The organism is Vibrio sp. M260121 (assembly GCF_036533715.1).
In the GTDB taxonomy this organism is placed as follows: domain Bacteria; phylum Pseudomonadota; class Gammaproteobacteria; order Enterobacterales; family Vibrionaceae; genus Vibrio.
The window spans coordinates 1-57,671 of record NZ_JATABF010000002.1 but is presented as its reverse complement, the minus strand read 5'-3'; the positions used below and the strand labels follow the sequence as shown (position 1 = coordinate 57,671).

45 protein-coding genes and 2 pseudogenes (1 of these 47 running past the window's edge) are annotated in these 57,671 nt (G+C 43.9%); 25 read left to right on the top strand and 22 right to left on the bottom strand.

The genetic code is table 11. From position 1 onward, the window contains the following. The 3 genes from QTO06_RS01885 to QTO06_RS01875 form a co-directional block, all read left to right on the top strand. Positions 1 to 74 carry the 3' portion of a dihydrofolate reductase family protein gene (locus QTO06_RS01885; protein WP_331406696.1) on the top strand. It extends 460 nt beyond the left edge of the window, so 74 of the gene's 534 nt are visible here — the last part of the coding sequence; its start codon lies beyond the left edge, outside the window; it ends in the stop codon at positions 72 to 74. A 351-nt stretch (positions 75 to 425) separates the two neighbouring features. Further along, complete coding sequence (locus QTO06_RS01880) at positions 426 to 1,304, top strand: HNH endonuclease (protein WP_331406695.1); 879 nt, start codon at positions 426 to 428, stop codon at positions 1,302 to 1,304. 2 nt (positions 1,305 to 1,306) lie between these two features. After that, positions 1,307 to 1,774, top strand: coding sequence for a YrhA family protein (locus QTO06_RS01875; protein WP_017817767.1), 468 nt, complete (start codon positions 1,307 to 1,309; stop codon positions 1,772 to 1,774). A 385-nt stretch (positions 1,775 to 2,159) separates the two neighbouring features. On the opposite strand, the pseudogene QTO06_RS25515 reads toward QTO06_RS01875, so the two are convergent. Beyond that, a pseudogene (locus QTO06_RS25515) lies at positions 2,160 to 2,297 on the bottom strand (antitoxin Xre/MbcA/ParS toxin-binding domain-containing protein); the annotation flags it as partial. Between the two features lie 610 nt (positions 2,298 to 2,907). Here QTO06_RS25515 and QTO06_RS01870 point away from each other — a divergent pair. Then, on the top strand, positions 2,908 to 4,545 hold the full coding sequence (locus QTO06_RS01870; protein WP_331406694.1) for a KAP family P-loop NTPase fold protein: 1,638 nt from the start codon (positions 2,908 to 2,910) through the stop codon (positions 4,543 to 4,545). A 245-nt stretch (positions 4,546 to 4,790) separates the two neighbouring features. Here the strand turns inward: QTO06_RS01870 and QTO06_RS01865 are convergent, their stop codons facing one another. After that, positions 4,791 to 5,510 (bottom strand): beta-ketoacyl-ACP reductase, encoded by a 720-nt coding sequence (locus QTO06_RS01865; RefSeq protein ID WP_331406693.1) that lies wholly within the window; start codon positions 5,508 to 5,510, stop codon positions 4,791 to 4,793. A gap of 440 nt (positions 5,511 to 5,950) precedes the next feature. Here QTO06_RS01865 and QTO06_RS01860 point away from each other — a divergent pair, with 440 nt between their 5' ends. The 3 genes from QTO06_RS01860 (at position 5,951) to QTO06_RS01850 (ending at position 9,632) form a co-directional block, all read left to right on the top strand. Next, positions 5,951 to 7,435 carry a DUF1800 family protein gene (locus tag QTO06_RS01860; protein ID WP_331406692.1) on the top strand — a complete coding sequence of 495 codons (1,485 nt, stop codon included), beginning with the start codon at positions 5,951 to 5,953 and terminating at the stop codon, positions 7,433 to 7,435. A gap of 5 nt (positions 7,436 to 7,440) precedes the next feature. Further along, positions 7,441 to 8,787, top strand: coding sequence for a DUF1501 domain-containing protein (locus QTO06_RS01855; protein WP_331406691.1), 1,347 nt, complete (start codon positions 7,441 to 7,443; stop codon positions 8,785 to 8,787). A gap of 191 nt (positions 8,788 to 8,978) precedes the next feature. Beyond that, positions 8,979 to 9,632 carry a cupin domain-containing protein gene (locus tag QTO06_RS01850; protein WP_005439149.1) on the top strand — a complete coding sequence of 218 codons (654 nt, stop codon included), beginning with the start codon at positions 8,979 to 8,981 and terminating at the stop codon, positions 9,630 to 9,632. Positions 9,633 to 9,701: 69 nt separating this feature from the next. Here the strand turns inward: QTO06_RS01850 and QTO06_RS01845 are convergent, their stop codons facing one another. Continuing rightward, positions 9,702 to 9,941 (bottom strand): YdcH family protein, encoded by a 240-nt coding sequence (locus QTO06_RS01845; RefSeq protein WP_020194687.1) that lies wholly within the window; start codon positions 9,939 to 9,941, stop codon positions 9,702 to 9,704. A 251-nt stretch (positions 9,942 to 10,192) separates the two neighbouring features. Between QTO06_RS01845 and QTO06_RS01840 the strand changes: the two genes are divergently transcribed. Continuing rightward, on the top strand, positions 10,193 to 11,233 hold the full coding sequence (locus QTO06_RS01840) for a DUF4382 domain-containing protein (protein WP_331406690.1): 1,041 nt from the start codon (positions 10,193 to 10,195) through the stop codon (positions 11,231 to 11,233). Between the two features lie 52 nt (positions 11,234 to 11,285). Here QTO06_RS01840 and QTO06_RS01835 read toward each other — a convergent pair whose 3' ends face one another. Beyond that, on the bottom strand, positions 11,286 to 12,155 hold the full coding sequence (locus QTO06_RS01835; protein ID WP_331406689.1) for an AraC family transcriptional regulator: 870 nt from the start codon (positions 12,153 to 12,155) through the stop codon (positions 11,286 to 11,288). Between the two features lie 130 nt (positions 12,156 to 12,285). Between QTO06_RS01835 and QTO06_RS01830 the strand changes: the two genes are divergently transcribed. Together QTO06_RS01830 and QTO06_RS01825 are read left to right on the top strand one after the other, a co-directional pair. Beyond that, positions 12,286 to 13,434, top strand: a complete 1,149-nt coding sequence (locus QTO06_RS01830; RefSeq protein WP_331406688.1) for an aminotransferase-like domain-containing protein — start codon at positions 12,286 to 12,288, stop codon at positions 13,432 to 13,434. A 437-nt stretch (positions 13,435 to 13,871) separates the two neighbouring features. Next, a complete protein-coding gene (locus QTO06_RS01825; protein ID WP_331406687.1) occupies positions 13,872 to 14,900 on the top strand; it encodes a hypothetical protein in 1,029 nt (342 codons plus the stop codon). Between the two features lie 131 nt (positions 14,901 to 15,031). Here the strand turns inward: QTO06_RS01825 and QTO06_RS01820 are convergent, their stop codons facing one another. Both QTO06_RS01820 and QTO06_RS01815 read right to left on the bottom strand, forming a co-directional pair. Continuing rightward, positions 15,032 to 15,358, bottom strand: coding sequence for a DUF4156 domain-containing protein (locus tag QTO06_RS01820; RefSeq protein WP_009706294.1), 327 nt, complete (start codon positions 15,356 to 15,358; stop codon positions 15,032 to 15,034). Positions 15,359 to 15,437: 79 nt separating this feature from the next. Beyond that, the gene (locus tag QTO06_RS01815; protein WP_331406686.1) at positions 15,438 to 15,902 is read right to left on the bottom strand and encodes a hypothetical protein; all 465 of its coding nucleotides are present in this window, start codon (positions 15,900 to 15,902) and stop codon (positions 15,438 to 15,440) included. 241 nt (positions 15,903 to 16,143) lie between these two features. Here QTO06_RS01815 and QTO06_RS01810 point away from each other — a divergent pair, with 241 nt between their 5' ends. Then, positions 16,144 to 16,851, top strand: coding sequence for a lipoate--protein ligase family protein (locus QTO06_RS01810; RefSeq protein ID WP_009706296.1), 708 nt, complete (start codon positions 16,144 to 16,146; stop codon positions 16,849 to 16,851). Between the two features lie 60 nt (positions 16,852 to 16,911). Here the strand turns inward: QTO06_RS01810 and QTO06_RS01805 are convergent, their stop codons facing one another. Further along, positions 16,912 to 17,340, bottom strand: coding sequence for a VOC family protein (locus QTO06_RS01805; protein ID WP_038895605.1), 429 nt, complete (start codon positions 17,338 to 17,340; stop codon positions 16,912 to 16,914). A gap of 252 nt (positions 17,341 to 17,592) precedes the next feature. Between QTO06_RS01805 and QTO06_RS01800 the strand changes: the two genes are divergently transcribed. Then, the gene (locus QTO06_RS01800; RefSeq protein ID WP_331406685.1) at positions 17,593 to 19,173 is read left to right on the top strand and encodes a DEAD/DEAH box helicase; all 1,581 of its coding nucleotides are present in this window, start codon (positions 17,593 to 17,595) and stop codon (positions 19,171 to 19,173) included. A 107-nt stretch (positions 19,174 to 19,280) separates the two neighbouring features. Here QTO06_RS01800 and QTO06_RS01795 read toward each other — a convergent pair whose 3' ends face one another. From QTO06_RS01795 to QTO06_RS01780, 4 genes are all read right to left on the bottom strand, one after another. Next, positions 19,281 to 20,108, bottom strand: a complete 828-nt coding sequence (locus QTO06_RS01795) for a hypothetical protein (protein WP_331406684.1) — start codon at positions 20,106 to 20,108, stop codon at positions 19,281 to 19,283. Between the two features lie 8 nt (positions 20,109 to 20,116). After that, on the bottom strand, positions 20,117 to 21,472 hold the full coding sequence (locus QTO06_RS01790) for a hypothetical protein (RefSeq protein ID WP_331406683.1): 1,356 nt from the start codon (positions 21,470 to 21,472) through the stop codon (positions 20,117 to 20,119). Further along, positions 21,472 to 23,787 carry a type VI secretion system Vgr family protein gene (gene tssI, locus QTO06_RS01785; protein ID WP_331406682.1) on the bottom strand — a complete coding sequence of 772 codons (2,316 nt, stop codon included), beginning with the start codon at positions 23,785 to 23,787 and terminating at the stop codon, positions 21,472 to 21,474. The genes QTO06_RS01790 and tssI overlap by 1 nt, the downstream gene beginning before the upstream one ends. Before the next feature lie 404 nt (positions 23,788 to 24,191). Then, complete coding sequence (locus QTO06_RS01780; RefSeq protein ID WP_331406796.1) at positions 24,192 to 25,061, bottom strand: Vmh family MBL fold metallo-hydrolase; 870 nt, start codon at positions 25,059 to 25,061, stop codon at positions 24,192 to 24,194. Between the two features lie 160 nt (positions 25,062 to 25,221). On the opposite strand from QTO06_RS01780, the gene QTO06_RS01775 reads away from it, so the two are divergent. Then, on the top strand, positions 25,222 to 26,115 hold the full coding sequence (locus QTO06_RS01775) for a LysR family transcriptional regulator (RefSeq protein WP_331406681.1): 894 nt from the start codon (positions 25,222 to 25,224) through the stop codon (positions 26,113 to 26,115). A gap of 101 nt (positions 26,116 to 26,216) precedes the next feature. Here QTO06_RS01775 and QTO06_RS01770 read toward each other — a convergent pair whose 3' ends face one another. Further along, on the bottom strand, positions 26,217 to 29,093 hold the full coding sequence (locus QTO06_RS01770; protein WP_331406680.1) for an MGH1-like glycoside hydrolase domain-containing protein: 2,877 nt from the start codon (positions 29,091 to 29,093) through the stop codon (positions 26,217 to 26,219). A gap of 230 nt (positions 29,094 to 29,323) precedes the next feature. Between QTO06_RS01770 and QTO06_RS01765 the strand changes: the two genes are divergently transcribed. From QTO06_RS01765 to QTO06_RS01755, 3 genes are read left to right on the top strand one after another with little or no spacing between them, the layout of a single operon-like run. After that, entirely contained in the window at positions 29,324 to 30,235 is a 912-nt protein-coding gene (locus QTO06_RS01765) for a LysR family transcriptional regulator (RefSeq protein WP_331406679.1), read from the top strand. Between the two features lie 19 nt (positions 30,236 to 30,254). Then, positions 30,255 to 30,632, top strand: a complete 378-nt coding sequence (locus QTO06_RS01760; RefSeq protein WP_331406678.1) for an MmcQ/YjbR family DNA-binding protein — start codon at positions 30,255 to 30,257, stop codon at positions 30,630 to 30,632. A gap of 6 nt (positions 30,633 to 30,638) precedes the next feature. Further along, the gene (locus QTO06_RS01755; protein ID WP_331406677.1) at positions 30,639 to 31,175 is read left to right on the top strand and encodes a nucleotidyltransferase family protein; all 537 of its coding nucleotides are present in this window, start codon (positions 30,639 to 30,641) and stop codon (positions 31,173 to 31,175) included. Between the two features lie 7 nt (positions 31,176 to 31,182). Here QTO06_RS01755 and QTO06_RS01750 read toward each other — a convergent pair whose 3' ends face one another. Beyond that, positions 31,183 to 32,106, bottom strand: coding sequence for a LysR family transcriptional regulator (locus tag QTO06_RS01750; protein ID WP_331406676.1), 924 nt, complete (start codon positions 32,104 to 32,106; stop codon positions 31,183 to 31,185). 121 nt (positions 32,107 to 32,227) lie between these two features. Here QTO06_RS01750 and QTO06_RS01745 point away from each other — a divergent pair, with 121 nt between their 5' ends. The 5 genes from QTO06_RS01745 to QTO06_RS01725 all read left to right on the top strand — a co-directional run bounded on the left by QTO06_RS01745 (position 32,228) and on the right by QTO06_RS01725 (position 36,354). Continuing rightward, on the top strand, positions 32,228 to 32,896 hold the full coding sequence (locus QTO06_RS01745; RefSeq protein WP_331406675.1) for an SDR family oxidoreductase: 669 nt from the start codon (positions 32,228 to 32,230) through the stop codon (positions 32,894 to 32,896). A 98-nt stretch (positions 32,897 to 32,994) separates the two neighbouring features. Further along, positions 32,995 to 34,182, top strand: coding sequence for an MFS transporter (locus QTO06_RS01740; RefSeq protein WP_331406674.1), 1,188 nt, complete (start codon positions 32,995 to 32,997; stop codon positions 34,180 to 34,182). Positions 34,183 to 34,261: 79 nt separating this feature from the next. Continuing rightward, positions 34,262 to 34,891 (top strand): GrxB family glutaredoxin, encoded by a 630-nt coding sequence (locus QTO06_RS01735; protein WP_331406673.1) that lies wholly within the window; start codon positions 34,262 to 34,264, stop codon positions 34,889 to 34,891. A 10-nt stretch (positions 34,892 to 34,901) separates the two neighbouring features. Next, entirely contained in the window at positions 34,902 to 35,993 is a 1,092-nt protein-coding gene (locus tag QTO06_RS01730) for an alkene reductase (protein WP_331406672.1), read from the top strand. Positions 35,994 to 36,156: 163 nt separating this feature from the next. Then, entirely contained in the window at positions 36,157 to 36,354 is a 198-nt protein-coding gene (locus QTO06_RS01725) for a hypothetical protein (protein WP_005429656.1), read from the top strand. Between the two features lie 143 nt (positions 36,355 to 36,497). Here the strand turns inward: QTO06_RS01725 and QTO06_RS01720 are convergent, their stop codons facing one another. From QTO06_RS01720 to QTO06_RS01700, 5 genes are read right to left on the bottom strand one after another with little or no spacing between them, the layout of a single operon-like run. Next, positions 36,498 to 37,556 (bottom strand): toxic anion resistance protein, encoded by a 1,059-nt coding sequence (locus tag QTO06_RS01720; protein ID WP_005429653.1) that lies wholly within the window; start codon positions 37,554 to 37,556, stop codon positions 36,498 to 36,500. A 15-nt stretch (positions 37,557 to 37,571) separates the two neighbouring features. Then, positions 37,572 to 38,276 (bottom strand): phospholipase D-like domain-containing protein, encoded by a 705-nt coding sequence (locus QTO06_RS01715; protein WP_010645913.1) that lies wholly within the window; start codon positions 38,274 to 38,276, stop codon positions 37,572 to 37,574. Beyond that, positions 38,277 to 43,139 (bottom strand): DNA repair ATPase, encoded by a 4,863-nt coding sequence (locus tag QTO06_RS01710; protein ID WP_331406671.1) that lies wholly within the window; start codon positions 43,137 to 43,139, stop codon positions 38,277 to 38,279. A gap of 57 nt (positions 43,140 to 43,196) precedes the next feature. Then, positions 43,197 to 45,284 (bottom strand): peptidase, encoded by a 2,088-nt coding sequence (locus QTO06_RS01705; RefSeq protein ID WP_005532324.1) that lies wholly within the window; start codon positions 45,282 to 45,284, stop codon positions 43,197 to 43,199. Between the two features lie 21 nt (positions 45,285 to 45,305). Further along, a complete protein-coding gene (locus QTO06_RS01700) occupies positions 45,306 to 45,905 on the bottom strand; it encodes a DUF1449 domain-containing protein (protein WP_331406670.1) in 600 nt (199 codons plus the stop codon). A gap of 415 nt (positions 45,906 to 46,320) precedes the next feature. Between QTO06_RS01700 and QTO06_RS01695 the strand changes: the two genes are divergently transcribed. After that, positions 46,321 to 46,842 (top strand): DUF2058 domain-containing protein, encoded by a 522-nt coding sequence (locus tag QTO06_RS01695; RefSeq protein ID WP_005532322.1) that lies wholly within the window; start codon positions 46,321 to 46,323, stop codon positions 46,840 to 46,842. A gap of 61 nt (positions 46,843 to 46,903) precedes the next feature. Here QTO06_RS01695 and QTO06_RS01690 read toward each other — a convergent pair whose 3' ends face one another. Further along, entirely contained in the window at positions 46,904 to 47,791 is an 888-nt protein-coding gene (locus tag QTO06_RS01690; RefSeq protein ID WP_331406669.1) for a LysR family transcriptional regulator, read from the bottom strand. Positions 47,792 to 47,943: 152 nt separating this feature from the next. Here QTO06_RS01690 and QTO06_RS01685 point away from each other — a divergent pair, with 152 nt between their 5' ends. Beyond that, positions 47,944 to 48,927 carry a quinone oxidoreductase family protein gene (locus QTO06_RS01685; protein ID WP_331406667.1) on the top strand — a complete coding sequence of 328 codons (984 nt, stop codon included), beginning with the start codon at positions 47,944 to 47,946 and terminating at the stop codon, positions 48,925 to 48,927. Between the two features lie 66 nt (positions 48,928 to 48,993). Here the strand turns inward: QTO06_RS01685 and QTO06_RS01680 are convergent, their stop codons facing one another. After that, the gene (locus QTO06_RS01680) at positions 48,994 to 49,443 is read right to left on the bottom strand and encodes a YHS domain-containing (seleno)protein (RefSeq protein ID WP_331406666.1); all 450 of its coding nucleotides are present in this window, start codon (positions 49,441 to 49,443) and stop codon (positions 48,994 to 48,996) included. A 694-nt stretch (positions 49,444 to 50,137) separates the two neighbouring features. Here QTO06_RS01680 and QTO06_RS01675 point away from each other — a divergent pair. Both QTO06_RS01675 and QTO06_RS01670 read left to right on the top strand, forming a co-directional pair. After that, positions 50,138 to 50,950 (top strand): HAD family hydrolase, encoded by an 813-nt coding sequence (locus QTO06_RS01675; RefSeq protein WP_331406665.1) that lies wholly within the window; start codon positions 50,138 to 50,140, stop codon positions 50,948 to 50,950. A 26-nt stretch (positions 50,951 to 50,976) separates the two neighbouring features. Beyond that, positions 50,977 to 56,655, top strand: coding sequence for a condensation domain-containing protein (locus QTO06_RS01670; protein ID WP_331406664.1), 5,679 nt, complete (start codon positions 50,977 to 50,979; stop codon positions 56,653 to 56,655). Between the two features lie 56 nt (positions 56,656 to 56,711). Here QTO06_RS01670 and QTO06_RS01665 read toward each other — a convergent pair whose 3' ends face one another. Both QTO06_RS01665 and QTO06_RS01660 read right to left on the bottom strand, forming a co-directional pair. Next, positions 56,712 to 57,104 carry a ribosome recycling factor family protein gene (locus tag QTO06_RS01665; RefSeq protein WP_331406663.1) on the bottom strand — a complete coding sequence of 131 codons (393 nt, stop codon included), beginning with the start codon at positions 57,102 to 57,104 and terminating at the stop codon, positions 56,712 to 56,714. A 4-nt stretch (positions 57,105 to 57,108) separates the two neighbouring features. Then, a pseudogene (locus QTO06_RS01660) lies at positions 57,109 to 57,525 on the bottom strand (substrate-binding domain-containing protein); the annotation flags it as partial. Positions 57,526 to 57,671: the final 146 nt, after the last annotated feature.

Sequence of the window (57,671 nt, the reverse complement as noted above, 5' to 3'; positions counted from 1 at the left end):
TGAACTTCAAAGTCACCAAGAGTGACGTTGTTTTGGATACCTTAGTTCAAACCACTTACGTGCGTGAAAGGTAATCTAACTAGGTAAGTTGAACAAAAGAAAAACGCCCTTCATGGAGATATGAAGGGCGTTTTTTTATTCAAATTATTCTGGCTTTGTGGAGCTTGTTTTTGGGCAGAAATGAGACAGATGATCGGTAGCAAATTGTTTTATTGAGGATGGCTATGAGTGAATGTCATCATCAGCTCAGTGAAACACCTAAGCTTGTTAGAAAAGACGTCCTTGTGGGGGCGTCTTTTGGTTTGTAATATGCGTTAATACGTTCTTTTTTATAGTGAAAGTGACGGTTTGCATCTCAAGGTATTACCAGTATAAAAATACGGCTATATGATGAGCTCTTAGCTTCATGGGAGTGGTTCTCATCTATGGATAGCGACGATATTGAAAAGAAGAAGGTAGCGACGAGTAGTGGTGGGGGGTATAAGCCTCTTCTCGATGAAGAGTTTAACCCCAAAACACAAACGCTCGGAGAAACACTAAAGGAACTAGCTGAGCGACAACGCTTGGCGCGCAAGGCTGAGCTTACTTATACAAAAGAAGATGAAGCCCGCTGGTCTAAAAACAGAGAAAGAGCTATTAGTGATCGACAAAAAGTTGAGGTGCCTAGTTTCGATCTCGGAGAAGCATTAGCTAATCCTGATCTTGATGCGATTAAGCCAGTTAAGCTAGACCCTGCCTCAATGCTTGCGGATGATATTGAATCATTGACAGAGGAGGGGAAAAATTTCATCCAAAACCCTACACTGCTCAGTGCTGCATCAATGGCTGCAATTGCCATTCCGGGTAAATTTGCAGATGATCTAACGAGCTTCGTTGGTAAATACAAAGGTAAGAATATCACCCTTGATGATATGAAAATGCTCGACATTTCCTACCTAAAAAGAAGCAGAGATGAACTCAACAAGCTGAGAAAAGAATTCAACAACGGAGTGAGGAAAAACTTCCTAATAGAACTCTCCAAAGACAGCGAAGTGACAAAGAAGCTAAAAGCAATAAATGTACCTCAAGAGGAAATAAACAAACTCTCATTTGGTCGAGTCCCTGCATCTTTTGAAGTGCACCACAAACTGCCGTTAGATGATAGTGGTACAAATGATTTTTCAAACTTGGTTTTGATTAGGAAAGCTCCAGAACATGCGGCACTAACTACCTATCAAAAACAAACGACAAAAAACCTCACAGTTGGTAGTGTTGTAGAAGTTCAGTGGCCAGTGCCTGATGGCACTATTTACCCCAAGAAGTAGGGATGAAAATGTCAGATAGAGATATGTTGGAGATGCTAAAGCTCCAAAATGAAAAAGAACATCAGATGTTCGGTGTCGGTTTTTTCGTTCCTTCTGCAAATGACGCAGATGTTGAACAATGCAAAAGGAAAGTTGAAGAGCTGTTCAATCTGAAGCTAGATAGTGATTACCTTTCAATCCTAAAGGAAACAAACGGCTTCTCGTGTAATGGCTTTAACTTATATGGGAGTGAGCAAAAAAATGAACCATATTTTTTGGATGGTATTATCGATGCGAATTTGGAATTTTGGGAAGAAGAGTCGTTAAGGAAGTACTTCGCGTATAGTGAAGAGTCAACGACTAGGATAGCGTTCAACCTTTATAGCAAGGAGTTTGTTATTGTTGATAGTGTGTCGTGGGATGAGCTTTATAGTTTTGCTACCTTTTTGGAAGCATTGAGTTTTAATCTAGAAGATAGCTGTATCTTTTAACTAAATACGCCCCTCGGGCGCTTTTCCCCAGCCCCATCTTTCTCTAAAACATACAATAAAATCAGACAAATATTAACAGGCCAGTTTTCAGCATACGGAATTTATGGCCTCTTCTATTCAAGATGCGGTTTTTTAAACTCGACGTCTCTATTCGTTTTTTAACTTGCTTATATCAAGAAGAGTAAACTTAGATTATTTATGAGGCAAAGCTGTTAAGCTATAACACCAAAATCATAACTCATTGTTAATTAAGATTAAATGTTTGACGTTTTTTTACAAAAAAATCAATCAGTACTTTTCGAGTATAATATTTGAAGGCTTTTTACTTGCATAGATCAACTAGCCTTGGGGTGATATTGCAAGTTATCACATGATCTTGTAAAGACTATGCTAGATACCCGAACTTCAAACGATTAATTTGCTCCATAACTAGTTTTACCCCCTCAGTATCATCACATACAGATGCCGGCGTACAGAACTTAAAAGCAACATTAGGCTTAGTTAGCCAAGCGATCGTTGAATCACGATTATCAAGTAACGGTCAGCTTCGTCCAACATTTCAAGCAAAGCTGCTCTTAACTCATCAAGAGTATCGGATGTAATGCTTAATAAAGTCTCAATATCCATATCTACTTTGATCTCATACAAGTAACTCTTAACATGCTTACTCCAAGTTATAGTGTATCAGCTTCTCGATAGTGGTGTTTTGTTTTTGATGCCACGTTTCATACTCACAGATAACGCCGATTACTATCTGTTCGCTTCATGTGAAGGGCAACCTAAGAAAGTAAATACTCTAACTAACCCGCGACAAATGAATAACTTCTTTCGCGCTAGTTAAGATGCTCCGGTCGTAAAGATTTTGGACAGAAGCTATTTAGGACAAAAAAACGAATAGGACTAAAATCCATTAGTTATTATAGTGGGGGAAAGTGGGCAACAAGCTGTCCAGCAAAGTTCCCATCCTCTCTCCCCCTCTGTGGTTTTTTCTTCATGGTCTTTCCCTGTTTTTTCACCCTTGCTGTACCCATGCTTACGACTGCTATCAAGTAAATGCATTGGGTTATATGCCAGATTGATTTTCATGATGAAAAGTTAGACCATGCAGACAGTTAAAATGCATCGGAGTTTATATGCCAAACGACGTAGTTATTAATTGGAGTCAGCCAGTCGATATTGATGGTGCTCACTATCCCAAAGACACGCTAAACCGAGCTAAATACGCTCAGTACCTATCAAACTTTCTCGCATCTAAAGGCTATGACGAGAGCAGAGACGGTGAAGACAAGAAGCGTAATTACGTACTCAACCTGAACTCCGAGTGGGGCAGCGGTAAGACGTACTTTCTTAAACGCTGGGCAGAAGACCTCAAAGCACATCATCCTGTTGTCTACGTTGATGCATGGCAACAGGACTATTCAGATGACCCATTGATGACGGTGATTTCATCAATGGTAAGTCAGTTGAGAGAGCAAGCTGGTAGAGCTGAGAGCAATACTGCGATCAGTGTAATTGGTAAAGCTGGCGGTCTATTTAAGGCTCTAGCTCCAGCAGTAGTCGGTGGCGTGACTAAGAAGTTTACCGGCATTGATTTTGCTGCTGTTATGAATGACGCAGAAGGAGCAAGTGCTGAGTCAGACATCAAGGATGAAGACGGCAATGCTTTGGACATGAGTGCTGCTGCGTCTAAAGCTGTGCAATACATGTTAGATGAACATGAAGGCAAGGCGAAAGCCATTTCTGCATTGAAACAGAGTGTGAGTCAGTGGTTGGAAGCAGTTAAAGGTTTTACGGATAAACAATATCCAGCCTTTGTCTTCATTGATGAATTAGACCGTTGTCGCCCTAGCTATGCCGTTGAAATGCTGGAGACTATTAAGCACATCTTCGACATTAAAGGCGTAGTGTTTGTTGTAGCAACTGATACAAGGCAGCTTCAGCATGCGGTGAGGGTAGTCTATGGACAGGGATTTGATGCAGATATCTATCTGGGGCGTTTCTTTAATACACGATACGCATTGAAGAAAATGCCGTTGAAAGAACTACTGTCAGTCCATTGTGATTTAGACAAGCTGTCATTGAACGCTTTGAGCCAAAAAGGAGTTGGGATCTGGCCAATGCCTATGGATGGTAACGTGCACTTGGAAAACCTTTCCACCATTTATCACGCACTAAAGCTATCAGAAAGAGAATCAATTCAAATAACAGAACGACTGGTGTCCATTGTCGATAACCTAGGTTCTGAAAGGTCTTTAGATGTTTATTATTTGGCTGTTTTAATGTGTTTGAAGGAAAAACACTTTAATCTCTATGATCAGCTTCAGCATGTACCAATGATATCTAAAAACCTTGAGTACCAGGGTTCGCCAATGGAGAGGTTTGATCAACTACTTAACTGGGGCGGAGTAACGTTGAAGCTCGTTGTCGATGCTGATGATTACGCTTATTCCGCATTCTCAGACGTTCATCCGACCTATTTGTCTTTCCAAAACTCGGTCTACGACATCGAGGTTCGTTCCCTGTTTGAGAGGATACATACTCATCATTTTGATGCAGAGCTTGCGAGAGTTGTCTGTACCAACGCAAAAGAAAATCTAAAGGCTACGGCTACTGAAGTGTCCGAACCAATAAGAGGGTCTGACAAGCGACGAGAAATATTCATCAAACATCAGGGAGATATTGTTTCGCTTGGTTTGAAGTATGAGGGGGTGGAAAGTAGATACTCATTCTACAAAGACCTCGTAGAACTCAGTACTGCATTGGACATTTAACCCATGTTCTCCGGCTGTCAGACAAGGCATTTCACATTGCACTTGACAGCCTGTCCTTATTCTGTCTTCGACACATGTTTGACATTAGGAAATCTAAAGAAAATTATCGGTGTGAGGCTGATTTGATTTACTTTCGCCAACAAGAAATGGGGCAAATATTAGCCAGCGACTCACTTGCCTATACCAACAAAAACGCCCTTCACTCAGATAAAGGGCATTTGTAATTTAAGTTTTTTATTCGAAGGTTAAAGCACTAACCCGCCATCAATCTTGAGTACTTGGCCTGTGATGTAGGCGCTCTTGTCGGAGGTTAAGAAGGAGACGCCATTGGCGATGTCTTGTACTGAGCCCATTCGACCTAATGGGGTTTTGTCCTCCATCATTTGAATCACTTTTTCTGGCAGGTTCTTGGTCATATCGGTGGCGATAAAGCCTGGTGCAACGCAATTGACGCGGATCAGCACGCCCTTTCTTGATAACTCTTTCGCCCAGCCTTTACTCATCGAGATGACACCGCCTTTACTTGCGCCGTAATTACTCTGGCCGATGTTGCCATCCGTACCCACAATAGAAGAGATACTGACAATGCTACCAGTGCCCTGCTCTAGCATCACTGGCGCGACGCGTTGAGTGAGCAAGAACACCGCTTTCAGGTTTACGTCGATAACGCTGTCCCAATCTTGCTCTAACATATCTGGCAACAGTGCATCGCGAGTAATGCCCGCGTTGTTAACCAGCGCATCAATTCTTCCATGCTGCGCTACGATACTTTCTACCACTTCGCTGACGGCTACAGCATCACACAAGTTGACTTGATAACTGCTTAGCTGCGCCGACTGGCTCCATTCCACGGGTGATATATCTAGCCCGACAACGTGGAATCCATCCTCCAGTAATTGCTCACAAATCGCTTGGCCAATACCACGAGCCGCACCAGTGACTACTGCTACTTTTTCCGGTTTCATCTTGGTCTTCCTTAAATGTTGAGATTACAAATTCGCTTTTATCCCTAGCGTTTTTTGTTTTTATGCCTAGTCGCGTTACAGCTGCGCTTCTCATACGCAGGGTCTTTCATATCTTATAAAAACTATAGAAACAGTCTGGGAGTCGGATGTGAACTAATCAAGACAACTTGATGATGGTTTGCCAAATAGTTCGTTTCTGTCACCGTTCTGCCGATCAACCTGTGCAACAAATGCGCTTTTTGTTGAATAACTCGCCTTTCATTTGAAGCTCAGAGGAATAATTTTTAGATTAGGCAGCAAAGTCACATTAAACCTGCGGGTATTACATTCTTGATATCAAAAATCTGGATTACGATTTTAAAGATACAGCGTGTTTTTAAACATGGACGTGAAAAGAGACGCCTTACCTGACAAAGATAAGAATACCTACGGGAGATAAAATGAATCAGGCTTACATAGACGCAGCAAGAACGCTGCAACAATGCACGTTTGGGGGTTCCCAGCGTGACATTAATGACCTTGTTCAATCAGGAAGCATTGAAAACTGGGTCGCTCAACAAACACTTATTCCCTCTTCCTCTTGGCTGAAGCACTTTGAACAAGATGAGCTTAACGTACCCGACTTAGGGCAAGGTTTGTATTACGCCAGCAGTTGGACGCGCATGACGGTAGAAGGACAAGACATTCTGCGCCAACGCATCGCATATACCCTCTCCCAACTGTTTGTAGTGAGCGTGAAAGATCCGGCGTTCAGTGCCGCCTCTAAGCGTCGCTACATGTGCCAATACTTTGATGGATTGCTCGATAACGCTTTTGCTAACTTCCGAGATGTGATTCGTTTTGTGTCGACATCGCCAATCATGGGTGAATATCTGACCTTCGTGAACAACGTTTCTAATGAGCTCACTGCCCCAGATGAAAACTACGCACGAGAGCTGTTACAGCTGTTCACGCTTGGCCCAGTCAAACTGCGTAATAACGGTGAAGTACGTTTGGATGCCGAAGGTAACGAAGTTGCGTCGTACACCCAAGAAGACATTGAAGAACTGGCTCGTGTGTTCACAGGTTGGAAATTCATCGACATTCGCGGTAACGACAAATACAGCCAGCCAATGGAGCCGCGTGGCGAACACGACATGGGCGAAAAACGCATTCTTGGAAAGACGTTCCCTGCCGGCGTAAGTGCAGTAGATGAACTGGAAGCCGTGATTGAACTGTTGATGAACCAAAACACGCTTTATACCTTTGTGACTAAATTCTTCATCAATAAGCTCGTGACCAGCAACCCTAGAGCAGGCTACATTCGCCGTGTGCGCCGCGCATTTAAGCGCTCTGATGGCGATATGCAAACGCTAGTGATCGCGATTTTAACCGACAAAGACGCTCTGCGTTCTGGCAACACTGTAGGCAAACTGCGTGACCCACTGTCTGTATTTACGCATGCGATGCGCGCGCTACAAGTGAAGCGACGTGACGGTGTGATGATGTGGCCTAAACAGTTCAACTGGTATAACAGAACGCTGCCTCTGTCTGCCCCTTCTGTGTTCTATTACTACCAACCGGATGATGCGCCAAACCACCCTGATTTTAATGGTCTGGTTGCACCCGAGTTCAACGTTTACCAATGGCACGACATCTATCAATACGGCATTCAATTCCGCGAGTTAATCGCTCGATTTGAAGAAGAAGCCAAAGATTGGTACATGGATGAAGCGCTATTCACCCGTTACCTTGCTTTTGATGACGAAGGCGTTGTGGATTACCTTAACGAGCATTTGTTTGCTTACCAAATGAGTGAGCAAGCACGTCAATGCTACCTCGATTACCTCGCTCAGTGCCCAAGCCGCCAATCTAAGTGGCGCAAAGAGATCAAGAATCTCGTTATGAACGCACTGCTTTCACCAGAATTCATCACACAGGGGTAATCACCATGAACTTAACTCGACGTCGATTTTTACAAGCAGGTTCCGCTGGTGTGGGGATTTCTGCGCTTAACCTTGCGGCATTCCCAGCCTTCGCGGATTCGTTTAACCAATGTAAGAATGGCTACCGCGCTGTGGTTGGTATCGACCTTGCGGGCGGTAATGATGGCTACAACATGCTTATCCCAACCGCCGCTAACGCCAACAGCCAATACCGCGCACTGCGTGGCAACTTGGCTTTGGATGAGACAACCTGTATCCACTTAGACGCAGTGAACGACGAGGCCAAATTGGCACTTAACCCAGCGATGGCAGCACTCAAACCTTATTGGGACAGTGCCAACCTTGTGCCTGTGGTGAATCTCGGCCCGTTGACTCAGCGTGTAAACAATGTGATTTACGATGAAAGCACTCGTCCGGCGCACCTGTTCAGTCACTCGCATCAATCTACAATGGTGCAGTCTCACGCCACCAAGTCACTGTCGAAAGAAGGCTTTGCCGCTAAGACATCCACAGAGCTTGGCTCTATGCTGCGTAGTCTGAACGAGTTGTCACCGATGTTTGATATTGGCGGCACACAAGTATGGACGAACTGTATTGAAGCCCAATCAAACTCGGTCGGGTCTCAGCCGCCAAGTGATATTTTCAACGATCAACGCTCACGCGATCTGTTCGATCAACTGCAGAGCACGGGCAGTTACGGCAATGTCTTCCAGTCTCATTATGCGGGCGTTGCTGTCGACTCAACCAGAATGTATGAGCAGTTCAGTGCAATTCTAAATGCCGAGATCCCAGACGTATTCCCAGAAACACGCATCGGTAAGCAATTGAAAGCGGTCTTTAAACTGTTGCTGCATAAAGATCAGTTCCAACATCCTGCGCAGTACTTTAGTTGTAAGTTGGGCGGGTTCGATACTCACTCAGCTCAAATCAGCCGCCAAACCGGTTTGCTACAAGAACTAGCAGAAGCCATGGCCGCTTTCCAATTGGCACTAGAGAACAACGGCTTGTTTGAGCAAGTGACCACGTTTACGCATTCGGAATTTGGCCGAACTCTGATTCCGAACGGCACAGATGGGACAGACCACGGATGGGCAAGCCATGCATTAGTCATGGGCGGTGGTGTAGCCGGAAAAGCGATTGTGGGTGAATATCCAGACTTATCTGAGACGAGCCCGTACTTGCTTTCGCGTGGTCGTGTGATTCCAACCATCTCTTCTGATCAGCTTCATGCGAGCTTAATGGCGTGGTTAGGACTGTCTGAAACGGGAATTAATCAATTATTCCCTGCGCTGGATAACACTTTGACAGATTCAATCCAACCTCAGACTCTACCTCTGTTCAAATCTTGCTAATATAGTAGGAGATAAGTAACTAAGTAATCAGTTAATAACTAGCAAGGTTACTAATAAGAAAAAGCAGTGCTAAACAAAAGGCTCCGTTCACGCGGAGCCTTTTTTTCATTGTGGTCCAATTTATAATTGGCGGCCCACCAAACGAAACTACGTATACTTAAACAATGCAAAGCAAACACTGGAAATACGCAATGATAAACATGGACTTTTCACAACGTTTGGTGATTAAAACTGGCGAACAAGATTGGGTAGCCAGCCCAGCCGCCGGTGTATGGCGCAAACCGTTGGAACGAGAAGCGAAAGAGTCTGGGCACACCACCAGCGTGGTGAAGTATGAGCCGAACTCACAGTTCTCGACGCACCCTCACCCATACGGAGAAGAAATACTGGTACTCGAAGGGGTGTTTTCTGACGAGCATGGCGATTACCCAGCGGGGACTTACCTACGTAATCCTCCGGGAAGCCAACATGCCCCATTCAGCAAAGACGGTTGCGTGATCTTAGTGAAACTTAATCAATTTGATCCCAACGATCTAGAAACGGTGCGCATCAACACCAACCAAACCGAGTGGTTGCCAGGTATTGGTGGCTTAGAGGTGATGCCATTGCACAACTTCGAACATGAGCATGTTGCGTTAGTTAAATGGCCTAAAGGTGAAAAGTTTCAGCCACACCGTCACTTTGGGGGTGAAGAGATCTTTGTCCTATCTGGAGAGTTCAAAGACGAATTAGGGGAATACCCTACCCACACTTGGCTGCGCAGCCCTCACATGAGTGAACATTTTCCTTTCGTCGAGGAAGAAACGGTTATCTGGGTCAAGACTGGCCATTTGCCTGTCGATTAATTGAACTCCTGTAAAAAAGCAAAACGGCTCGAACATTCGAGCCGCCATCAAAGAAACTTAACAGGTCAATTAAGCGTTCATAATTTTTGAGTAAAGCCAGTCTTTTAGCTCTGCACGGTTATGTTTCATCGTGTTCATTTCGTGGTCGTCGATTGGGCTTCCTCGCAATTCTAGTTGGCGTATTTCCTTGTCGAGCGTGTTGTAGTTTTTAGCGTTTTCAGCAAACGTAGCGTCATCTGCCGTAAGTTGAGTAATGGTATCCAAATGTTCTGGGAATTCATGAGTTAATGAGTGATTTTCACCTAACATAGAGACCTCTTTGGCTGAGTACATTTCAAGTTAAATAAGCTGCTTAAATAATAAGCACCGCTTAAAGTAACCATAGCATTTCATCTCACTGTAAATAGTCGAATTGAGCACATTTTTACCTCCCCTTAAAAAACTTCACGTTTCCATACTCAAATTGACAATTGCTGGCCTGATGCTAACCCGACGTTCATTTTACTCCCGAGAGAATGAGCTACATTTATAGAGCTTTATATCAAGAAAAGGGAATACAAATGAACGCTGTAAAATATAGCTTGGTGGGTACTGCTGTCATCTTGGCCCTGTCCGGATGTAACTCAGACAGTGATACCGTTAGCACGACGACACCAGTAACGCTTTCCGTTTCTGATGCACCGATTGATGATGTTTCTGAAGTTGTTGTGACATACAGCAAAGTCGCCTTTCTTCCTGTTGGTGAAGGAGAAAGTGAACCTCAAATCTTCGAAGTTTACAAAACGGATGAAGACGGTAACTACGTGGATGAAAACGGGGATCTATTACCGGAAGGAGAAGATCCACTCCCGCTTAGCGTCAACCTGTTGGACTTCCAAGGAAGTGACGCACAAGAACTGGTTGAAGATGAAGTCATCCCAACGGGTGATTATAAACTGTGTGTTTTTGCAAACGATGGCGATCACCCTGAATACCCTTCTTACGTCATCGATGAAGCAACAGGCAATCAAATCCCACTCACGGTAAAAGGTGAAGGTAAGTGTCCCCAAGGTGTTGGAGATGAGCCAAATGCTGGCGTGTTGTTCTTCAATGACACATTTACTGTTAACTCAGATAACAATGACTACGTGGTTGAGTTTGACCTGCGTCGCGGCTTGAAAGATGCGACAGGCCAAGACGAAGGCTATACGATTCAACGAACATCTGTCACTTTAATCAATACAGTGACCACTGGTGAGATCGAAGGGAATGTTGCTCTGACAACTTACCAAGGTTGTGAAACCGATACGACTTCTGGCAATGGCTACGCTCATGCAGTGTATCTCTACGAAGGTGATATTCCTCAATCCGAGATGGGTACTTTCGCGCCAAGTGAATCTCAAACGCCTATCGCCTCTGCGAACATCGTCACCGAAGATGAAGGCGCTACCTACCAATACGAGTTTGGTTATGTAGAGCCTGGAACGTACTCTGTTGGGTATACTTGTACAGCAAACGATGATTCAGAAGAAGGGATTGTCGATGGCGAGACATTCAGTATCTATACATCCACAAGCGGACTAAGTGTTTCTGCAGGCAGCGACACCAACGCTGATTTATAACCCCTTCCCAGCTTAAAGCAGCAAAGCCTACTTTATGGCTTTGCTGTTTTCGTTAAAAGAAGCTGATCGGTAAATAGAAATCTAACTCGAACGCCTCTTCATGATTGAGGAAATGGTTTTTATGGTAGTGCACGTAGGCTGGTGTTGAGCGTTGTTTGAAGCCCGAATTGGGCAGCCATTTCTCTAATACCATACTGATCTGCGGCAGCAATTCACCATACACCCCAGTAAGTCGAAATACCGCATGTAAGCCACCCGGAATGGTCATTTGATTCACAACGCCACGATACTTAAGCGGCTTATCAATTGCCATACAAGCAACGTAGCGGCATTTATCTAACTCAACCCAAGCAGGATTAGAATGATGCAAACCGTATTGGGTGGAAAAGTCACGATGCTCTGAGTTCGCCCAAGCTTTAAGCACCAACCAAGCATTGCGAATAGAGCGGTTGTAGCCTTCATGACGAACGTAAGCAGCAAAGCGTTGTGGCACTTCAACTATCTTTGGCTCCGGTAAGGTACGCTTCGCGACTCGATGGTAACCCGCCGCCACTTCTGGGTCTTTGAGGTATGGCTTCTCAGCGACTTGCAAATCGTGCTTACGCCAAGCGCCGGGTGACATATCAAACGTGGCTTTAAACGCACGGCTGAACGAAGACACCGAGCTGAAACCACACTTATTGGCAATCTCCAATACCGATGATTTGGTATCAAACATCAACTGGTTTGCGGCGTATTCCATTCGGGTGCGACGAACGTATTGGTGAATTGACTCCCCAACGACGTCTTTAAAAATACGGTGGAAATGCTGCTCAGAATACGCTGCTACATCGGCTAGCTCTTTAGCGGATAATTCTCTGCTAATGTCTTGGTGAATGTAGAACAGTACGTCATTGATTCTGGAAACCTGTTGCTGACTCATAACTTCGCGTTTGATTGAAATAGCATAAATGGACATGTTTAACAGCATAAATGGACACACTTAAGTTAGCAAATCCCATGTACTATCTTCTGAATAAAACCAAAATTAAAAAATACGAGAAACACAACACATGGAAATCGCACAGTCACTACAACAAGTAAAGTCATCGTACATTCGAGAGATCCTCGCTGCCGCTAGCGATAAAAACGTCATCTCGCTTGCTGGCGGTTTGCCAGACGAGAAGACCTTCCCAATCGACTTAATGAAGCCGACGCTTGAAAACTTGGCCAACATGCCAGAGGTGTTCCAATACGGCTCAACCGCAGGCTATGGACCACTACTGACCTTCCTAAACGGTTACTTCAAGCTGCCTGAAACTCACACGGCGATGATCACCACTGGCTCTCAGCAAGGTTTGGATTTGATTGCACGCGCTTATGTGAATCCGGGTGATAAAGTGGTAATGGAAGCACCAAGCTACCTTGGTGCGATGCAGGTGTTTGGCTTGGTTCAAGCAAACATCGTGACTGTTTCTCAAACAGAGTTCGGTCCAAACCTTGAAGAGCTAGAACAGTGCTTCGCTGAGCAAAAGCCGAAGATGTTCTATGCAGTGCCAGATTTCCATAACCCAACAGGCGTATGTTGGGCACTAGAAACACGTCAAAAGGTTGCAGAGCTTTGTATTCAATACAATGTAGCTTTCATCGAAGATGCACCGTACCGCGAGCTGCGTTTCTCTGGTGAAGCTTTGCCTTTGGTGTCTGACTTCTGTCCACAGAATTCTATCGTACTGCGTTCATTCTCTAAGATTGCATCGCCAGGTCTTCGCATCGGCGTGGTTACGGGTAAAACTAGCTACCTAGAACCGCTGATTAAAATCAAACAAGGTGCGGATCTGCACTCAAGCGTACCGATGCAAGCCCTACTGCACGGCTTGCTTCAACATGACAACTTCGAAACCCACATCAGCACCATTTGTGAACTGTACAAGTCTCGCTATGATGTGATGTATGCAGAGCTAGAAAAACAGCTTCCATCGAGCTGCGTCCTCAAGCCTGTTGATGGTGGTATGTTCGTGTGGGTAGAGATCCCAGAGTGCGATACCTTTGAGCTGGCAAAATCACTGCTTGCTAACGGTGTGGCGGTTGTACCAAGCCCTGTCTTCTACCCAGAAGGTTCTGAAGTGAAAGCAGCACTGCGTCTTAACTTCACCAATGCAACACCAGAAGAATTGAAAGTGGCGGTAACACGCTTAGCAGACGTACTCAACGCGCTGTAATAAAAATTACACCTTAAAATCCAAATACCTGCCTTTGAGATGCGAATTAAGTCTTAAAGGCAGTGTTTCAAAAAGTTCCCAAAAAAATTTATTTTTTTCTCTCAAAATCAACTCTCTACGTTAAGTGTCTGTTTTCGCTTGATCCTCGCACCGTCGCAAAAAATAGATCTCGATCACGGATTTGAAGCCTTGAAAAGTTACGTCTATCTTTCAGAAAAAAGACATCGACCTTGCAGCATCATCTGCGAATTCAAACACTTTTGATCGTGACGGCTTATCACTATCGAAAGTCGAGCTGAAACCATCAGCAATGCAGTCTTGTGAAGATGAACGTGGCGAGGACGCAATTACAACCATTCTGAATGTCGCTATACCAATCCACGATTGGACTTATACACGTCGGCTTAGCGCATCATATTACAGAGGGGTTTATCAGGATGAACAATCGACCATCGAAAGGACTCGTCGTCACTGGCTTGTCCGCCATGCTTTCTCTCGCTGCGATTCAAACCGCACAAGCGAGCAACTCACCAAACTGTAGCGACGTATTAGCCGGCAACAAAACTGCCGCGTCGCAGAAAATGACCGTCTTACTGGGTGAAGACATCACCCAATCTAACCTCGTCACGACGGTTGTTCCGGCAAAAAACAATCCGTTTGTGACCGAAGAATTAGTTTCAGTTTCAAACGACGTTTCGCCCAACGGTTTATTGCCGAAAAAATCATTAGAAGAGATCAAACAAGTTCGTGACAACATTGAGAAAGCGGGCATTGAAGTCAGCAAACTCCAAGGCACGTTTGAAGTGGCGTTTGTCAGCCTAATCGACGGTCACTGCCAGTTCTCAACCAACAAGCTCACCACTAACGCGAAGATCGACTTCGACCACTTAGAAGGGTTGTCTGCTTATTCTATCCCTGCACTACTCGCGATGGTTGATAAGTCTTATGCGATGGCAGAAGCTCGAATTGAAGAAGAAAAAGCGCGTGTTGCGGAAGTTGAGCGCGAGAAAGAACGACAAAGAGAAATGGCAGCTGCAGCTGCGGCCGCTCGATACCAAGATGCGAACGTACTTGTTCGAGTCGAGAAGTTTGATGGCTCTAACGTCACCTTCTCAGTGACTAACTTAGCCTCTGACGGTGAGTTACAGCCGAACTTTAATACCTTCAAAGCTTATCAAACCGACAAGGGCGAACTGATATACAAATCAGAATCTTTGTTGAGCTTGGTCGATCAGGAAGGTAATGGCCTAACGACGATTGGTATCGCTGAGCTTGGCCCACAAGCGGGCAAAGATTTGACCATCTCACCTGGAGAAACTCGTCAGTTCATTACCAGTATCAAATCAGAAGTCGCACCAGAGGCTAAGCTAAGCCTAGAGTTCCCAGCAAAAGTTCTGAACACGGATGACGCTTTCTCTTTGTCCTTTACCGATTCGGTTGCCATGGCGACTGCTGGACTGAACTAAACAGCTGAGCTGAATTAAGTCGCAGGGCAAAAATAACTAGCATCCACGGCGTCTCCCTTGTCGTTCCTTGCTATGCCTTGAAGGCAAATACTAAAACGAAAAAAGCAGACATTAACGTCTGCTTTTTTCTTTTAGTTCTGACACTGATACGCGTTAGCGAACATGGTCACTGAGCTTGAGAAGCCAAGTGGTTGATACAAGTAAAGTGTATCTGCCCCTAGCTCTGCTGCTTTAATGCGCATTTGGTTTAGTGTGCCCCAAACCATGTCTTTGTCTGCATGAAGCCAGTAATCATAAAAGTGGCCTTCTGAGCCCATTACTGTGCCTAGGTGCTGGCAGTTTGCGATTGCGTTTACATCATCCCAAATCACTTTCACTTGCTCGGACTCTTGCGTTGGGAAGGTCACGCAGCCAGTTAACAACGTTGCTAATGCTGCAGCAGTCATTAACTTTTTCATAATTTCATCGCCTTAGAATTAAATAGTCTGCGGATTCTATTTATCACCCAGACGATGACCAACAAATTATTTTTATGCTTTACATAACAGCCTGTTTAGGCGCTTTTGTTGGTCGTTTTAACGCTCTTGCATCTCGAATATTCAACGTCATCAAAGTCAAATTGATGAACCCAGCAACTAACTCCACGATTTGAACTACATAGAAAGTGGTATCAAACCGCCCAAGTTCCGCTAAGTGATGAAGGTAAATGGCTGATGGAACAAGAATCAAGATACCGTTCAACGCAACGAAAGGTATACGCTTTTTCTTTGCCGCTAATGGGCCTTTCTTTACATTCGGAGCCATCTTTGACCCCGTAATACCAGCTGCCGCCATTAAAGGTACTACCGCCCAAATCGCATAAGAAATATAGGTTTTGACGAACAAGATAGCTTGGTGATCACCAAATAATTCAACCAACACGGTGCTAATAAAAAAGCTCATGATGAGTAGGTGTGCACTGATAGAGCTGAGTCGATGAGCTAGGCTGAGTGACTTTTTCATAGCGATATTCTCTTTTTTGATTTGATGTGAGTAGCGGTACGAAATAAAGATTACATAACAATCATTGCATACGCAACACTTGCGATCAAAACAAATTGTAAAACTGACTCGACATTTGCGCCTGAAGGTTTTAACTTAATGTTTTTAATGAACATTTACTTTCAAACAAAACAGAGTTGTGATTGGATTTTGTGAAGGAATTGGAGTAAAACTGAAGAGTAGATGAAAAGAGGAACTGAATTTGGCTTCCAAAAATAAACTGATCCGCTATCAATCCACTGAAGTCGCAGATGTTTTCAGTAAAGAAGATGAACTGATCAAACTCGTGCAGACGGATCAACTCTCTCAAGTCTTATTGTTGTGGCAAGTGAAAAGCCCAACGCTCGTCCTTCCTGCAGGAAAGAAGTGGCCTATTTCAGACGAGCTTGAACAAGGCCTTGAAGACACTAACTGGAAGCTATTCTCTAGAAAAACTGGCGGCGCACCCGTACCTCAAGTTCCTGGAATTATTAATCTATCTCACATCTATCATTGGCCAGAAGGTCAGCCATACGACATCAAAAAAGCGTATCTCGACTTATGTTCTGTCCTAGAGGTTTTCTTTGAACAACTTGGTGTAAAGGTTGATGTGCACGCTACACCCAACTCCTATTGTGACGGGGACTACAACCTAAACATCAATGGACAAAAAGTGGTGGGAACCGCACAGCGAGTCTTACTGAAGAAAGGCGGCGGGCAAGTGGTGCTCTCTCAGGCCTGCATTCTTATTGATGCAGACGTAGAAAAGATCGTTGAACCTGTGCAGTTATGTAATCGCCTCTGCGGACATAACGATGATATTCGTGGCGATGTGCACACTCCCCTATTCAATCACATAGAAGAAAGGCCAGATACTGACGCGCTGTTCCAACTGCTAACTCAAGCCTTTTTGGATCACGCGAAGCACTAGCCTCACCCTTAAGACAAGGTATACGCTCTATGCCTTGCTCCAGCCTTAATTCAATAAACACTACTGAGTGTAATCATTTCGTTCGCTGTCTTTGTCTGACAGATACTCGACAAACTCAAACTGCATCCCATGATCTTCCAAGTAATAGACGTTTTTACGAAATGGGTGTTCCGCGCCCCAGTGGTCAAGCTCATAACCCACTTCTTTTAATCGAGCGACAAGCGCATCAACATCTGGGACGACGATGCCGAGATGCTTCATGCCAGTAAAATGTGTTGTCCAATGCCCAGCATCACCATCTCCACCATCGGAGATCGCAATGTAAGAATGCTCATCTCCGACATGAAACCATTCGATAGGACGTCCAAACCAGTCATCAAGCTTACCGCTACCACGGATTGTCCACTCTGGAATAGCAGTCGTTAAAAATTCAATGGTTTTGCGCGCATTTACAACGGAGATATTGGCGTGTTCAACATAGCTTTTCATAACGTTGTTCCTTGTTAATTTGGGTTATCGTTTTAGTTTTCCTTTTACTTGTTAAACACTCTAAGACCTCAAGCGAACTTGAGGTAAAGGCTGCATTTTAACGCTATCGTGAGAAATGAGATCTGCTTCAAAAAATTATCCATGACGGAAATAGTTGAAGCTAACGCTTAAAAGCCTCAGAATGTCGCACTTTTCGCGTCGTACATAAATTCGACGCCTTGTTATCTAACTCGACAATTGAGAATCATACATATGGGTTTTACCTCGTTAGGTCTATCTGCTCCAATCCTTAAAGCTATTCAGGAAAAAGGCTACGACACCCCTTCGCCAATTCAGGCACAAGCAATTCCAGCTGTTTTGGAAGGGAAAGACGTGATGGCAGCAGCGCAGACTGGTACAGGTAAAACGGCAGGCTTTACGCTTCCGATTCTTGAACGTCTGTCGAACGGTCCACGTGTGCGCAGCAACCAAGTCCGCGCATTGGTGCTAACGCCAACTCGTGAGCTTGCTGCTCAGGTACAAGAAAACGTGTTCATGTACAGCCGTCACCTACCTCTAACGAGTGCAGTGGTATTTGGTGGTGTGAAGATCAACCCGCAAATGCTTCGCCTACGTAAAGGTGCGGACGTATTGGTTGCAACACCAGGTCGTCTATTGGACCTATACAACCAAAACGCTGTGAAGTTCGACCAACTAGAAATGCTGGTTCTGGACGAAGCAGACCGCATGCTAGACATGGGGTTTATTCGCGACATTCGCAAGATTCTTGATTTACTGCCTAAGCAACGTCAGAACCTTCTGTTCTCTGCGACTTTCTCTGATGAAATCCGCGACCTTGCAAAAGGCTTGGTAAACAATCCTGTTGAGATTTCAGTTAACCCTGCAAACTCGACAGCACGCACTGTAGAACAATGCATCTACCCAGCAGATGTGAAGAAGAAAGCCCCAATGCTGGTCAAACTGATCAAAGACGGTGACTGGAAACAAGTATTGGTATTTACCAAAACCAAGCATGGCGCAAACCGCTTAGCGAAGTTCCTAATCGACCAAAAGATTACAGCTGCAGCAATTCACGGTAACAAGAGCCAAGGCGCACGTACTAAAGCACTGGCTGACTTTAAATCTGGTGAAGTTCGTGTATTAGTTGCAACGGACATCGCCGCACGTGGTATCGATATTCCTCAGCTTCCTCAAGTGGTTAACTTTGAGCTGCCAAAAGTGGCTGAAGACTACGTTCACCGTATCGGTCGTACCGGTCGTGCTGGTGAAGTGGGTAAAGCGATTTCTCTAGTGTGCGCACTTGAAGCATCAGAGCTGTTTGCCATTGAACGTTTGATTCAACAGCTGCTTCCTCGTAAAGAGCTAGAAGGCTACGCACCAACAAACGTATTGCCAGAGTCGAAGCTAGATACTCGCCCTATCAAGCCAAAGAAACCGAAAAAGCCTAAGAAGCCAAAAGCAGAAGGTGAAAACGGTCAAACTGCTGAGAAGAAAAACAGCGGCGGTAACAACAAACCAAAGCGTCGTTTCAACAGCGACAACAAAAATGGCAAGGGCGAAAACAAATCAGGCAAAGGCGGCGCTGGTAAGCCAAAAGGCAACCGTGACGGCCAATCTCGCTCAAACGGCAAGCCAAGTGGTAACAAACCGAATAACAACCAGTCAGGTGCAAACAAACCGGGCGCAAATAAAAACGGTAACGGTAGCAAACCATCAGGTAACCGCAAGCCTAACAACGGCAAACCAGCAGGCGCAAAGCCTTCAAACGGTAAACCGTCAGGCAACAAGCCATCAGGACAACGTCGCAAGCCACGTCCGCAAACTGCTAAGTAATTAGATAGCGAGTTAAAACGACAAAGCCGCTGATAATCTCAGCGGCTTTGTTTTATACAGCAGTAAAAACAATTTTCTACCTGGTTTCTTAATATACGTTTTTTGAATTATTCTTTTGAATCTAGTATCTCTCTAATCTTCTTATATGGTTTTTTCTGAAAATTATAGATAATTTTATGTTCACCAAAATCTTTCTCTATTTCAGCAATCAACTTCCGCCACTCAAGATAATAAGCCACCATCGAATAAGTCAACATCCCGAAAGTGAACAGCACTGGCATACCAATACTGAAAAAACCTACGGCGTGAACCCCTACTTCAGGACTTATAATGTCGGAACGTTTCAGCACTTCCGCCATCCCCATAGCGATACCAGCACCACTACTCCCGATTAAGAAACCAACAATAACCAGAGCGTTTCTCATTTTTTTAAATGGTTTTCTTAGGAAAGGCATTCTGTGGAGGCTAAGCAAACCAAAGATATCTGATGCTCTAACTTCAATTTCATTACCTCTGACGATAATATTTTTCTTATTGTTAAAGTTATTTCTATCACTAAAAACAAACCCAGAGAAAACACCAAAAATATTTACAACAATTAGAGAAGAGAACATATAAAAATGAATATCAAAAATATCTTTAGAATTAACAATTATAGGTTCAATTATGAAAACTGAAAATTGAATAATAATATTTAGAAAAAAAACAAAACCAAACTCAAGTTTTTTTTGGATAAAATCAATACCGAACCTAGTAAATGTGCACAATGGTACAGCACTCGTAATTAAAAGCATAGCCCAACAATAAGCCTTAGAGATGTAATATTCAGAACCAATAGTATATGCTACTTGAAACGGTAGAAAGCAAACAAACAACGATAATATACAGAATCTTTTAACACTTAAATCCAGATTATTATCTGAGTAAATTTCCATAATAAACCTTAAAACCCAAAAAATCCTGATCCTTTCATTGCGGAAGAACCAATATAGTTGTCAACATTACTTTTCATCTTGTCTATATCTTTATTAATCATATTTTCCAAAGTTAACTCAGGAAAAGCTTCTTTTAAAAATGACTTTACTTTATCTTTAATGCCAAGATACGAATCAAAAGCATCAACCCCCCAACCAACTAAAAAAGATACCCCTGCAATAGTTAATAAAAGAATTCCAGCACTAATAGTTACCCCAAAAGAGCCTAAGCCTATAACAATCAAAGTTAATAACATAGCAGACAAAACGCCAGCGACAAAAAGCTTTGCTGTAGTCATACCTAAAGCACCTAGAAACTCAGCAATATTTTGCTCGCCAACATCTTTTTTAAAAAATTCATACACATCAAATGATGCAACAAAAACAAAAGTGATAATATTTGACCCTTTGAAAGGGATTGAATCATCTAACACCCTGCCCCAGTATTTTTTGTAACTTTTCGATTTTACATCTTCCGCCATTTGTAAGGTGGTGCCGACCATTTTAATTTTTTCATGCTTGACCCCATAGTTAACAGAAGTAAGAAATATGCGGCTCCTATTGTTTCCTTTAAATGTCAGGCCGTACTTACCGCCCCATTGTTTCATTTTATTCAATGTGAAACGGCCCTCTACTATAAACTCTTTGAGGTAAGCTCTAGCCTGGTCCAATCCATACTTTTTTTTGTAATATCTGTAAGCTTTACCATGTTCATATGCTTGAACCATAATTGTAGCAGCAGCATTTTGATCTCTATTGTCACTACCAAAGTGCTCGTAGAACTCAAGTGCCAACAAAGAATTCTCTGCTAAAGTGTCATAAATTGCAGAAACCATCTCCTCTGTTAGCTCGTCTATATTGTAAACCTCACCTAATTGGTTTTCTGGAAGAACTAAACTATCACTTGCCTTCAAGATGGCAATGGTTTCTTCATTAACATCACCATTATTAGGTCTAATGAAAGTATCTTGGTTCTTGGCCTTAGCAGGGCACGTCATTATCGCTGCTTTTAGATCCCCGGGGGAGTTTATTACATCTGTAGGCACCCGTTCTATTACGGTGTAACCTCGCCCGTTCACATACACTTCAACAGAGTTACACGTACCCTCAATGGTATTTGGAATCAGCGTCGCCTTAGGCGTGAATTCTTTCGGCAACACCGGGCTTAACTTACCATTAACAGCAAATTGTATATCTAAATCCTGACCACTTTGGTCATCGGCCCAAAACATATTTCCTGCAGAGACATTGAGCTCTACCGGTTCTTTATCGTTCGCATCTGTTGTTTTTGAGCTGCCAGCATAAATCCATAGGTCATCTGTCATTAGATTTCTCTCCAGTAAATATCAAACGAAGCCTCTAAATCTTTGGTATTTATTAACGATGTTTGACCTTTGTCGTTAGTTTTACCAAAAATTTCCTTTCCATCCTCAAACACTATCTTGTATTGCTTGTTTGCATGTACAACACCTGTGGACTGGTCTTTCAATACAATGCGCTGGTTATAACGCATAAAAGACTCATATGGCGGAGCTTCTATAAAGCGAGATTTACCTTTACCCGGGTTAATAGCGACTTTACCACCTTTGATGATGCTCTCAGACCCACCATCTATCGTAATCGAAGAGCCATAGAGCTGAATCTTACCACTGCTTTTTAGTATTAATCCCGCATAGCCAACCTGAACTTTGATTTCCTCTCCAGAAATATAGGTCGTCTCTCCATCTGAGCGTATAGACGTATTACCTTGAACATCCACCGTGAGGTTTGCACCAATGCTTTTTAAATCGTCACTTCCGACATCTACAGAGCGACTATCTAGAATAGCAAGTGTCGCATTTCCTTCGATGTCTAGAGACGTGCTTTTGCCAATCATTGTTTGGCGGTTTTCATCAATGGATAGTGTTTGATTATTCGCGATTTGCTTTTTCTCATTAGCGTTGTAAGTAACGTGAACATCTTCCTCAACCTGCTCCATAAAGGTTTGCTTAGTGATGGAGGTTTTATGTCCGTCAATCACTTCTTTACGGTTGCCTAAGATATTATTTTCTTGGTTGTTGCCGACTTTTAACTCTTCATCATTTCCGATGTCTCGATACCGGTTATTGAGCACTTTGGTCTTCATGTCTTTTTGAGCACGGAAGTGCACTTCTTCTTGGTCATTCTCATCCTCAAAGTACATTTCGTTGTAACCTTCAGCCTTATGACTTTGGGTTCTAAACACAGTGCGAGTTTTATTTTCTGGTAATGGGTATGGCGGTGTGTGTAGACCGTTGTACACCGCACCCGTCACTAATGGGCGGTCTGGGTCGCCTTCTAGGAAGGTCACAATCACTTCATGCCCAATACGAGGTAGATAGACTGCTCCCCAGTTGGGTGCTGCCATTGATTGACTAACACGTAGCCAACATGAGCTATGCTCATCGCTTTGTGCGTAGCGGTCCCAATGGAACTGAACTTTGATGCGACCATATTCATCGGTGTAGATTTCTTCACCCGCAGGACCAACTACAACCGCGGTTTGAGGACCATCAACGACAGGTGACGCCATTTTAGCTGCACGGAATGTTACGTCTCGAGGTAAGCAGACAAACTGATTGTGATAAGTCGTAGGTTCATCGCTCGATTCTTCTTCGTGCACACGAGGGTTAAAGCCAGTGTGCATCACCGTCAACATGAGGTAATCACGGTTGATGCCTGAACGAGGGTGCTGGCTGATATCGAAGCTGTAGCCTGCGGTGAGACGCATGATATCGCTCGCAGCTTCAATCTGATGGCTGTCCACCGTGTATTCGGACATCCACTCCGTTACACGCTGCTGCCCTAAGTCTGGTGAAGTATAACGGCCAAGATAATCGTAGCGCTGCAAATCAAAGTTCGGGCCTTCATCGGCGCTTTTTCCTTGTGGGATTTTCGGCGTGAGATAGTTGTAATCGCCATAGCTGACGATGCCAGTGCGAGTACGATGCGTTTGTTCGAGGTCGAAGATGTGTTCTCGATCTGGCGTGCCACCACCTTGGGCATGATAAATCACAGGTCCTAGGTAAGAAGCATTAGTAGGTGAACTGATGAGCTCAGGTATCGCATCGTTGCTATCGACGATGACCATGGTATGTCCAGCGTCACTGTGTTCGAAATAGTACCAAAGCCCATGTTCTGCCATTAATCGCTGCACAAAGTGCTGGTCATTCTCACGGTATTGAAGAACGTACTCTTTCGCTTCATATTGCGCTGACAGTTCAAAGCGGTAATCGCTCATGCCTGCATCATCAAATACCTGACGAATGATGTCGGGCGCGGTTTGCATCTGGAAGATTCGACAATCTTGACGCAGAGTGAGAAACCAAAGGTGTGGAACCAAGGTAATATGATAACGCGAGAAGCGGCGACCAGTACCTAAATAGCGAAGCTCAGAGATACTGCCATTAAACTGACGAGCAGTCCCTATGCCTTGGCCAAAAAGGTTCAGGACGCCCATTTTTCGGCTTAACATATCGAATGTGATGGCATCGTCGTCAGACAATACTGTTAGATTCATTTCAAAGGGAGAAGAGACTGTTTCCGTGATCCGGAAGCTTTCGACTTTAAATGCACCGGAGAACCCCGAAACATCAAAGGTGAAATCCACATCATTTACCATACTGTTCGACTCTTATGACAATGAAGAAGTGTGTTTACACCCCTACAGACACTAAATTGGCCAAACTGTATCAAGTTATATGACGTCCATCACCGTGATGAATTAACAGATAATTTGCGCGTTAGACTAGGTATTTATTGGGGACAAATACACCAATCATCTGTGACACCAAAAATATGACTTTTTGTATGGTTATTTAATCGGTCATGTACCGATTTTGAATGTGTCAGTATGTGACGTAACTCGGCAAGAATTGTTCTGAAGCTTTGAACACGCCTTTAATTACTTACCACTCATCAGCAATCACATCGTAAACCACGTCGACAAGTGGCAAAGCTATTACGACAACAGCCCCTCACAATGAGGGGCTGTTTTTGGATAGTATGGCAAATAACAGGCTTAGATTAATGCCACTCCATTTCACCACTTAGCACTTTCGCGCCCAGTTCTAAATCGCCTTCTGTGGCAGCAAACTTCGGGTACTTAGCCTTCATCGCTGCCGAAATCTCGCTTGCTGATGGCTTACTTAATTTTTCTAACGTCTGCTCAATGTCTGCGATGTAGTTCATGGTGAACTGAACACCTTCCACACCTTTCGGCATATCACCAAGGTAGTGCCCCGGAATCACGGTTTGTGGTTTCAGTGCTTTCATGCGCTCCAGCGATTGAGACCATTGGGTACGCTCTTGTTTCGACTGAGTGTCCGCCATCCAAACATGAACGCCACTGTAAACCGATACTCCACCAAATACCGTCTTCTCCGAAGGTACCCAAAGGTAAGCATCATGAGTATTGATTTCTTTTACTTCAATGCGCTTACCTTCAAGCGTTAGAGTGGTGTCGTTGAGAACCGTAGGCACAACAACTTTTGATGGTGCCCCCTCTTTTAAAATCGGTCCCCAGTACGCCAGTTTTGCGTCTTTTGTTCGCTCGATATGTTTAACAACCGCTTCGCTCGCAACCACTTTTACATTAGGGAATGCCGCAACAATAGGCTCTAGGCCAAAATAATAGTCTGGGTCACCGCTGCTGATGTAAATCATCGACAGCTCTTTGCCACTGTTTTTAATCTGTTCCACCAATTTTTTTCCGTCTTTGACGCTAAATTGTGCGTCAAACAACATCAGTTCTTTTTCACCAGAAACAAGCACAGAGCTTGCAGGAAAGATCGCATTTTCACCGGGGTTGTAGTGGGTAATCGTTAAGTCCGCAGCTGACACATAGTTCGATGCCGTTAGTGCTGTGATCAGTAGAGTAATTGAACGCTTATTCATCATCTTATTCCGTGTTAGAGAACCAACTCATGCGGCTCGTTTATTGTTGAGGTCATCGTATTTGATTGGTTTTAGATGAAATAGACAGCAAATTAACTTTCACTGTTGCGAAATCCGGACATATACTATGGCGGTGATTTTCTTAAGGTAAAACAGCAGAATGGACAGACTTGAGGCAATGAACGTCTTTGTCACGATCGTAGAGCGTGGCAGTTTGAGTGCAGCAGCAGAGCACCTCGATCTTTCACGAACCAAAGTGACACGTTATTTAAGTGAGCTCGAAAAGTGGATGGATACTCGTTTACTCCACCGCACAACTCGAAGCCTCAGCTTAACCAGTGCAGGGAAAGAGACGCTTGAGATTGCACGAGAGCTACTTGCACTTGAAGAATCCCTAAGCGGAATCCGAAACCAAAATCGAGTGAATCTAAAAGGTCAATTGCGTATTACCGCAAGCTATTCCATTGTGAGTAGCTTCCTCATTGATGCAATCACAAGCTTTGTTGAAAAGTGGCCTGATGTGGCGATTGATATTGTGTCGACAGATGAAACCATAAACCTCGTGGAATCACGCATTGATCTTGCCATACGCATCACCAATGAGCTGCCTGATAATATCGTGGCAAAGCAAATAGGAGAATGCCGCTCGGTGATATGTGCTTCTCCCAAATATATCGAGCAAAAAGGCACACCGTTAAACGCCCAAGACCTAGGGCACCACAATTGCCTCTCTTTTAGCTATTTTGGTCGTTCTGAGTGGATATTTTCTGGACCAAACGGTGATGAATCAGTCTCCATCAAAGGCAATATCAGCGCGAATACCCCAGAAGTACTGCTTGCTGCCGCTTTAAATGGTAACGGAGTCAGCTTACAGCCTTTCCCAACCGTGAAGGATTTGCTCACTGAGGGTAAGTTGATTCAGCTGTTACCAGAATGGCACCCAAAAACGTTAGGCGTTCATGCCATCTATGGCACACGTAAACAAGTCACACCGTTATTAAGAGCCTTTATCGACCATCTCTCCACTAGCATGTCGGAATCCAAGCGCTGGTAAGCACTTTTCTGAGCATTCACGTTACAACGAACATCCAGTGGTTACTTAAATAGAAAGCCGCTGGATAAACCAGCGGCTTTTTCTTAGAACTTCAATTCACGTTATTGAAGCGGTGTGATTCGGATATCAGCAATCTGCGCTTCATTCATCTCGCCATCTACTCCACCTGAGTAAATGTAGGTTTCATTAGATTTCAAGTAACTCATATTGAAATGGTCTTTGAGAACCAATCGGTATGATTTGCCTTGTTCCAAGGAAACTTCAATCGGTGTTGAGTAACGCATACCTTTGTTCTCACCAATATGGCCCATTTGAATGTAACCTTTACCAACTGACTGACCAGATTCGTCGAGAACTTCAAGCTCTTTCACTGCGTTGGTAATACCGGTATTTAGTTGGCCTAGGTTATTGTTATACCACGCCGCCAACTGGTATCGCCCGTTAGTAGGAACGGTGAAAGCACTCAGACCATTTACATCCCCGCTGTCTTTACCCACCTTAACCACATCAACACCGTCTGTTAGAGGTTGATAATCACCTTCCAATTTTACGCGGATTTCTTGGCCGATACACATTGGCTCACTCGGGTTGGAGCGGAAGCCTTGTTCGTTGATGCTTTCAGCTAAGTAACATGAAAAACCATTGAGCGTATCGCTGAACTGCTTACCGTTTACATTATTTTGGATAAGCTGACCATTTCGGTAGAGGTTGATGTTGTAAGCACTGGTGACATCAATAGTGACGTTATCACCCGTGCGCGAAAGGTCCAATTTAGGCTCTTGCGGAGAGTAAACTTGCGCACTTTCTGTTGCGTATGGCTTCACGCCTTCAATAACGTTGACGCTGCTATCATCATTAACAACATTGCCGAGTGTGACAGAATAATTACCGTTAGCGTCCACGCTCACCTCGTTAACGGGGTAATAACCATTTAGTTGTCCATCCGCCTTAGGAAGACTAACCGTCACGGAGTAAGTTTTTCCCTTGAAGCTAAAGTTTTCCAACTTGATTTGGTCAGATTGAGCAAAAATCTGGTTTCTTACCAAAGCGGTAATAAACGGTTTCACTTCCAATTGACCTGTTTCGGTATGAATACCAAAAATGGTTTCTACGACCATGCTGAGGTAACCGCCGACTGACCATAACTGACGCTGCGAGTTAATCACTGGGCCATCTAGAGAAGCATCTGCACCATGATCGCTATGAATGATGAAAGACTTGCCAGACAACCACTCCAAGTTTTCCATATTTGATAGGTTCGTTGCGGTGCCGCGAACTAGGGATTGAATCGCATTGTTAGCCGCTGCCACGTTTTGGGTATGATGTGCAGCGCGCAAGCTATATGCGGTGACAAATGGCCAAATAGCACGGTTATGATACACAGGAACATCAGGTTGTTGAGGGAAGTAAACTGGCACACCAAACTCACTATGAGGATAGTTTTCCATGATTTGCTTCGCTTGTTCATTGCTTGCAATACCGCTTATGATCGCCAGCGCTTCCCCAAGCATGTCATATTTGTCGACCGCAATATCTTGCCCGTTATCGAACAAGTAACTCACATACATACCACGCTGTTCATTCCAAAACTGGGTATTGATTGCCGTTTTTAATTGATCAGCCCAATCTGCGTATTTCACCGCGTTTTTTGAGTCAAATTGTTCTGCCAACTTCGCTGCTAAGCGCATTGCTCGATAGTGAACCACGTTAGTAGACAACGCTTTGCTACTACCAATCGCATTAACATCATCAGGCGTCCACGTAGAATATGTCTGCTCACGCCAGTCCAAGAACGACTGTTCTCCCGTGTAAAGGCCTGAATCTTGATCAAATGCCGCTAAACGGTCGGCTTCTAGCGTGTTGCTAACCGCGTTGTAAGCGCGCTCTGCAAATTGGTTGTAAGCTTCGCCATCCAATGCCGACAGTAAACGTTCTGCCCCTAAGGCCCATGTTGTTCGATCGGTACTGATCGGCCAACTGCCACCAGTGCCTGTATCTTGGACGATTTGCTCACCATCGTATTGTTGATCTGTTGAGTCTCGGAAGGCTGATAATTTGAATTCCAAGCCGTTTTCAACACGCGTAGGATTCATCAAAGCAAGGGAAAGGTCGGCCGCATATGCCAAATCACGAGTCCAAACGTAATGCCACTTGGCACCTGTCTCAAACACTTCTGCCTTTATTGGTTTGTTGTAGTTGTAATTGCCGTCTTTGATCTCAGACACCGCAAGTTGATCGAGCTCTTTCATCGTCAAAGCGAACAGTGCATCAAACGCGAGATCGCCAGAAACCACACGAGGCCCTTCTTTCTCCGTAATCACCATGCCTTGATCCAGAGCGTCTCGCAGTTCCGTCGTGGTTGAGATGCCAAATTCACGCAGGTCTGCTTTAGGATCCTTGACTGAAAATGTCACTGTTTCATTACTGTCATCATAGTTTCGGAACAGTTTTAGTTCTTTATCTTGATGCCCCTCATGCACCATTTCAGGATCCAAAATAGCATCTGAGTAATACTTCTCTGCCTCTTCCTGCGTGGCTTTTGTTACGGTCATCGTCGCACTGCTTTCATCCGCAAAACTCACAGAGAACTTATAGTAACCTTTATCTTCAAACGTGATTTCCGAATTACAGTCGTCATTCATACACGCTTCATTCGTTTCTGGTTTTGGTAAGTAGTCCTGAGCCTCATCAAACCTCGCAGGCTGTTCAAAATGAGTGTATTGGATTTGCCAGCCAGGATCGGCAATCTTGAATTGGTTACTGCCTCGCGCTACACGCAACACCGTTTCATATTCATTGTTCCCTAAATAGTTCAGCTTCGCGTGTTCTGCAGTCCCCCAATCGCCATTCAATCCACGTAAGTAAAGGTCTTCCGAAATAATCGGTTTATCGACTACCTCCGTGGTATCAGAATCTGAACCACATCCAACTAACCCCATCGTTGCAGCAACAGCAAGCGCAATAATACTTGGTTTCATGTTCATCCCTTAGATTGTTATTTTGGCGACAGTCTAAGGAAGACGCTCTTCAGAGAAAAATAGGTAACATCGAAAGCTTTATAGACAATATCTATATGTTGCCCACCAATAGTGATTTAGTTCTATGAAACACTCATAAATTCAATTATGTCAGATAGCAGATTTGTGATTTATAAAAGAAATTGTGCACAATACCCCCAAGAAACCTTGTTTCACAAAGGGGAATAACAATGGACAAATCTCTACAGCAATTTTTACTGATTGCTCGTTGTCAAAGCATAAGTGCCGCCGCAAGGATGGCCGGACTAAGCCAACCGACAATGACGAGTAATTTAAAAAAGCTGGAAGAGTCTCTTGGCGTCACACTCTTTGAGCGCCACCAAAGCGGCATGGTTCTGACCGAGTTTGGTCGTATTCTCTATCGTCATAGCGATGCGATGCAGCACGAATACAATCAAATGATGCAGGGCATTGAAGAAAGGAAGCAGTATCAAGTCGGCAAAATAAAAATAGGAACCGGGGACGCTTGGTGGCCTTTGTTCGTAAAGCAAGCCTTAGATGAACATTTGTCTCATCAACCATCCGCATCCACACACGTCGAATTTGGCAATCATTTGGGCTTAATGGATTCTTTGATTAATGAGCAAATTGAATTCTTCATTGGTCATGAAATTGTAGGGTTATCGTCAAAGTGTGATGTTACCTTTATTCCTTTATTTCAAACTGTTGATGACTTCTTTGTTTCACCGAGCCACCCTCTTCTCGGTCAAGTCGTCACAGAGCGAATGCTGCATGAATACCCCGCCCTATCCGTCACCTATGATGCAAAAAAGTTTAACCATGTTTTAGACAACCCAATTCCCAAGCAAAACGAAAGGGAACGTCAGCAACTGGATGATAGACCGACGTACGAAATTGACTCATTACTTGCAAGCATTGATACCCTCAAAGACAGCGTTGCTGTAATGTCCTATACCAGCCATCTGAGTGATTATTTGGAGTCGTTCGGTTTACAGAAACTAACTATGGAAAAAAAAGCTAAACCGGGAACGGTAGGAATTTATCGTCACCGACGAGAGACCTCGGAATCTCACTTAGCTTTGATCGAAAGAATAACGAAACTGGCACAGAATTTAAGTTGAAAATGAACGAGGTGTAACGATGACATACGATGAATTTAATCAATTCTGCGGCTCATTCGCTGCCACTTCTCATGTTGTTCAATGGGGTGACGCGCACGTTTGGAAAGTAGGCGGAAAAGTGTTTGCTATTGGCGGTTGGAGTAAAGACAAGCAGCCTACCTTTACGTTTAAGACTTCCCCTTTAAACTTCGATTTTTTAAGTGATTATGAGGGCTATATTCCTGCCCCTTATTTCGCAAACCGTGGTATGAAATGGATTCAACAAACGGAAACATCCGGACGCTTAGACGAAGAGCTAAAGTACTATATATCCGAATCCTACCGGCTGGTTGCACTTGGCTTGAGTAAACGAAAACGCGAAGAGTTGGGCATACAACTACCCACCAGCAAAGGCTGACTAGAAATGGAAGCGCTCAGTCAATTATTGCTCAACGACTCTACTCGTATGAGAGCTTTGGAGTGTGTTCGTTCACTGGCTTTACCGGATTGCTACATTGCTGCGGGCTTCGTACGAAATCTAGTTTGGGATCACCTTCACCAAAAGCAAAATCCAACACCATTAAACGATCTTGATGTTGTTTATTTCGATCCGAATGAGTTGGACGAACAAGCCTACTTCAAACACGAAGCTCAACTAAACGCCTTAATGCCAGAGCTCAACTGGCAAGTTCGCAATCAAGCAAACATGCACCTAAGGAATGGTGATAAGCCATACCAAAGCACCTTCGATGCAATGAGTTACTGGCCAGAAAAAGAGACGGCCGTTGCTGCCAGATTGGACGAAAAGAAACAGATAGAGTGCATTTCAGCGTTCGGATTTGAGTCTTTGTTTGAAGGCCAGATTACTTACAATCCCAAGCGAACATTAACGCTGTTTCAATCTCGGGTAGAATCCAAAAACTGGCTGATCACATGGCCTCAATTGCAGGTTACCGTCTAAGCCTTGCTTATTCAGGAAACTGGCTATGGAAGCGCTCAATCAAGAAGTCCAAAAACAAACGAAGTCGCTTAGGTTGATACTGCCGGCTCAGGTATATCACGTTCAAATCTGCACCTGCAGAAGAAGTTGATGCGTTGAAGTTCTTCATATAGCCATTTAACACCGTCACTAAACGCTGCTGTTTGATGTCTTCTTGCACATCGAGAATCGATTTCAATGCAATACCCGCCCCATCTAACGCCCATTGACGAATCACTTCGCCATCATCAGAAAAACGCTTTGGTACGAAGGTAACAACGTTGTGCTGCTCTTCATCTTGAAAATGCCATGTTTTCAGCTCTTCATTACTGCGAACCATGGCTAAACAATCGTGCTGTGCTAAATCTTGTGGCGTGATCGGCGTGCCTTTCTTTGCCAAATACAGAGGAGAAGCGCAAAGTACTCGGCGACTGGACGCCAGTTTGCGAGAGATAAGGTTGCTGTCGGCTAACTCACCATATCGGATAACGATATCCAAACCGGACTCTGCCAAGTTGGATAAGTTATCATTCAAGTACAGATAAGGGATCACATCGGGATAGAGCTGGCTAAATTCCGACAGTATTGGCGAAATATATTGCTTGCCAATATCACGAGGAGCCGAGATTTTAAGTGTGCCGCGCACTTCTTTGGTGCCAGTTTGGAGTAAGTTCTCCGTCTCTTTAACGCTGTCGATGATTTCCAGGCATGCCTGATGGTACATCGCGCCAGAGTCCGTCAACGAGATATGCCTTGTACTGCGATTAAGCAATTTCACCCCATAACGGTCTTCCAGCGACTGTAATCTTGCCGTTACTGTTGCTGGCGAAAAGCCGAGCTCTCTACCTGCCGCCGCCAGCCCTTGGTTCTTCACTATGCTGACAAACAGCGTCATATCCGAAAACTTGTCCACATTCACTCCTCAAATCTCATTATTCACCTGAGCTGAATAATCAATTCAAATATTAGCCAATTATCAAATTTATTCCAATCAATATACTGACCCCATCGAAACGAGATTGGAGAAACAAATCATGAAAACAGAAAAAACTGTTTACGTCGTACTAGGTGGCACATCAGGTATTGGTGCTGAACTTAGCCAACAACTTGCGAGCGACAATGCGGTTGTCCACGTAGCAAGCCGCAAAACAGGGCTAGACATCAGCGATGAACAATCGGTTTACCACTACTTCGAAACCATTGGTGCTTTTGACCACCTGATCGTCACGGCAGGTTCTTATGCTCCAGCAGGCAAAGTAGTGGACGTGGATGTTTCCCAAGCGAAATACGCTTTTGATACCAAATTTTGGGGTGCCATCAACGCGGCAAAACATGGAGCACGCTACATCAAGAAAGGCGGCTCAATCACGCTAACGTCTGGCATGTTGTCGCGCAAAGTTGTCGCTAACACCTACGTAAAAACCGCCATCAACGCTGCCATTGAAGCAACCACGAAAGTACTGGCGAAAGAATTAGCTCCGATCAGAGTGAATGCGGTCAGCCCAGGTTTGACTAGAACTGAGGCCTATCAAGGCATGAACGAAGACGACAGAAATGCCATGTTCAAACGCACACAAAATAGCTTGCCCGTAGGCAAAGTTGGCGAAGCCAGTGACGTTGCAAAAGCTTACCTACTTCTGATTGAAAACAGCTACATGACCGGCGCCGTGATTGATGTCGATGGTGGCGCACTGCTTGGCTAACAACACATGCTTAGCTAACCGCCAATAAAAACAAGGTGCCAGAGCAAGAAAAAAGCATGGCACCAATGGGTTCAAACGAAATAAAAAAGAGACTCCCCATGAATAAAGAAAAAATGCCTCTGCAGGTATGGATTTTAACGCTTGCAGCTTTTGCTATCGGTACCGCGGAATTTGTTATCGCAGGAATCCTTCCTCAAGTCGCCAACTCTTTGTCCATCACGGAAGGGCAAGCGGGTTACCTAATCAGTGCCTACGCGCTTGCCATTGTGTTTGGCGGCCCGCTACTTACGATTTACTTAGCACGCTTTAACAAGAAAGCCGTACTAGCTGGGCTAATGGTGCTATTTATTCTCGGCAACGTATTGTCCGCTTTCGCACCGAACTACTTTGTGTTGATGGTCAGTCGAGTGATCACAGGCTTGGTTCAAGGTCCTTTCTACGGTATCGGAGCCGTGGTCGCGACCAATTTGGTTTCAGAAAAAATGGCAGGTCGTGCGGTCGGACAGATGTTCGCAGGCCTAACACTGGCTAACGTTTTAGGTGTGCCTGGCGGTACTTGGATTGGCTTGCAATTCGGCTGGCACACCACTTTCTTGACCGTTGCTGCTTTCGGTTTAGTGGCTCTGTTCTTCATCACTACAGTGATCAAATCGACTGGTCATGGCGAAGCAAAAGATGTCAAAGCGCAATTGGCTGCGTTCAAAAACCCAATGCTACTTATCAGCCTTGCGATCACCGTATTTGCTTGGTCGGGGTTTATGACTTTGTATGGCTACATCGCCCCTATCGCCATGCACATCACTGGGTTTGGTGAAAGTGCCGTGACTTGGATTTTGGTTATCGTTGGTGTCGGTCTGATTATCGGCAACACCATGGGTGGTCGTTCATCAGATAAAAACCTACAAAAAGCGTCCATGTTCTGGGCTATCGCGATGATTGTGTCACTGGTACTGGTCGGCCTAACTGTCGACAGTAAAGTGCTGTTTATTGCCACCGCCTTTGTATTTGGTATTGCGTCATTCGCTAACGTGCCAGCAATGCAGCTTCGAGTAATGAACCACGGTGGTGAAGGTCAAGAATTAGCGGCGACGGCAAACATCTCTGCGTTCAACTTAGCCAATGCCTTTGGCGGCTTCTTAGGCGGCATGGTGCTCGATAGCCAAATGGGCGCAGGCATGATCCCTTACGCAGCCATCATTGTTCCACTGATTGGTCTGCTATTCATCGCCAAGGCGAACCGCAAAGAAAGCAAAGAAACCGACTTAGCGCCAAGCTTCAACAACTAATTTCATCCCTACTGGTAGCCCTGACTTAACGCCTCCCGAACAAGCGGGGCTACCCAATACGAATCGATAGGAAAACACTATGAAACTCTACATTTACGAACATTGCCCATTCAGTGCTCGCGTCCGCTATGTTGCTGGCATGCTGAATATCCAACTCGACGTCATCAATATTGCTTATGACGATGACAAAACCACAACAGACCTGATTGGAACCAAACAAGTACCACTTCTTATCAAAGACAACGGTGAAGCGATGGCAGAAAGCCTAGATATCATCGCTTACTTCCTTGAACTGGCTACATCAAGTGAAACAAGCCAACCATCTCAACAAGCACTGGATTGGCAAAAAATCGCGTTTCTTCCACTGCAGAAGGTGGGTTACCCACGTTGGTCAAACATTGATTTACCAGAGTTTTCCACTCAGTCTGCACAGCTCGCTTGGCGCGCGAAAAAGGAAACGGAAGCACTCAATTTTGACGCACTTCTGCAAGACACACCAAACATTGCCAAAGAGGTCGAAGCACTCATTAAACGTGCGAAAAGCGTGTTGAATCTCGATTCCTACCAGCATGTGACGTTGGTAGACGAAGCGATCCTATTTTCTATTTTGCGCGGGTTCTTCAGCGCCGCAGAAATCCAATGGGACAACACCGTGAAAGATTGGATGGAATCGGTAAGCAACAAAACCCAAGTGCCACTACTTAAGTAAGGAATCGATCATGAGCAAGCTATTTGAACCAGCACAGCTGAAACAACTAACTCTACAAAACCGCGTAGTCATGGCACCAATGACCCGAGCGCGCACTAGCCAACCGGGCAACATTCCAAACCAAATGATGGCGACTTACTACAAGCAGCGCGCTACCGCAGGGTTAATCATCTCTGAAGCCACCCAGATTTCAGACGATTCACAAGGTTACTCGTTCACACCAGGCGTCTACACTGATGAACAAGTGGCTGGCTGGAAAACCATCACTCAAGCAGCAAAAGAGCAAGGCGCAGCGATGTTTTGTCAGTTATGGCATGTTGGCCGTGTATCACACCCGACATTCCAAAAAGGCGAACAGCCTATTGCCCCATCAGCACTAAAGCCAGTAGAAACCCAAGTGTGGATTGCCGACGAACAAGGTAATGGCAACATGGTCGATTGTGTAGAGCCACGAGCCATGACTCAAGCCGATATTGACCGTGTTGTGAGTGATTTTGCCAATGCAGCGAAACGCGCGATTGAAGCAGGCTTCGATGGCGTTGAAATCCACGGCGGTAATGGTTACCTGATTGACCAGTTCCTGCGTACCAATTCAAACCACAGAACCGACAACTACGGCGGTACTCGCGAAAACCGACTTCGCTTTTTATTAGAAGTGGTCGATGCGGTGAGCGAAGCTATCGGTGCCAACAAAGTGGGAGTACGACTCGCGCCATTCATCACTTTCAAGGACATGAACTGCCCTGACATTGTTCCGACCATTCTCGATGCATCGAAACAACTTCAAGCTCGTGATATTGCGTACTTGCACCTGTCTGAAGCGGATTGGGATGACGCACCAGTGATTCCAGAAAGTTTCCGTATCGAGCTGCGCGAATACTTCACCAACACGATTATCGTCGCTGGCAGTTACACCCAAGAGCGTGCTGACGAGGTGCTTGAGAAAGGTTATGCGGATTTAGTCGCGTTTGGACGCCCGTTTGTTTCTAACCCAGATTTGGTGGCGCGCTTACAGCACCAACAACCTCTGGCTGAACTGGATGGCTCTACGCTTTTTGGTGGTAATGAACACGGCTATACCGATTATCCGGCGCTTGATTGAAAGGTTTTACCCGCTTCTGATAGCGATTCATAGCGTGCCGTATTTCTCAGATTAATCAGTTGTTATCCCATAAAGAGAAAAGCGCAAAGTAGTTCAACGTTTTCTTGTGTTTAGGTGTAATAAACTGGCTGCATATTCAGAATGCAAATTTAGGAGAGCGCTCGTGTCTGATGAAAATTCAAAACAAGAAGTGACGGTTGTTGATATTAAAATGCCATTTATGTCGATGGTGATCTTTATGGTCAAGTTCGCTATCGCTTCAATTCCTGCGATGATCATTCTAGGGATCATCTTCAGCATTTTAGGGATGATATTTGGCGGAATGTTCGGTGGCATGTTCCACGGTTCTGGTCACATGTAAGCGCAATCACCGCAGTGTGGTCTCGCTTAAGTTTGGGATAAAGCCACGCTGTCTCTTTTACCAAAAAAATCACTCCCTATTTTCTATTACTCGTTAAAAGTAGATAAAAAATGAGTGAGGGAGTGATTTCTCGATGGTTCACCTTACAAGGTTTGCTCAAGAGCTTGTTTAAGTTCTGCTTCTGCTCGCTCAATCACTTGTTGAGCCTGCTCGCGTTGTGCTCTGCCTTCCTTCACTCGCGATAGCGTATTGTTCAACGTTTCTATCGTCAGTTGATTCACGGTCTCTAGAGAATCGAGATCGAGAATGCCACGCTGGTAGTTTTCTGCAATTTGTTCTTCTAACGCCTTCAGTTTCTCTGCGTTTTGCACATATTGCTTATTGGTGTAATCCTTCACCGCACGCGTTACCTTCAACGCTTTCTCTTTTTCATAATTGGAAATCGCAATCAAGAATTGACGCTTCCACAATGGGAAAGTGTTGTGCACGATATCTTGAATGTCTTCCATCAGCATTTTATTGCCTTCTTGAGACAATCGAATCTGAGGTGCGGTTTGGATAGCAGCCAGGCGAGTGAGCTCAAGGTTATGCACGCGCTTTTCTAAACGCGCAACGGCTTGAGTCGCATCACGGTATTTCTGGGCATCTAACGCGTCACCACTTTGCTCAGATTGTGCCAGTAAGCTTGGTAATACATTTTGCGTAAGCTGGTTTAACTTGTACTTACCAGCGGCGATGTACTGCTCTAATCCGCCGAGCAATTCTAAATTATGGTCATAGAGCGTATCGAGCTGGCTAATATCATGAGCCAACTTCATCTCTTGTGCTTCTAAACGTCCTGAAAGCTGTTCCAATTGGCTTTTCACTGAATCAAAACTTGCCGAGAATTTTTTGAATGAATCAAAAAGCTCACCGACTAGAGGAAGTCTCGATAACAAGCTGGTTTTGCCTAGATTTGAGAATTCAGCGCTGTCCATAGACGATACCATTGCATGCAAAATATCGCCCGCTTCACCACTGTCGCGAACACGAACTTGCTCTAACACTTCGTCAGAGAAAGCGGTGATTTTTTCCAGCGCCTCTTTACCAAAAGTGATCGTCGCTACGCTATCAAACGCATCAAATTGCTCTGCGAGTGCGACGATTTGAGGAGTAGCGTCCACCTCAAGTACCTGATGTTCAGAATTCATCAATTCGGTCATGGGATCTCCCTATATTTATGAAGGCTTATGGCAAGGAAACTTCTGCCATAGCGTTTCAAATTGTCTTAAGAACGCAGAAACAAACCTGCGGTCGTCGGTAAGCGTGATATCTTCCTGATTGTATTTAGAAGCGCTGCGTGTCCAGTTAAAGCTGCCATTAATCAACCGCTGTTGGTCGAAGATCGCGAACTTATGGTGCATGTGGTATCGAGTCGTATCAATTTTGACCGCCACGCCCTGTGCTGCAAGGTATTCAACATCACTGCCTTTATCGTACATTTTGTCGTTGTCGGTCACGATTCGGACCGTCACGCCTCTTTTATGCGCGGCGAGGATCTGATCGGTTAAGTCGTTATCCGCGATAGTGAAAACACAAATGTCCACCGAGTGACGAGCCAGCTTCAGCTGTTCAATGATGCCGGACGCACACGCTCTACCCGGAGAAAACCAGCTCGACGCGGTGTCTGCCGAGTTCTCACTCATGACATTGTCTAAAACTTTGACCACGCGCTCCAACCAACGAACTAAAGCGGCTGCATCACCTTGATTTTGGATTTCTTGCTGCACGAGCTTAAAGCTCATATTACGCAGGTAGGCGCGGTCTTCATGACTTAATACCGAGTCCTGCAGCTCTGATTGGAGCTCTCTTCGCTCACTATCATCTAGGCGATAATCTTGTATCGAAGCCTCTAACCACGCAGACCATTTCTGTCGATTCATTTAGCTTCCCTCCTGATCATGACGACCAAATCGAGCAACATGTTGATTCAACATAGCAAGTTGCTGCACAACCTGTCCTGCTCGGTCTTCGGAATCACCCATCATTTGCTGACGCTGATACCCTTCTTTGATTTCAGACCAACGTGCTTGTTGTTCATCCGTCATGTCACCACGTAACTCTGCAAGCTTGAGTAGGTTCTCCTCAGTGCCCGCGGCCAGTGTTTGTGCTTCACCCTGATAGTGATCTTGAAGCAGTGTGTTCATCTCTTGGTCAGTCATCACTGACGAGATTTTCTCCGCCAGTTTATTCATGTTTCGATACGAGCCTTGCAGCTTGAAGGGAGGTTCGACACGATACTGATCCGCTGTTGCGGCTGACTTGATGTACTGCTGATTCACCTTCAAGACAATTTGCTGCGCCATGATCAGTTTTTGCAAGGTTGTCACGATCTCGCTAGATTCGATCGCAGAGTACGAATGGCTCATCTCACTCAGCGCGATGCTTTCTCCCTCTGCCATTCTGACAAAGCGATACAAATCATTCAGGTCTCGCGTTGCTAAAGGCGCAAGCACGTTGTTGGAGGTGAGCGAGTTTTCGATAAAGCTTAAATCGAAGATCGATTTCTGGTCAGAGAGCATATCACCGAGGTTGTAGATGTCCGCACGGTTAGCCAACATATCTGGGATTCTGAATGCTTCGCCACTCTCGGTGTACGGGTTACCCGCCATCACGACAGCAAACTTTTTGCCGCGCATGTCGTAGGTTTTCGTTTTCCCTTTCCAAGTGCCTTCTATGCGACGCGTGCCATCACAGAGTGAGATGAATTTCTGTAAGAATTCGGGATGGGTATGTTGAATATCATCCAAGTACAGCAACACGTTGTTGCCCATCTCGAAAGCGAGGTTAATTTTCTCAATTTCACGCGCCGCATTTTGATCAGGGGCGTCAGCGGGGTCGAGGGATGTTGCTTGATGACCGATGGATGGGCCATTGATCTTCATGAACACCAAACCTAATTTGTGTGCAACATACTCAATTAACGTCGTTTTACCATAACCAGGCGGAGAGATAAGAAGTAGCATCCCCATCAAGTCAGTACGCTTTTTATCGCCTAACGTACCCATTTGCTTAGCAAAGTTGTCGCCAATAAGAGGTAAGTAGCTCTCACTGATCAGCTTGTTGCGCACAAATGACGTTAATGGGCGAGGTTTAAACTCACTAAGACGGAAATCTTCCTTAGCAGAACTCAACAACTGGGTGCGCTGGGATAGATAAGCTTCAAAATTCGGAACGACCGAGCTTCGGTGATGTTCATTTCTTTGAATAAAGTCATCCAATACGAGCTCTAAACTGCCTTTGCTAATTCGTGTGTGCTCTCCCAGTAACCCTTCGACATGACACACTAATGAAAAGTCGACACTGGCTAGCCTTTTCTCAGACAAGGTATTCACCACAGCAACCGTCGCCGCTTCGCATACGAATGCCTGACCGTATTGCTTTTTCGCAGTGTACGCACTTAACCACTGATGATGATCGTTAAATGATTCGGTAAAGCTGAGCGGTTGAGGTTGCCAGCCCAAACTGCGTCTAAATTGCAAATAATCTTCGCAGAGAGAAAGGGAATCCTGACTCACTTCGATTTGCCAATCTTGCTCACTCAATAGCTGCGCAAGGTAGTCAGCGGCTTCATGTTGATCATCATTTAGGGAATCAACCAGTTGTTTTTGCAGCTCTTGATACGCTTGCGATGCATTTAAATGCTCTCGCAATAACTTCGCGTTTTGCGCCTGTTGTTGATAACGATCTATTTGGTCAGCATCTTGCTCTAATAGCCACAAGATAGCCTTCGAGCGCGCGGTTTGGCTGTAACGCAGTAGCCCCGCTTGCTGATAAACAGGCAGCACTTTACGTAAAATGTTGACCGCATCATGGTCGTGGATACCTTTGACATACCCTTCTCGATAACGTGGTGCAGCAAAGCGATGAACAAGTTCGTTCAACTTATCTTCTCTCAAAGCTTCATAAAGCTTATCTAGGCTCTGCCCATCTTGATTGATAGACGCTTGATGCAAGATTAAGTACGCAAGAAACTCCGCTCGATAGACGTCCTCACTCTCTGAGGCAACGTCTAAACGAGAAACGGTTTGCAGGTCGAGAAATGCTTTGTCTTCTACCGCTTGGTAAAAATCCGTACCGGAGATGTGTAGCGCCAACTCTCCACTTTGATCGACCAAACTAAGGTCAAGTGGCTGCTGGTTGACGCTAAATCTATGCTTGCCCAAGCGTAGAACCGTACCACCTTTCTCGAAGATGTCTTGGTTATCTCGTAATGCGCGTAACGATTGGTCTTGAAGCGACTTCAATTTTGAGTCAACGCTGTCTGCTTTGACACTGTCGCCAAGCTCACGAATAGTCTGAGACAACTGTTGTAGCTTGAGAACCATTGCGTCGGTGGCAAAGTAGCTGTTTAGCCCTGCAACATCATCGAATCGCTCAACGCGTTTTTCTATGCTGCTCATGGTGACGTTGGCGGCTTGAAGTAAGTTTTGTACTCGACGTTGTTGACCTGCAATAAGCTGTTGCTTGTGGTTATCCAACGTTGATTGGATCTCATCACGCTTTGAATAAATCTCGCTTAAAAACTGGTCGAAATCCGCGAAGCGCGACTCTAACTTATCCAATTGCCCAACAAGCTTAGCAAGCTGGGTATCACAATCGTCTGGCGTTAACGCTTGCTCCATTGCACTGCTCACCGACTGGCTGAGTAGCTTAAATTGAGCACTGAATTCCGCTTGAGCTTCTTCACTTTGTAAACCTTGAGACTTTGCTCTTAGCTTGGCTGAAACAGTGTTAAGCAGCGACGTTACTTCTGTGGTGAGGTCTAAGATCCGAGTAGCTTGTGTCGGATCTTCTGTTTCGATGTCCGTGACTTCTTCCGTCACTATCTGGAGCTCATGACGAAGCGTTTCCACTTCTTCATTAAGCTTCTGAATCTCCGCCGTTTTGGTTACTTCTTCGAGCTGTAATTCAATTTTTTGAATTTGCTTCTTGAAAGGGACGTACGCTTTTTCGTCTTGAAGAAGGGTGAGCAAATGCAGATTAAGTGACTCGCGTTGTGCCTGTAATTCCTCAAGCAAACGGTCAACTTGAACTTCATCAATGTAATGTTGCTGACGGAGCGACATAGTCACACCGACTTGCCCTTTTACTTCACTAAGCAAACTCAGTAATGTGTTCGCTTGCTCTTTGGGGGCCAGTTTGATTTTGCCAATGAGCTCGGAAACTGCCGATTTTTGCTCATCAAGGCTGCTGGAAGCATGTTTTTGTAACTGCTGAACTTTGGCAAACTCATCGATGATCTTATCGGTAGTCCCCATGAGTTCATTGATCGCACTACCTATTCCGCAAGCGTAATCATGATTGAGCCAAGTGTAGTGATCGAGGGTCGAGCGACACTGCTTGATAAGTACTTCATAGGCAGCTTGAGTTACTTCTTCACTCTGCGCTAATTGGCAAATCGAAAGAACAGAAGACAGCGCTCGAACCAACTCAGTATTACCAAGATTGAACAGTGGACTGCTGCCTTGGGTTTGCGCATTGACTTTCGCATAGTGCTCTGGGGTAGAAAATGGCGTGTCCCAAATTCTCATTGGGTGGATGGTCGACGCCTCTTCATTCTCAGACAATTGAAACACTAACCAGCGGCCATCTGGGTATAAGCTGTAACCGTGGCTCTCCATTGGTGCTTCAAATTTCTTCTCAATCAAGTTGTAGGTGTACGCGATGTAATAACCTTCAACGGCGTTGAAAAAGATATAAAGAATATCCTCACCATTCGGTGACGTGATCTGCTGGAAGAACTTGAGCTGGTCAGCGTCAAAGGCGAACTGTTTGTCTTCACCATTAGATAGAACGTAGCCATTGGCGTACAGCACGCCATGATCTTCAGGTAGCGTTTTTGCGCTTGCCCCTAATGCATCAGCCCTTACGACGGACTGAGTCACTGAATTGTAGAGGAAGTATCGAGCGTGTTTTTCTCGGTTTGGCTTTACTCGTAGTGCAATTAAGTCTCCGACAAACGCGTAATCGATGTGTGCGTCAGCCACGCTTTGGTGTGGGTCTTCAACGTCTTCTCTATAGATACCTTTACCATCTTTGGTATTGTCTTCGACCTTGATGGTTAAGTCCCCGCCAACACATTCAACAAACAACTTATCTTGAATAGACACGTGCGGATGATCGCCAAGCACGTGGTCATCTCGCGTTGTTGGGATCCAATCAAAATCATGTTGAGGAACACTGGTTAAGGCGTTCTGACCTAGGGAATCAATGTACTCGATAGAATGAGCGTTGATCTGAAAACGGAAAACTTTTCTGTCTTCTGGACGCATGCCAATTTGGAAGGCGATATAAAGCGTGCTTTCTTGACGAGAGATTTGAGAAAGCTTTGCGTCTCGGTAGTAAGTAAACAGTTCCGTCAATTCATGGGTAAAACGGGAATCGGATAAAAAACTGGATTCAAGTGGAAGCGGCTCAACACGAAATGTCCCTTCATTTTCATGGAGGTGATAAAGCCCAAACACATCGTCTAATGAAGGCGTCGCTTTCATCCCAACTTGCACATGATAACCGAACAATAAATGCTGGTTTACCTGAGCCATATCGATTGGAATGCACTTAGCATCGGTTTGAACATTGACCTTGCCGATCAATTTAAAATCTTGGCCGCCAAACGTTTCTTGGCGTTGCTGATTGAAGGATTGGGAGAGAGACTTTAGCTGGCTGCCTTGCTGCAACAAACGCGTCTTTAAAACATCGTATGCACCAGCATCACTCACCGCTTTTTGAGTCATATCTGACATGCTAATACCTATAAATCCCGCTTACGAAGAAGCGGGATTTTTTAGAGAGAGTGAAAATTATGATTTATCGCTGGTTGTCGTATCTAGGGAGCTTTGGATTTTCTTCATTAGCTCCGCAGCGCCACCTTGTGAATTCAGTAAACTCGCGAGCGCGACATTACTCAAGTCACTGCTTTTCAGTTCTGTACTCTCTAACACGTCTTTGATGTCTTGCGGCAGGCTACGGTTGCCATTCACATAATCTGAGACCAGTGGGTTAAGAACCTCTGATTCATTAAACTTCGCATCGACGACAGCGGCATCCATGATAGTGCGACGGATTTGCTCCATTCCTTCACCACCAAACAAACGGATATCGGCTTTCGATAGCGCCTCACCCAAGGCTTGAGCGTTCGCCCCAACCACGGTTTTCTGAGCATCAATGCGCGCCAATTCAAGGTCTTTCTCTTGTTGCAACTGCATCACCCACTTGTCGTGTTCACGGGTGTGATCATCGTATTGCTGAGCCGCCTCAAAGCGAGCTGTCTGAGCTTCTGCTTCTGCCAGGCCTTTAGCACGTAGAGCTTGCGCTTCCGCTTCACCGGCACTTTGTAAGGTGTAAGCTTCTGCTTCACCCGTCTCTTTGATCGCAAGTGCACGCTCGCGCTCAACTTCCACTTCAGCAAGACCCGTAGCACTGATCAGCTCTTTTTCTGCCTGTGCCATACGCTCTTTTGCTGCAGCTTCACGGTCTTTCGCCACAAACTCAGCTTCTGCACGCTTGGTCGTCACTACTTGTTCCGCTTCGGCTTGACGTGTCTTCACCGCTAGCTCGTTTTCCGCATCACGCGTTTTCACTTTCAGCTCAGCTTCGTTCTCAATCAAAATACGTTCAGAACGTTCGCGAGCGGCATCTTTCTCTGCACGAGCGGCAACCAGCAGTTCAATCTGTGCAGATTCAGCAACCGCTTCTGCTTCCGTCAGTTTGATGCGTTTTTCACGGTTAACTCGCTCATTAACGCGTAGGTTTTCCGTCTCTTCTTCTTCGCGAGCAATCTTACGTTCGATTTCTACACGCTGAGAACGAGTTTCCGCGACAGACTTCATCGCTTCTTCTACCGTCGTCTCTTTCTGCATTTCTCGCTCAGCAACCTCCGTAGAAGTACGAACTCGCTCAGTCTCTACTGAACGGTTCAATTCTTCTTGTTGAATTGCCACTTGGCGTTGGTTTGCGATACGCGTCATCTCGACTTCCATCTCGACGCTTTCGCGCTTCTTGGCCACTTCTTCTTCAGTTTCCAGCTCCGCTAGCTTGGTGATTCGCTCATATTCTTCACGTTTTTCAGCGGCCAACGCTTCTTCTTGCGCTTTGATAATATCGATTTCACGCTGAGTGCGGGCAATACTCTCTTTTTCTTGCTTATCAAGCTGTAAGCGGTTTGCTTCAGCTTCAACATTTTTCTTCTTGATCGTTGTGCGTTCATCCTGACGAATCGCGTTGGTTTCCGTATTCTTTTGCGCTGTGATTGCAGAGATCTTACGGATACCTTCTACGTCAAGAATGTTACCCGGGCTATGGGCGTCCAGCGCGGTTTGGTCAACTTTATCGATAACAACGTCGTAGATCTTAAAGCCATCCATTTCGCTACCAATGACTTCAACAACGGCATCACGGAAAGCGCGGCGATTCGTTAACAGCTCCTCAAATTCAAACTGTTTTACTGCCGTTTTCAGTGCTTCAGAGAATTTCGGCTGGAAGTGCTCTTTTAGGCGCTCTAGGTTAGAAGCATCATGGGCAGTAAAAAGTTTAGCAACACGAACAATGTCTTCTTCTTCGTGATTCACACCGATGTAAAAATCAACTTTAAGGTCCGCACGAATATTGTCTCGGCAATGAAGGCCTTCGTATTCTTCGCCTTCTTGATCTTTGCGGCCACTTCGAACAACAGAGATCTTCTTACGAGTAATATCCATAAACTCAAATTTGTTGATCACTGGCCATACAAAAGTACCAGTTAGAGAAGCGCGCGTGGCATGCAGTCCATTGACAATTAGTGCGTCGCCTTCACCTCGAACCTTTTTATATCGGGTGGTGAGAAAGATAAGAATAATCAAAAAAATCCCGATACCAATCCCAAGGAATATCAGACTTGGAGAAATCTGCATAGCTGCTCCTTAATTTTCTAGCTACTGATTAATAATGTAATATTTTTTTTGTTTGTTGAGAGAAACGATCACAACATCGTTCCCATATTCAATGGGCGCATCAGACTCCAAAATCCGTGCATCCAGTAAAAATTCGCTGCCATTATGATGAACAATAATTTCACCACGTTGACTGTTCACCTCGCTGCTGTGAACTTTTGCTTTCATTCCAATAAAGTCGACCTTTGCAAAAGCTTTACTCTTATCAAAAAGTGGCGCTAAGGGGCTTAATAGCTTCGCGCTGATATACAAGGATAGGTAGAAGTTAACTGGAATAGAGACAAGTTCCGCAACCGTCAAAAAAACAGAACTAAGGTGTTGATTTAGAAAAGATGATGAGTAAAACGATAGAATAGCGGCGAAAAAGAAACTAACACACAAACCTACCGCCAAGGGTACTTTGGATAAGATAGGTGGTAATAAAAGCCCACCGCTAAATAGACTGCCTGACTCGAATAATTCTATATCTGCAACGGCTACATCTACCACGTTGAAGATGAGATCAATGCACATAATAAGAAGAAGAAAAACAAAAGGCACAAAGAAAACATTCGTCGGGAAAGACAGCAATATATCGGTCATTACTAGCAACAATATTAAATGATGAGTGTCATCACGTTATAGTAAAGGATCATTAATTAAGTTTATTTCCTTACCTTTTCTTTTGTGACTAACGTAGACAAATTTAAAACCAACCAAATACAATGTACTTTATTTAATAGTTACTAATATTAACAGCGTCACAATAAATTCAGATTTAAATTATAAAACAAACATTAGAGATAAGAACTCTAGGTATGGCTAATTATATTTAACACGGCATCCTATTTAATATTATTTATTTTTATCGCATAAAGTTCTTTATTTGAACCACTTCTCAATGCTATTGCTACCCTTGTTTCAAGCAATCCAATGTAGATGAGAAAGACACCAGCCCCTTTCTTTGCGACGAATGACTGGTTAAAATGCACAAAATTGCGCACTTACTGGATAGAACATGGCAAAACTTACCCTTCAAGAGCAGATGCTAAAAGCAGGCTTGGTTAACGAGAAAAAACTGAAAAAAGCGAAAAAAGGCTCTAAAAAATCACGCGTTCAAGCTCGCGAAGTAAAAGCGGCGGTTGAAGAGAACAAACGTCAACAGTTAGAGCGTGACAAGCAATTGAGCGAGCAGCAAAATGCAGAACGCTTGAACAAAGAAATCAAAGCGCAAATCAACCAACTGATTGAAATGAACAAGGTTGATTTGAAAGATGGCGACATCAAATACAACTTCACACACGGTACACTTGTGAAGTCGCTTTACGTCGATTCAATCATCCGTGATCAATTGATCAAAGGTATCTTGGCAATTGCCATCGTCGGTGAGAGCTACGTAGTTATTCCTCGCCCTGTTGCAAACAAGATTGCTCAGCGTGACGAGTCTGTGATCATTGAACAGAAAGAGCCCGAGTCAGATATCCCAGCAGAAGATGATCCATACGCAGATTTCGTCGTGCCAGACGATTTGATGTGGTAATTCTCCACTACGTGGAACCCAAATTGAAAAAGCCGCGATCATCGCGGCTTTTTTGTGTTTGCTATTCGCTCTCTTGATAGCGTTGTCGAATGTAATCGACGATGTGTTTTATCTGGCTCTGCGCGTGTCTGCGTCCTAAATAGTACGCGTACATAACACGCTTACGAGGCTCTAAGTTCTCGATTTGTAACTTCACGATGTTTTCATCCTTCACCATCGACGCTGGTAACATACCCATATATTTGCCCGACTGAATCGCGTGATACGCCAAACCAAGATCATCCACCGTCAAACCTTGCTGTGGCGATACAGCGACTTCTTCAAATTGCTTGTTCACAAACATCCAGTTCATTGCAGGACGAGTTATCACTCCCGGCAGTGATTCCAACTGTTCGACAAAGAGTGTGAGACCACTCAATTGATGCTTTACAACATAGTCACGATGGGCGCAAACAACGTATGGAATATCCCATAAATGCAATGCGATTGCAGATGAATCGACAAGTGGACCGACTCGGAATGCTAAATCAATGTCATCTTTAATCAGATGCTTGTTGTTGTTCGACAGAGAAACATCTAACTGAAGATCGGGGTGCTCTGCAGCGAAGTCGATAAGCCACGCCCCAAGAAAATCAATGCCAGCACGAACGGGCATCGACACATTCAACTTTCCCTTGAAGGCAACTTCAGAATCCACCGCGAAATCTATCGACTGGCGAATCGTCCCAAGCAGAGCCGAGCAATTTTGATACAGCTCTTCACCTCGAGTTGACACTTTGACTTCACGGGTGGTGCGATGAAGCAACACTAAACCCAAGTTGTTTTCTAGCGCTTCAATACGTCGACTCACCGTACTGTGAGGAATTTCTAACCGCTCAGAAGCGCGCTTTAAGCTGCCCTCTTCTACCACGGTGCAGAATACCTGCAAATCATCCAACACTCGTTTCACGCAGAACTCCTTTTAGCGAGTATGAATTTCTATTATCCCATTTTTGGAACAGAGATACTCAATATCGCCAATTTTTTCTCTCAGCGCAAGCGTCTAGTATTTGATTCACAGACACGGCAAACGCCCTTTAATCGAATCACGAGGATGACATCATGAAAGCAGTATTACTGACTCAAACAGGCGGCAGCGACAAACTGGTTTACCAAGACATAGCACAACCAACATTGAAAGAAGGACAAGTTTTGGTGCGCATTCACGCCGCACCAGTGAACTTGATTGATACGATAATTAGAGAAGGAAAAATGCCACCTGGATTAATGCCTGAACTTCCAATTGTTTCTGGTGTTGAGGCTAGCGGTGTTGTTGTCGATTCAAACAATACAGAACTCGTCGAAGGAACCAAAGTAGCGTTTCTTGGTACTATTGGTTCGGCAACATATGCAGAATTTACTGCCGTTAGTGCAGATAAATTAATTGTTATACCAGACAGCATTGATCTTCAAGAAGCAGCCGTAATACCAGTAAACTATGGGACTGCGTTCCATATGCTGCACAATGTTGCTCGCGTCGAAGAGGGCAAAACGGCGCTCGTTTACGCTGCATCCGGCGGTGTAGGCACAGCCCTAATTCAGTTAGCTAAGCTATCAGGCCTCAATGTAATCGCTTTGGAGCGAAGAGAGCATAAAGCAGAAAATGCCATCAAGCTTGGAGCAGATTTCGCCTTCACTTTAAATACAGATTGGGTGACTTCGGTAAAAGAGGTCACAGATGGAAGAGGTGTGGATTACATCTTTAACCCGGTAGCAGGCGACACAATTGTCGAAGACTTAGAAGTATTGGCACCACTTGGCCACGTAGTCATATTCGGAATTCTAGCTGGTATTGGGGATACGAACTTGCAAGCCGAGGCAATTAAACACTTTACCAAAGCACCAACCATTACTTACTCAGAAATCTACGCCACTTACTTCAATAACTATCCACTATTGAAGTCTGCTTTAGAAGCGCTTTACAAACTCCTAGAGCAAGGCAAAATTAAACCTGTGTTTACCACGCTGCCGTTGTCCGAAGCAGCGCAAGCACACGATAAAATCGAAAGTGGTTCAGTGATGGGTAAAATGTTGTTGCTACCGTAAATCTAAAGATTCCCCACAATCAAAAAAGGTCGCTGTAATCGCGATCTTTTATCTTCTTGGGCTTCGTTATTCTGCAAGTAACTTCGGCCAGTTTTGATCTCCACTCGCAATGTTACCCGGAATGTTCTGTTTCCAAGAGGCTTGCACGGATTTGCTGTAGTTTAGGTAGAGTTTTCCATCGTGAATATTCCACGCATTAGGAGCTATCTTGGCAGTATAGCCTTTGCTCACAGCCCAAGCACAATAGCCGCCATATTGCGGTGCAAATTTCTCAGGATTTTTCACGAATGCATCTCGATTTTCAGCCGATGAAAAGTACCATTTGGCATCATTCCAACGATAAGTGAAATCGCTGTCACCTTTGACTGGTTTTGATTGAGTGAAGTAGGCAACAGGGTCGTAACAACGAATCGCTTTACCGAGAAAATCGCTATAAACAGGATCAAGACCGAAAGCAGGAAGCGTCAAACTCCCCCAAATGAAGAACACACTCAACAGTTTCAATATCAGCTTCATAACCTTCCCTCTCTACGTTATCCGATGTTTGATAATCAATCGCTTACCTGTATAGATAGGGAATAGGAGAAGAAACTTTCAGGCTTAAACTATTTCAGTTACCAAAGCTTCCTCTAAGGCAAAGCACAGTACTACCAATTAAATAATAACACCGTTTAACTTTAATCACTTCAACATAATCATCGAGATAACATCAACATTCTTTCATTAGTTAATCATCCATAAATTAAATCTAAAAAAAATCCAAACTAATTAAGCAAACTTCAATATAATAGTAAAAGATGCTATCTTCCTTACATTAATGTGATGGACATTATCATAAATAGTGAAAATGAAAAATTATCTATCAGAATTCCTGAAACTATACTTAACAAAAACAACATTAATATCCGCATAAATAAAATCAAATTCACTTTAAACGCACTTATTAGAGTTTTTATTCAACTCCAATCTAAGGCTATAACAATCAACTGGGTAACACAGAATCATTAAATAGCTTTTAAAATCAGGCAATAAAAACAAAAATAGCATCAATTCAAAACAATAACATTCACATTAGTAGTGTTATTCTCTTGTGATCTTTTACCAAATAATTAAAAAGCTTTTTTTTTGTTGTTAACCAAGTTGAATTTTTAAGTTAGCGTCAAAGCAAGAGGGGGGGGAACATACATTACAATATTATTGGAGAAAGTATATGTTACCTTTTAAAGCAGTTGTATCAGACCTTGATGGAACTTTATTAAATCTAAATGGAAGAATCTCTAGCACAACATTAACTACGCTTTCTAACCTAAATGAATGTGGCGTAGAGATAATATTAGCAACAGGAAGGCATCCAAAAGATGCACTACAAATTGCAGAGGAACTAAAGGATAAAGTGAATATTATAGGTTTAAATGGAGCTTTAACCTTCTGCAAAGACTCAGGAGTTCTAATTAACAATAAGCACTTGAAATATAGGACAATATTAGAATTATTAGAATTATTAGAATTAATAGAGCATGACAACCTACATTTAAATATATTTGATCAACAAGGTTGGAAGATCCATGAGGTAAACGAGATGGTTGAAGGTTATAGCTCACATTCTGGATTTTCATACAGCATAATATTACCATCAGAGGTTAAGAATTTAAATATTAACAAGTTTCTTCTATGGCGTGAAGACGATATTTCTGATGTCGAAAAGAAAATCAATCACCATTTAGGAGGAAAAGTAACTTGCTATCGAACATCTAATAATCAAATCGAGATCGGTCCGCCAGACGTTTCAAAAGCCAGTGCAGCTGTTCAATTGTTATCTGAAAAAGGCATTTCTTTTCAAAAACAAGCTATCGCTTTTGGCGACGCACTTAATGATCTTTCAATGCTTAATCAAGCAGCGAAGGGAGTACTTATGCAAAACTCAATGCCGGAACTAATTGAGCTGCTAAGCACGTTATCAGTTACGGGTACTAACGAAGAAGATGGTGTAGCTCACTTCCTTAATCAGACCTTTGACATTTAGTCTCTTAGAACTACAAGGTATATATTATGAAGCAACTAGCATCACGTTATGAAAAAGCATTTTTCATCGACGCAAAAACAGAACCATGCAATGTAATTTCTAACTCTTTTATTGTTTGGGATATCGAAGGTCCTCTCTTACCTTATCTTCTTCAACAAGCCATTATTTATGGGTTTGGTGACCATTATTTTCACTATGACTATAGTTTAGAAAGTGAAAAACTTTATAAAGAATTGAATTTTAAGAAAATAGAGGTGCCTTACTTTGATTTCTCTAATGAAGAAAGCCCTGAAGTGGAATTCACTAAGCTACTCAGCATCTATTATAATGAAAAAATAATATTAGAGTCTGAACCTCTATTCAAAGGGGCGATATGCAAGATCGAAAATAAGCACTACAAAGTAATTATCATGGCTCATCACATTTGTCTTGATGGTACTGGGTTTCAAGCATTTTTTTCCAAAGTCCAGTCAGCTTATCAAGCGTTGGAACTTGGGCAATCACTTTCAACTACATCACCTTCAAATAGGAAGACTATTGAAGCTAAGGCTATTTCGGAGTCTGATAAGAAGCAAGCTCTTGAGTTTTGGAAAAATACATTAAACAAGACAAGAGCTAAAACCGATTTTAGCCATGCGGTCTACTCAGACCAGCGTCGAGTTACAACTGAACAACTGTGTTTAGGCAGTACATTTAGTCAAGATATAAAATCATATTGCCGCAATAGAGGATTAACGGTTAACTTATTTTTCAAAGGTGTTTTCGCTCTCTTAGTTTCTCGTATTGCTAACCAACCAATGATAACTGTCACTTCTCCAATGGACCGCCGAACAAAATCCACAAGAGATCATATGGGATGTTATGTGAACACTCGATTGGACTTTTTTAATCTTAAAGTCGCGAACACGCTAGACGAGTATTGGTCACAAATAAAGAAATTCAACCGTGAAACAAAAGCTTATGGCGAACTTCCATATATAGATTTGATCCAGTTTTTAAAGCAAGAAAGCGAACAGCCTGAATCGATGGTTAGTAACATCGCATTTGGAAGTACAGTTGGTATTAACGAATCGCAAATGCTAGGTGAGGAGTGTTATGTTACTCAAAACTATAGTTTCCTTGAGCTCAATGCAGACATTCAACTGCTTTTTTGCGAAAGCTCCAAACAAAGCTATAACTTCCGTTTTGATTATTTGGAAACATTTCAGGAAAGTCGGATTTTCGAAAATTTTTTAGACCGTTTCCATCAAGTATTATGTGAAATACTGACTATGGACAACCAACCTTTAAATAGCATCCCTATTCTTACTCCGAATGACTCTATACCACAGCTATCCTATTCTTGTCCCAAGAGATCACTTGCCGAGCTTATGCATGTATGGGTCGAACATACTCCACTTGAAGTTGCCATATTTGATACAGAATCCAATCGTACACTAAATTATAAACAGCTCCATGAGAGAGTCTCCAACCTTGCTTTTTACCTATCTAAAATAAAAAGTACAGCTAACAACAAAAAAACATGTGTCGCTATTAACCTTTCAAGCCTCACAGATACTGTAATTGCTATTCTTGCGACTCAGTATGTCGGGCTCGCGTTTACATGTGTAGATTGTAGCGCCCCAAAAGCAAGACAACAGATAGTAATCGATCAACTTTCACCGATGCTCTTAATCGGCGAGGGCGTATCTACTTGTGCAGAAAACGACTATCATCACCTACCCTCACTAGAAATGCTTCCTAAAGCCCCGATAGTAGTTACTCCATCAAAAGTATCAGACGATAGCATAAGCCAATATATTTTCACTTCAGGAACCACCGGCCAACCAAAAGCAGTGGCGTTGTCACATCGAGCTTTTGTCACTACATTGTTCGAAAACCCTGCCATACCAGTAGGGTCTAGAGTTTTATACTCTGCGAATGAGGCCTTCGATGCTGCCTCGTTACAGCTGTGGTTAGCACTACTACACGGACGAAGCTTAATCATCCCCAAAAGAAATGAGATTGCAAACCCTGAAGCTCTTGAGCATTTGATCACAAACTACTCCGTAGATCATATGTTCTTAACGACCGGATTGTTCGAGACTTACATGTCGTCAAATAAAAGGACCATGTTTAATAACCTTGAAACTCTCGTATTTGGGGGGGATTCCGTTTCAAAACAGGCGGTAGAGCACGGCCTTGACTGCAATATAAAAAACCTTATCAACATTTATGGACCAACAGAGACAACTATTTATGTCACCTCTCACCAGTGCACAAGAAACGACCTTGTTGCAAGCTCAATCCCTATAGGAACTCCCCGACCAAACGCTCAAGTCTGGATTGTAGATGATGACGATCAACAACTGGGCGTCGGGATGGTTGGTCATATTATCGTTGCCGGGGATTGTTTATCTCAAGGATATGTCGGTGACTCAATACAAAATGAAAAATTTTGTTACATCTCAATTAATGGAAGCACGCAAAGAGTTTACCGAACTGGAGATTATGGTTATGTTCAGGGTGATGGGGTTATTGTTTTTAAAGGAAGAAAAGACGACCAAATTAAACTGAGAGGTTATCGCATTGAGTTACAAGAAATTCGCCAGGCTCTTCAAAAAATCCCTGAAATACAGATGGCTGCAGTTCTACTCAAGGAAACCTCTATAGGCAAACAGCTTATTGGATACTACCAATCACCGTCCCCCCTAGATACTCAGGACCTAAGAGCCCAACTAGAAACTCAACTACCAAGTTACATGATCCCGGCACACCTCATACATCAGGAATCAATGCCATTAAATCGAAACGGAAAGTTGGACAAAAGCAAACTTGCAGAGCCACAAGCGAAGAAAGAGGACTCCGAAAATCTTAATAAGCTTCAATTGGCTCTACTCGAGCAAGCTTGTGCTGCCCTAGAAGTTCCTGCGCTATCTATCTACGATGATTTTGTCAATCAAGGCGGTGATTCTATTTCTGCTATCTTACTTTCGGTAGGTTTAGAAGAAAAAGGAATGAAACTTTCAACCGCTGATATCATGAAATATCGAGTGTTTGATGATATGGCTCGAAAGATAGTTGCGTCTCAAGAGAGCGAATTATTAATAGGCGAAAAGCAAGGAGACTTTAACCTTCTTCCTGCTCAAAAGTGGTTCTTCAATCAAAACTTTGATCGCCCAGAACATTTCAACCAAGCTATTACTCTTCAATTACCTAAATCAATTGAACGAGACCGATTGCATCAAGCTCTGACAGACCTTACAGAGTTCCATGACAGCTTTCAATTACGATTTCATAATCACTCTAGCCAAACATTTGTTGCTCACGAGCATGCACATTTTGAACTGTGCGAAATGGTATGTGAACAATGGGAGCATGTCGAAACAGAAATAGCAGCCCTGAATAAAACCTTTAACTTGCAAAAGGGACCTTTATTCAAAGCCCTGTTGTTTTGGGTGTCTGAGGAAGAGTACGCTTATTTATACCTATGTGCGCACCATCTCATTGTAGATGGAGTATCATGGAGACGAATAGCTTCTGACTTAGAGGCGTATTACAAACTGGGGTCAGCTCACCAACCGATTCCATACTCGAATACGCAAGCATATCAGAGTCATTGGGAGTCCTTCCAAAGCGACGAAGAGGAAGTCGCTTTCTGGCTGAAAGTGCATAAGAGTTCTCCTTCATATTACTACGACTTGCAATCGTTCAAGAGCCGTTGCCACAACTTGATTTTGGATGAATCACAAACAAGTTTTCTTGTTGGCAAAGCAAACACCCCTTATGGAACAAATACAAACGAACTTCTCATAGCTACACTGTACAAAATATTTGCTCAGAACGGAGAAATGTTGAACTTATTAATCGAAGGTCACGGACGAAAATACGTTAGTGACTCCATTCGATGCGATGCGACGATTGGTTGGTTTACTAGTATTTTTCCTCTTTGTTTACCATCAAGTTCACCGAACTGGTCACAACTAATAAAGAGAACTAAGCAAAGTTTACGGAGCCTACCAAACAAAGGAGAAAACTATCTAGAAATTGCTTTTGAACATCAAGAAGAGTCTGTTAGAGAAACATTACAGTCTTTGTTAAAACTACCGATAAGCTTCAATTTTCTTGGCCGATTTACAGGGAAGGATAAGGAAAGCTGGCACATTCAACATCAATTCACCCAACATCTCGTAAGTGCTAAAAACAAACCCCTCAGAGCATTAGACATCAATGCTTGGATCTGTAATGACAAACTACACATAAAGTTCGATATGGTTGAGGAAGCATTCAGTAACTTTACAGTTGTAGAACTAAGTAAACTCTTTTCCAACACTTTACAGGAACTTATTGAACATTGTATCAGCGCTGATTGCCTTGGGGGGCTAACACCGAGTGACCTAGTTGACACCGAGTTGACTCAGGACGTTATCGAAAACTTGGAAGAGAAATTAGGCCCGCTAGAAGATATTTACCCAGCAACTGATTTCCAACGAGAGCTCCTGTATTTCAATCGCGTTAACAATGACTACCAAATAGACCAACTCTACTTTGAGTTAACTGGCGAATTGAATATTGAAGCATTCAAGACTGCATGGGGTAGCATCTTACTAAAATACGATATATTGAGAGCAGGCTTCGATGACGAGCACACTCGAGGTCAACCATTAATTCTCATTCCTCGATCTGCAAATTTACCGATAACATTACAGAACTGGGAAAACCAAGATATTGAGCAGCAAATTTCTGATGCAATACTTAATGAACGCCAACGCCCTTTTGACTGGCATAAGCCTCCATTGATGAGGCTGCTGTTAGCAAATGTTGAGAAGCAACGTCATATATTATTCTTTACTTTTAACCATGTACTGTTTGACGGATGGTCAATGCAAATTTTCCTAAAGGAAGTCATGGAAAACTATGAAAAGTTACTGACCGGCAAACCTATTGATTCTGAAAAACTTCGTTTTGTTGAATTCCAACGTTGGCTCAGTTCACAACCAAACAACATTGCTTCTCAGTATTGGGAAAATTACATGCTTAACGCTCAAATGAACATGCGAGTACCATCCGATAACCCGACATTGAGTACAACTGCGCTTCGAATTCAATGCAAAAAAGCGGGATTAGATGAAGAGAAAACTAGGCTATTGCGTCAGGCCGCATTGAGCAAAAGTGCTACCCTAAATCAATATTGCCAACTGGCATGGGCCTCAACATTATCAAAACGAACTCAGAGCCTTGACATTGTATTTGGTACAACGCTAACCAAACGACCAGTGGAAGTTAACAAAGTAACAGAATTAGTCGGTCTATTTGTCGCAACACCACCACTAAGAATCTCTTTGCAGGGGAGCATTGCAAACATGATAGAGAGTCTTAACGAGAGCAGCGAACAACGCGTGGAATACGCTTTCCATGATCTAAACGACTATGATCAAGATTGGAGACCAACAGCACCATTTGGCACTCTATTTGTATTTGAAAATTACCCGGAACAAAAATCATCAAATGACTACAGTTTGGAATACCACCACCTTGGAACAGTTAGCGGGACAAACCATCAAATTGTGCTTTGTGTATTCCCAGGAGAAACGCTGGAGTTCAGCCTTTTTTATGATAGCTCAGAAATATCTCAGGAATTGGCTGCAAATATAGTCAAAGACTACCAGGAAGCATTGTTCAAGCTAATTGAGGCTGAGAAAGCGGAGGACTTTCAACTAAATTAGTAATATCTCGCTCTGTAGCTTTTAAATTAGCTCTACAGAGCGAGAATCTCAGAAACTCATATAACTTCTGCATCAAAACGCGCTGTTCGAGCCTGAGCGATGGTACAATTGGTTTCCGACATCAACTCCGCCAAAGTAATGTTTGGATTCTCCAAGACCAATCGAATCAGCTTGGCTTCCAAAGGTTCAAGCTTATTGCTGTGCTTGGCGAGACCAGCTTCAATTTTGTTTATCACAAATCGCATCGGCTCAGACTCTTCTACCTTGATGTGATCGAGGAACGCTTTCAAATCCAAAGCCTCTCCAGCGATTTGCCAATTACGCGAGCGTCGTATTCGCTTCATTTCGCACTTCTTCTCAGCCGCTATTGCTTTGGCTCGCTTAGCATGATCACCACCAATTCGATGAATCAAAGATGGTAGAGGGATAGTAATGGTTGTGTCTTGCATACCGTTAAACCTCTACCACAGACACATTCTCAGCTACCCATTTAAGAAGCTGTTTTGCGGCTTTGGACAGCACTTGGTTTTGGCGAACGATGTAGCCAAAATCGGTGTTGGGGAAGCTGGGTAACGGCGTCACTTCTCGTGAGAGTTTTAATCTTGGGTCGAGCGAGAAATCCGGCACAATTGCGGTTCCGAATCCGGCTTCTGCCCAATCAATTTGAGCCTCTACACTGCCGACTTCCATGACCCTATGTCTAGGAAGATTTAGCTCTGGTAGTGACGCGTCAATCAGTTCACGTGTTCGGGTATCGTGACCAAGTAAGATCAGTGTTTGGTTTTCTTCTGAGTTCTCTTTCCATTTAAAAATATTATCGCCAAAAGCGCACCAATGAATTTGTGTGAGCGGAGTAAAGTGCAGTGGGGCTTTGTTGCGTAATTCGATGGAACTAAATCAAGAAACTACGATCTGAGCGGCTACGCCCATCAATCGTCGTAGCCTCATGCCTAAACCTCGTTACAAAACAACTAACTGGAAGCAGTACAATAAATCCTTAATCAACCGTGGTTCTC

What these genes read in the sequence shown, in the direction of transcription:
- QTO06_RS01800 (WP_331406685.1), top strand. Translation starts at nt 17,593, where the DNA reads ATGGGTTTTACCTCGTTAGGTCTATCTGCTCCAATCCTTAAAGCTATT.
- QTO06_RS01710 (WP_331406671.1), bottom strand. Translation starts at nt 43,139, where the DNA reads ATGTCAGATATGACTCAAAAAGCGGTGAGTGATGCTGGTGCATACGAT.
- QTO06_RS01830 (WP_331406688.1), top strand. Translation starts at nt 12,286, where the DNA reads ATGGAAATCGCACAGTCACTACAACAAGTAAAGTCATCGTACATTCGA.
- QTO06_RS01815 (WP_331406686.1), bottom strand. Translation starts at nt 15,902, where the DNA reads ATGAAAAAGTCACTCAGCCTAGCTCATCGACTCAGCTCTATCAGTGCA.
- QTO06_RS01790 (WP_331406683.1), bottom strand. Translation starts at nt 21,472, where the DNA reads ATGACAGATGACCTATGGATTTATGCTGGCAGCTCAAAAACAACAGAT.
- QTO06_RS01795 (WP_331406684.1), bottom strand. Translation starts at nt 20,108, where the DNA reads ATGGAAATTTACTCAGATAATAATCTGGATTTAAGTGTTAAAAGATTC.
- QTO06_RS01705 (WP_005532324.1), bottom strand. Translation starts at nt 45,284, where the DNA reads ATGCAGATTTCTCCAAGTCTGATATTCCTTGGGATTGGTATCGGGATT.
- QTO06_RS01780 (WP_331406796.1), bottom strand. Translation starts at nt 25,061, where the DNA reads ATGAATAAGCGTTCAATTACTCTACTGATCACAGCACTAACGGCATCG.
- QTO06_RS01870 (WP_331406694.1), top strand. Translation starts at nt 2,908, where the DNA reads ATGCCAAACGACGTAGTTATTAATTGGAGTCAGCCAGTCGATATTGAT.
- QTO06_RS01685 (WP_331406667.1), top strand. Translation starts at nt 47,944, where the DNA reads ATGAAAGCAGTATTACTGACTCAAACAGGCGGCAGCGACAAACTGGTT.
- QTO06_RS01880 (WP_331406695.1), top strand. Translation starts at nt 426, where the DNA reads ATGGATAGCGACGATATTGAAAAGAAGAAGGTAGCGACGAGTAGTGGT.
- QTO06_RS01735 (WP_331406673.1), top strand. Translation starts at nt 34,262, where the DNA reads ATGAAACTCTACATTTACGAACATTGCCCATTCAGTGCTCGCGTCCGC.
- QTO06_RS01670 (WP_331406664.1), top strand. Translation starts at nt 50,977, where the DNA reads ATGAAGCAACTAGCATCACGTTATGAAAAAGCATTTTTCATCGACGCA.
- QTO06_RS01680 (WP_331406666.1), bottom strand. Translation starts at nt 49,443, where the DNA reads ATGAAGCTGATATTGAAACTGTTGAGTGTGTTCTTCATTTGGGGGAGT.
- QTO06_RS01695 (WP_005532322.1), top strand. Translation starts at nt 46,321, where the DNA reads ATGGCAAAACTTACCCTTCAAGAGCAGATGCTAAAAGCAGGCTTGGTT.
- QTO06_RS01770 (WP_331406680.1), bottom strand. Translation starts at nt 29,093, where the DNA reads ATGAAACCAAGTATTATTGCGCTTGCTGTTGCTGCAACGATGGGGTTA.
- QTO06_RS01865 (WP_331406693.1), bottom strand. Translation starts at nt 5,510, where the DNA reads ATGAAACCGGAAAAAGTAGCAGTAGTCACTGGTGCGGCTCGTGGTATT.
- QTO06_RS01845 (WP_020194687.1), bottom strand. Translation starts at nt 9,941, where the DNA reads ATGTTAGGTGAAAATCACTCATTAACTCATGAATTCCCAGAACATTTG.
- QTO06_RS01675 (WP_331406665.1), top strand. Translation starts at nt 50,138, where the DNA reads ATGTTACCTTTTAAAGCAGTTGTATCAGACCTTGATGGAACTTTATTA.
- QTO06_RS01745 (WP_331406675.1), top strand. Translation starts at nt 32,228, where the DNA reads ATGAAAACAGAAAAAACTGTTTACGTCGTACTAGGTGGCACATCAGGT.
- QTO06_RS01740 (WP_331406674.1), top strand. Translation starts at nt 32,995, where the DNA reads ATGAATAAAGAAAAAATGCCTCTGCAGGTATGGATTTTAACGCTTGCA.
- QTO06_RS01700 (WP_331406670.1), bottom strand. Translation starts at nt 45,905, where the DNA reads ATGACCGATATATTGCTGTCTTTCCCGACGAATGTTTTCTTTGTGCCT.
- QTO06_RS01760 (WP_331406678.1), top strand. Translation starts at nt 30,255, where the DNA reads ATGACATACGATGAATTTAATCAATTCTGCGGCTCATTCGCTGCCACT.
- QTO06_RS01775 (WP_331406681.1), top strand. Translation starts at nt 25,222, where the DNA reads ATGGACAGACTTGAGGCAATGAACGTCTTTGTCACGATCGTAGAGCGT.
- QTO06_RS01805 (WP_038895605.1), bottom strand. Translation starts at nt 17,340, where the DNA reads ATGAAAAGCTATGTTGAACACGCCAATATCTCCGTTGTAAATGCGCGC.
- QTO06_RS01835 (WP_331406689.1), bottom strand. Translation starts at nt 12,155, where the DNA reads ATGAGTCAGCAACAGGTTTCCAGAATCAATGACGTACTGTTCTACATT.
- QTO06_RS01855 (WP_331406691.1), top strand. Translation starts at nt 7,441, where the DNA reads ATGAACTTAACTCGACGTCGATTTTTACAAGCAGGTTCCGCTGGTGTG.
- QTO06_RS01820 (WP_009706294.1), bottom strand. Translation starts at nt 15,358, where the DNA reads ATGAAAAAGTTAATGACTGCTGCAGCATTAGCAACGTTGTTAACTGGC.
- QTO06_RS01875 (WP_017817767.1), top strand. Translation starts at nt 1,307, where the DNA reads ATGAAAATGTCAGATAGAGATATGTTGGAGATGCTAAAGCTCCAAAAT.
- QTO06_RS01825 (WP_331406687.1), top strand. Translation starts at nt 13,872, where the DNA reads ATGAACAATCGACCATCGAAAGGACTCGTCGTCACTGGCTTGTCCGCC.
- QTO06_RS01850 (WP_005439149.1), top strand. Translation starts at nt 8,979, where the DNA reads ATGATAAACATGGACTTTTCACAACGTTTGGTGATTAAAACTGGCGAA.
- QTO06_RS01765 (WP_331406679.1), top strand. Translation starts at nt 29,324, where the DNA reads ATGGACAAATCTCTACAGCAATTTTTACTGATTGCTCGTTGTCAAAGC.
- QTO06_RS01665 (WP_331406663.1), bottom strand. Translation starts at nt 57,104, where the DNA reads ATGCAAGACACAACCATTACTATCCCTCTACCATCTTTGATTCATCGA.
- QTO06_RS01730 (WP_331406672.1), top strand. Translation starts at nt 34,902, where the DNA reads ATGAGCAAGCTATTTGAACCAGCACAGCTGAAACAACTAACTCTACAA.
- QTO06_RS01720 (WP_005429653.1), bottom strand. Translation starts at nt 37,556, where the DNA reads ATGACCGAATTGATGAATTCTGAACATCAGGTACTTGAGGTGGACGCT.
- QTO06_RS01715 (WP_010645913.1), bottom strand. Translation starts at nt 38,276, where the DNA reads ATGAATCGACAGAAATGGTCTGCGTGGTTAGAGGCTTCGATACAAGAT.
- QTO06_RS01860 (WP_331406692.1), top strand. Translation starts at nt 5,951, where the DNA reads ATGAATCAGGCTTACATAGACGCAGCAAGAACGCTGCAACAATGCACG.
- tssI (WP_331406682.1), bottom strand. Translation starts at nt 23,787, where the DNA reads ATGGTAAATGATGTGGATTTCACCTTTGATGTTTCGGGGTTCTCCGGT.
- QTO06_RS01755 (WP_331406677.1), top strand. Translation starts at nt 30,639, where the DNA reads ATGGAAGCGCTCAGTCAATTATTGCTCAACGACTCTACTCGTATGAGA.
- QTO06_RS01840 (WP_331406690.1), top strand. Translation starts at nt 10,193, where the DNA reads ATGAACGCTGTAAAATATAGCTTGGTGGGTACTGCTGTCATCTTGGCC.